A 57,671-nucleotide genomic window follows, 5' to 3' on the forward strand; every position below is an offset into this window, starting at 1 on the left:
CACCAAAAACGCCGTCTGCCGCGCCCGCGCATACAACGTCTCCAACGACAGCCGCGCGTCCTTCAGGAAGATCTGCCGGTCCGCCCAATACCGCACCCGCGTGCCGGTGGCGTCGGGGGCGTTGTTCCTGGTGCGGCGCAGCCCGCTCCTGGGTGTGAACGCCGCGTCGGGGCCGGGCGCGTCGAAGGTTCCGGGGGCGCCGCGGCGGAAGCTGATGGAGTGGGTGCGGCCGTTGCGGTCGACCGCCAGGTCCAGGCGTGCGGCCAGGGCGTTGACGACCGAGGCGCCGACACCGTGCAGACCGCCGGAGGCCGTGTAGGAGCCGCCGCCGAACTTGCCGCCGGCGTGGAGCCGGGTGTAGGCGACCTCGACGCCGGACAGGCCGGTGCGCGGTTCCGTGTCGACGGGAATGCCGCGGCCGTTGTCGCCGACCTCCACCGAACCGTCCGCGTGCAGACGTACTCCGATGTGGTCGCAGTAACCGCCCAGCGCCTCGTCGACCGAGTTGTCGATGATCTCCCACAGACAGTGCATCAGCCCACGACTGTCGGTCGAGCCGATGTACATACCCAGGGGACGTGCTCACGCGGGTGTTCTCCTCATGGCGCAGGGTCGTGACGGCATGGGCGGCTGCGGGCCCGGGCGGCGGCCCGGGCCCGCAGCTCTCGGGCGGGTCAGATGTCGAGAAAGCGCACGTCCTTGGCGTTGCGCTGGATGAAGGAGCGCCGCGCTTCGACGTCCTCGCCCATCAGGACGGAGAACAGGTCGTCGGCCATCGCCGCGTCCTGAAGGGTGATCTGGCCCAGGACGCGGTGGTCGATGTCCATGGTGGTGGTGCGCAGTTCTTCGGCGTTCATCTCGCCGAGGCCCTTGAACCGCTGGATGGAGTCGTCCTTGATGCGGCGGCCTTCCTGCCTCGCCCGGGCGACGAGCTGGTCGCGCTCGGGGTCGGAGTAGGCGTACTCGACGTGATCCCTGCCCCATTTGATCTTGTAGAGCGGCGGGCGGGAGAGGAAGACGTGCCCGTGCTCGATCAGGGGCCGCATGAAACGGAAGAGGAAGGTCAGCAGCAGGGTGTTGATGTGCTGGCCGTCGACGTCGGCGTCCGCCATCAAGATGATCTTGTGGTAGCGGAGCTTGGTGAGGTCGAAGTCCTCGTGGACTCCGGTACCCAGGGCGGAGATGAGGGCCTGGACCTCCTGATTGTGGAGGATCTTGTCGATTCGGGCCTTCTCGACGTTGAGGATCTTTCCCCGGATCGGAAGGATGGCCTGGTACTGCGGGTCGCGGCCGGATTTGGCCGAGCCGCCGGCGGAGTCGCCCTCGACGATGAAGATCTCGCACCGGCCGGGCTCGTTGGACTGGCAGTCCGCCAGCTTGCCCGGCAGCGAGGCGGTCTCCAGCAGGCCCTTGCGGCGGGTCAGATCGCGGGCCTTGCGGGCTGCGACGCGGGCGGTGGCCGCCTGGACGCCCTTGCGGATGATGTCCGCGGCCTCGTTCGGGTTGCGGTCGAACCAGTCGGTCAGATGCTCGTGCACCACCTTCTGCACGAACGTACGGGCCTCGGTGTTGCCCAGCTTGGTCTTGGTCTGGCCCTCGAACTGCGGCTCACCCAGCTTGACCGAGATGATCGCGGTCAGCCCCTCACGGATGTCCTCACCGGTGAGGTTGTCGTCCTTCTCGCGCAGCAGTCTGCGCTCGCGCGCATAGCGGTTGACGACCGTGGTGAGCGCGGTGCGGAAGCCCTCCTCGTGGGTGCCGCCCTCGTGGGTGTGGATGGTGTTGGCGTAGGAGTGGACGCTGTCGGAGAACTGGCCGCTCCACTGCAGCGCGACCTCCACGGACATCAGCCGCTCGGTGTCCTCGGCGGCGATCGAGATGATCGAGGGGTGGACCGGCTCCCCCTTGCGGGCGTTGAGGTGAGCCACGAAGTCGGTGATCCCTCCGTCGTAACGGAAGGCGACGGCTTTGGCCGTCTGCTCCTCGGCGGCGTCGGAGCCGGCCTCGTCCGCCGTGGCGGTGGCCCGCGCGGCCTCTCGCTCGTCGGTGAGGGTGAGGGTGAGCCCCTTGTTGAGGAACGCCATCTCCTGGAAGCGGCGGGCAAGGGTCTCGAAGGAGTAGTCGGTGGTCTCGAAGATGCCGCCGTCCGCCCAGAACGTCAGCGACGTTCCCGTCGCCGTGGTGGCCTCGTGGCGGGCCAGCGGGGCGGTCGGTTCTCCGTTCTCGTACGTCTGGGTCCACCGGTGGCCGTCCGTCCAGATCTCCGCCGAGAGGCGCGTGGACAGCGCGTTGACCACCGAGAGCCCCACGCCGTGCAGACCTCCGGAGACGGCATAGCCGCCACCGCCGAACTTGCCGCCCGCGTGCAGTGTGGTCAGCACCACCTCCACGGCGGGCTTCTTCTCCACCGCGTGCATTCCGACGGGGATGCCGCGGCCGTTGTCGACCACACGTACGCCGCCGTCGGCCAGGATCGTCACGTCGATCCGGTCGGCGACCCCGGCCAGGGCCTCGTCGACGGAGTTGTCGACGATCTCCTGCACCAGGTGGTGCAGGCCCCTCTCGCCGGTCGAACCGATGTACATGCCCGGCCGCTTGCGCACCGCGTCCAGGCCGTCCAGGACAGTGATCGCGGAGGCATCGTAGGAGCCCGGCTCAGCGCCGGCACTCTGATCGGGGACTGGGGCGTCGGTGGTGGCGGTGATGCCGGAATCGGTCACAGATGCTCTCTTTTCTGGCACGACGAACCGCGCCCCCACACGGGCAGGCGGGAGCGATCGGATGACTGCGGGGGTAGCGGCGCGCAGGCAGGACGGGACACCCCACCGGGCCGGGAGGCACAGGCCTTCCGCGCGCCTGAGCCACCGTCGAGGATACCGGCCGGCGCGTTGATTCACGCGTCGCTAGTACCCCTGTACACCCGCGTGCCGGGCGAAACGCGCATCGGTCGATCCCCCCTGCGCTAATTGGCCGCCAAAGCCCCAGAGGGGCACTCAGGGGCTTTGGCGGTGCCGTACCACGCGAAGCCGAAGGCACTGTTTTCACCGGCACCCCGGCAGGCCGCGCCGCACCCGCAGCCTGACCCGCGGACGGGAATTCTCGCGCCGATCCGGCGCCCGGAAGGGTCCCAGCCGGCCGGCGTCAAGCTAGCCGCACCCTTGACGAAGCGCGGGCCGGTGCCGCCCGGCCAGTGGCACCTGCCAGTCGCGAGTAGCGCCTGCCAGTCGCGCCGGTCAGTCCGGACAGGGCTCGCGGCCGGGGACGGCGACCGGCAGCCCCGCCGCCTCCCACGCTTCAAGACCGCCTGCCACGCTGTAGACGGGAGAGCGGCCGGCGCGGATCGCCTGCGCGCCGGCCTGCACGCTGCGTGCGCCCGTACGGCACAGAAAAGCCAGCGGGCCTTCGGGCAGACCGGGCAGCGAGGCGGGCAAGGTGCTGAGCGCGGCGTGGACGGCGCCGGCCGGATGGCGCTCCGCCCATTCACCGTCTTCGCGGACATCGACCAGCGTCAGGCTGCCCTCCAGGAGGCGACGACGCGTCTCGGCGGGAGGCAGACCGGCGGGCGTGTGCCCGCCGGCCGGGCCCGCGTCCTGCTGCGCGGCGGGCAGGACGGTCCGGATCACCTCGTAGTTCGAGGCGTGGGCGACGGCTATCTGCTGCCCCAGCATCGGGCAGACGTTCATGGCCTCTTGCCAGTGAGCGGTGGACTCCCATTCCGCCACGTTGACGAGGGAGAATCTGCTGCCGGGGACGGTGGTGCGGAACATGTACGTGCGGATGAAACCGGGTTGAGCCGCCATCACGTCCGCGGCGTTCTGCCAGGCATCCAGGTAGGAGCTTTCCTTCTCCGCGTCGATCTCGATCGGGATGATCACGACATGATGGTTTTCCATCTGCCGCCTCCTCTGTTTGCACCGTGCTTGCGACTTGGGCGGGCCGCTGGGGGGCCGCTGGGACAACACAGCGGCCCCAGCGCGGCCGAGCCAGGAGGTGCCGGCCCTCCCTTGCGGGCCGGCACCTCCTGAACGCGAACCTAGGCGCACCCACCTTGCGCGGCAAACACCTTTGCCGGTTCGGCAAACCGGCTGCCGTGCCGCCGCTCCCCCGGCGGACTGCCTCAGCGACGTTTGAGGGCCATGTCCAGCCGTCGCCGGAACGGCTCGTAGTCGTGGCCGGGGAACCACTTCGGAAACAGTCCCAGCATCGTGCGGAGCCTGACGGCCGTGCTGCTGTCGCTGCTGAGCGGTGACTCGGTGAACAGGTACTGCCAGCCGAAAGTGCCCTTCGTGACGCGGAGGGCGTCGAGATAGCCCTGGTAGTCCAAGTCCAGCTCGTAGTAGGTGTCGCCCGTCTTGTCGAACCAGATCTCGGGCTGCTCGGCACCCGGCTGCACTCTGAGCGCGGCGAGATGCCCTGTGCCCCATTCGGGCGTTCCGTCGATGCCCCGGAGCTCGGACTGAAGCCGTTCCTGCTCGGGCGTCATGTGCGCCCACAGTTCGAGCGGCGTCTGGTTCAGCACGGCGGTCTCCAGGGGCTCCAGGCAGAACTCACCGGCGATGAAGTGGTCCTCGCCCTCGGTGCTCTGCCAGGCACTGCCGAGGCGTTCGAACCGGAAGTGGCAGTCCCGGAAGGAACGGTCCAGCGGCATGTCCGTGACGATGGAGACGGTCTCCAGGCTCGTCTCGGCGTCCTCGATGTCCGGGTCGATCTCCCGGTACTCGTTGAGGACCTCGATCCCGGGGCAGTTGCGCAGTTCGTCCAGGACTTCGATCCAGACCTGCTCGTACGGTGTGTAATCGATCACGGGGCGAGCGTAGGAGGCCGCTCTGACAGCGGTTCCGGTCGCCGTTCGGGGACGAGCTCCCAGTTGTCGGCGATGCGCATGAGGTGCCCGCCGGGGCCGGTGTAGGGGCGCCAGCCCGGGTCGCCGGTCGCCGCGAAGGCGACCCACGCGGCGTGCGTGCGGGCGGCGAGACCGGCCGGCGGCGTCCCGGGGCCGAGCAGGGCGTCGGGCCCGCGCAGGCCGGGCTGGTCGGTGACGTCGAAGACGAACGGCACCTCGACGGTGTGTGCGGCGCCCAGTTCGCCGCCCAGGGCGGGAGACCGCCAGGCGAACTCGTAGCGGAAGGTGCGGGCTTCGGGGTGTGCGGCGTGCGCGTCGGCGAGGTCGCGGCTTCCGCCGACGAACAGGGCCTCGGACATCAGGGCTGAGCGCAGCTCGCCGTCGGTGGCCTGCGGGCGGCTGCGGCGGAAGGTCATGAGGTAATCGGCCGGGTCCGGCCGGAACAGGGCTGCCGCGGCCTCCGCGTCGGCCGCCGTCGACGAGGAGAGCGTGCCGAACGGAGCCAGATACAGGTGTGCCTCCTCCGCGTTCGTCCCGATCAGCAGGTCGACGTCCGCGCCCGAGCCGTCGGCGACGGAGTCGGCGGGCTGCCGGTCGAGCACCACGCTGAACGGGCTCAGTCCGATGAGGGGATCGCTGTCGGTCGCCGTCCGCAGGTCGATCCCCGTCAAGCCGGGCATGACCTCGACGAGACGTCGGTCGCTGACCCGCGCGAAGGCCTCGGCGTGCGGGGGGGATGCCCAACGCCTCGGCCGCGGCGGCCGTCACGCGTGCGGCTTGTCCGGGGGTGAAGGCACCGCGTCCGCTGCCGCTTTGGACGATGGCCCGTCCGACGAGTCCCGCCGACGCGGGATCGGCCAGGACGGCGCCGGTGAGGGTGGCACCGGCCGACTGGCCGAACAAGGTGATGTTCCCCGGGTCCCCGCCGAAAGCCGCGATGTTCCGCCGTACCCAGCGCAGGGCTGCGAGGACGTCGAGCAGCCCCCGGTTGCGGGGCGCTCCCGGCAGATCGAGGAAGCCGGGGATGCCGAGCCGGTAGTTCACCGTGACCAGGACGACTCCGTCACGGGCGAAACGGCTGCCGTCGTACAGGGGCGACCGGTTGGAACCCGCGACGAATCCGCCGCCGTGCACGAACACCATGACCGGAGCAGCAGACGGGCGGGGGCGGGGCGCCCAGACGTTGACGGTGAGGTAGTCGGCCCCCGGCACCCAGCCGGGCCCGAAATAGGCCGCCATGTCCAGCGCGCCCAGACGGCGCGGCCCCTGTGGCGCGGTCGGTCCCTCTTCGGTGGCGTCCCTGACCCCCTCCCAGGGATCGTGCGGGCGCGGGGCGGCGAACCGGTCCTTGCCGGTCGGCGGGGCGGCGTAGGGGATGCCGAGGAACACGGTGTGGTCTTCGCGGTGTCTGCCGCGGACCGCGCCCTGCGCGGTCCGCACGACGGTGGCGCGGTCGGTCAACGGTCTTTCCTTGGTCTCGGTCGACGGGTGGTGGCAGGGGCACACCGCGGCCGACGGCCCCGGGAAGGGCCGTCGGGCGGGTGGGGTGCGGTTCAGGCCGCGGGGTTGCCGGCGATCCAGCCGGCCAGCGCCACGAGGGTGTCTTCCATGCTCGCGGCGGTCTGGTCCCGCAGGGCGTCGAGTTCCGCGTAGGTGGTGCCGAGAACGGGGTCGGCCGCGAGCAGCTGCCACGTCTGGGCCAGCCGCGTTCCCTGTCCGTAGGGGGTGAAGGTCCAGCGCCAGCGCACGATGGGCACGGGCACCGAACCGAGGACGGTGTAGGTGAACTCGGTCCCTCGTTCGGCCTTCTGCACCTGCGAACGGCTGTCCCATTCGCTGTCCCCGCGCCGGTTGCGGCCCCTGAACCAGGCTCCCGCCCACGGGCCGGCGCCGTCCTCGTACTGGGCGCGGATCGCGTTGGGGCTCCACAGTCCGATGTTCGAGACGGTGCTCAGCAGGTCGTACGCCTGCTCAGGGCCGGTCGCGACCCAGGCGCACCGGGTGACGCTGTAGCCGGACACGTCGAGGGGCTCTGCCGGGTTCCCGGAGTTCTCGGGGCTCCCGGGCTTCTCGGGCAACGTGGTGGACATGCAATTTCTCCTTGGGGGCTGGCTGCGTGGTCGTGTCAGTGATCACCTACGGGAGAACGGCGCCCAGTCGGTCAGCCGGAAACCGGCGCCCTCGCGGCGCAGTTCGAACGCGCCGTGGCCGGGGAGGTGGGCCGGGAGCACGAGAGCGTTGTTGTCGGCGGCGTACGCGAACATGCGCGCACGGCTGGCGCGGGCAGCGTCCTCGTCCTCTTCGAAGCAGCTGTTGATGTGCGGCTCGTGCACCTGGATCGCACCGTGCATCAGGTCACCGGCGAAGACCGCCCGGTCCCCCGCGGACTCCAGATGGATGACCGAGGCGCCCGGTGTGTGGCCGGGCGTCAGTTCCAGACGGAGATTGCCGTCGATGGTGTACGACTCGTCCCAGGTCTTCACCAGTCCGGCCTCGATGACCGGGTCGATGCTGTCCTCGTAGACGTTCTGGTTGCCCCGTCCGAACACGGTGTTGTGGAGGTTCTCGGGCTTCCAGTACTCGAAGTCGCGATGCGGCATCAGGTAGGTGGCGTTGGGGAACGTGGGGACCCAGTCGCGGCCTTCGAGCCGGGTGTTCCAGCCGACGTGGTCGTCGTGCAGGTGGGTGTTGACGACGATGTCGACGTCTTCGGGACGTATGCCGACGGCCGCGAGGTTCGCCAGGTAGTCGGTGCTCAGGTAGGACCAGATCGGCTGGAGGGGGCGGTACTTGTCATTGCCCGCGCCGGTGTCGATCAGGATGATTTTGCCCTCGCTGCGCAGCACCCAGGACTGGGTGGCGGCACGGGTGAGGTCGGTCTCCGGGTCCCAGTGGTGGGGCGCCAGCAGCTCGGTGTTGCGCTGCCACTCCTCCGGCGTGCTGTTGGGGAAGAAGACATCGGTCGTCATCGGAGTGGTGTCGGAGAACTCGATGACACGGTGGATCTGTACCTCACCGAGTTCGATGGTGTCGACCGTGGGCGTTTCCGGCGCGGGTCCGGATGCGGGGCGGGTGGGCGAGGACATCGTTTTCCTTCGTCTCCTTCAGGAAGTGCGGATGTCTCCCAGCCTGCGAGCGGATGTCCTGTGGCGGTATCGGACAACTGACTGCACTTCCCCGGCAGCGGGAGGGCGGGCCGTCTCCGGGGTGCCGCGGGGCGAGCAGACGCCACACCGTGCCCTTCCGAGGCCCGGGTGAGGACGGAGGTGGCCGCCTTTTCTTCATGGCGACGCGTGGTGAGCGACTCCCGGCGCCATCCGTCAGGTGACTGCACCTGGGCAGCGCCCCGGGATGTACCGCAAACGCCCTGGTAGCGTCGGTGACCGGGATGTGGTGACCGGAAGTGCCCGGTCCTGGAAGATCCCGCCACGTCTGGAGAAACTGGTGGACGAGCAGGCCGCGACCACCGCTGCCGAGCGGGACGGTCACACCGTGATCAGGGAAGAGGAGCTGCACAGGCTGCTCGCGGCGGTGGGCCCGCCGCGCCCGGGGGCACGGCGGAAGGACGCGCTGCTGACCGTGGTGGGCATGCCCGGAGCGGGCAAGACCACCTTGGCGGAGGCCGTCGCTGAGCGCTTCGCCGCGGATGGCGGGCGGGTGCTGTGGGCGGACAGCAGCCCGTCCGAGACCGACCTGGCCTTCTCCTGCCTGCACCAGTTGCTGCGGCCGGTCCGCAAGGACATGGACGCCCTGCCCGCACGGCAGCGCGAGGCCCTGCACGCCGCTTTCGGCCTGACGGAGCGGAGCGGGGTGCCGGATTTGATGCTCATCGGGATCGCGGTGCTGACCTTGTTGTCGGACCATGCCGCCGAGCAGCCGTTGCTGTTGATCGTGGACGATGCCCAGTGGGCCGACATCGCTTCGCTGGACGCGCTCTTTTTCGCCGCCCGGCGTCTTGCCGACGAACCGGTGACGCTGCTGGTCACCACCCGGGACAGCGCGCTGGGCGGCCTGGCCGCCCGGGAGCCGGCCGTCGTCCTGGAGCCGCTGGGCCGTGGCGCGGCGGAGCGGCTGCTGGACCTCCAGCCGCGGGTGCCGACCGGGCTCACCCGGGAACGCGTCCTCGACCAGGCCGAGGGCAACCCCCTCGCTCTGGTGGAGCTGGCCCGGGCCGCCGCGTCCAGTGACGACGCCGTCCGCGGGCCCGACGGTCCGCTGCCGGTCACCGACCGGCTGGAGCGGCTCTACGCCGGCCGGCTGGCCGCCCTGCCCGGGGAGACCCGCCGTGCGGTGGTGCGCCTGGCCGCCGTCGATGCCGAGGATCCCTCGCGCGCGGTGCTGTCCTGGCTGCCCGACATCGCCGACCCGGTGTGGGCGCCCGCCGAGGAGGCCGGGCTCGTCCGGCGCGGCGCGGGGCGGCTGCGCCACGGCCACCCGCTGTCCCGCCTCGCGGTCTATCACGCGGCCGGTGCCCAGGAGCGGCGGGCGGCGCACCTCGAGCTGGCTGAGCTGTTCCGCGGTCAGGACCCCGACCGGCACGCCTGGCACCTCGCCGCCGCCACCGTGGGTGCGAGCGCGCGGGTGTCGGCCGCGCTGGAGGACAGCGCGGACCGGGCCCGGCACCGCAGCGGTTACGCGGCAGCCGCGCACATGCTGGAGAGGGCCGCGGATCTGCACCCCGACCGGGGCGAGAGCACCCGGCTCCTGGGTGCCGCGACCAGGACGGCGGTCCTGACCGGCCGGCTCGACTCCGTCGAACGGCTGGCCGCCCGCACCCGCGCCGGCACCGACGACCCGACGGCCGCCGCGTGCGCGGCGCTCCAGGTCGGCCGGCTCATGGCGCTGACCACGTCGCACAGCGCCGCCTTCGGTCAGCTGATGCGCCCCGCCGCCGCACTGGCGGACCGTGCTCCCGGGGCCGCGCTGGAGGCACTGGCCGCCGCCGCTGTGGTCCGGTTCTACTCCGGTGACGTGACCCAGCTGCACGAGATCGAACGCCTGCTGGCCCGCACCACAAAGCACCCCGCTCACGTGTTCGGCGAGCGGGAGAGGCTCCTTGCGGGCTGGGTCGAAAGCGTCGCGCATCCGGAAGCCGCCGACCCGCGTCTCGCCCTGCGGCTGCCCGCCCTGGCCGGGGCGGCGCGGGAGGAACCGGAGACGCTGACCCTGCTCGCCGTCGCGGCCTGGCTGCTGGACGAGACCGAGCCGGCCGCCCGTGCCTTCGACGACGCCTTCGCCTCATGGACGTCCCAGGGGCCGTTGCCGGACGGCCTGGGCGGGGTCGCCGCCCTCGCCTACCTGGAACAGGGCCGGTGGGCCCGCGCCCAGAGCGCGTGCACCGAACTCGCGGCCGTCGCTTCCCGCGCCGGCCTGGACCATGCCGCGGCCTGTGCCGCCGCGACCGAAGCGCTGCTGCGCGCCCTGCGCGGTGACGTGGCTGGGGCCCGCTCCCGCGCCCGGTACGCCCTGTCGCTCGTCGATCCGCAGGAGAGCCGTTCCGTGTCCGCGCTCGCCCATCGTGCGCTGGGTACCGCCGCCACCGCGGAGGGCGACCACGAGACCGCGTACCGCCACTACCGGGTGCTCTTCGACGGCCAGGGCAATCCCGCCCACTATCACCTCTCCTACCCGGCGCTGCCCGAGCTGGCGGCTGCCGCGGCGCGTGGGGAGCGCCGGAAGGAGGCCGCCCGCATCGTCGACGGGGTGGAGGGGACCTTGACGAACGCGGGGGCGCTCGCACCGCGCAGGACGGCACTGGTCCGGTTGAGCCGGGCGCTGCTCGCCCCTGCCGACGAGGCCGAGCGGCATTTCACCGCGGCGCTGGAGAACCCGGTGCTCGGCCGCCGTCCCTTCGAGCGTGCCCAGGCGCTGCTGGCGTACGGGGAGTGGCTGCGCCGCCGGCGCAGGATCGCCGACGCCCGCCCGCCGCTGGTCGAGGCCGAGGCCGTCTTCCGCCGGCTGGCCGCGCAGCCCTGGGCGGCGCGGGCGCAGACCGAACTCAGGGCGGCCGGGGCCCGGAGCGGGACGGCGGCACCGGACGCCTTCGCCGCTCTCACCCCGCAGCAACAGCAGATCGTGCGGCTCGCGGCGCTCGGCCTGTCCAACCGTGAGGTGGCCGAGAAGCTGTATCTGTCGCCGCGTACGGTCAGCTCGCACCTGTACCGGGCGTTCCCCAAGCTGGGCATCACCTCGCGGGCGCAGCTGCGCGACGTGGTCGAGGACGCCGCACCGGGAGCCGGCACCCGGACCTGACGGGTAGCGCCCATCACGCCCGCTCCCCCGCCGCGGGCCATGAAGTCCTGCGCATACGGAGGAGGGCTCAGGTCACCAGGCCGTGGCGGTAGGCGTAGACGACGGCCTGGACCCGGTCACGCAGGCCGAGCTTCGTGAGGATGCGGGAGACGAAGGTCTTGACGGTCTCGTGACTGATCACCAGGGTTTCGGCGATCTCGCTGTTCGAGAGGCCGTCCGCGATGAGGCGCAGGACTTCCAGCTCCCGGGGGGTCAGGGGAATGTCCTGCGTGCTGCCCGCGGCGGGCCGGATGCGGGCGGCGTACCGGCCCACGAGCCGGCGGGTCACCGCGGGGTCCAGCAGTGCCGCGCCGATGGCCACGGTCCGGATGCCGTGCAGCAGCCGGTCCGGCGGCGCGTCCTTGAGCAGGAAACCGCTGGCTCCCGCCCGCAGCGCCTCGTAGACGTACTCGTCCAGGTTGAAGGTCGTCAGCACCAGGATCTTCGCCGGGTGTTCCACCCCGGCACCGGCCAGCAGGCGGGTGGCTTCGATGCCGTCGAGCACGGGCATGCGGATGTCCATCACCACGACGTCGGGGCGGAGCCGGCGGGCCAGTTCGACCGCGGTCCGCCCCTCATCGCATTCGCCTGCCACTTCCAGGTCGGGCTGCGCGTCGATGATCGTCGCCAGTCCGGTGCGGATGAGGGCCTGGTCGTCACAGATCAGCACCCGGAGCGGTGCGCTCATACCGGGCTCCCCGCGGGTATGCGTGCCCGGACCAGGAAGCCGCCGTCCGGGCGGCGGCCCGCGCTGAAGTCGCCGCCCAGGACGCCGACCCGTTCGCGCAGGCCCTCAAGTCCTCGACCGCTGCCGCCGGGGGCCGCGTCCCGCGTCCCGGAGCCGTCCGTGCCGACCTCCACGGTGATCTCCCGCTCGCCGTGGCGCACCAGGACGGAAGTGCGGCTCCCATGGTCGTGTTTGAGGGCGTTCGTCAATGCTTCCTGGACGACCCGGTAGGCCACGAGGTCGGCGCTGCCGGTGGCGGCCGGTGGCGTGCCCTCCTCGGTGAACTCCACCGGCTGCCCGGCCCGCCGTGTCTGCTCGACCAGTGTGAGCAGCCGGCCGACGGGCGGTGTCCTGTCCTCGCCGCCGTGCCCGGTGCCGTGGTCGGGGTTGAGCAGGTCCAGCAGGTGCCGCAGATCGGTGATGGCCCGCCGGCCGGTGTCGCTGACGGCGGTGAGGGCCTGGTCGAGGCGGTCGGGCGCGGCGGTCAGGTACCGGGCGGCCTCGGACTGCACCACCATCGCCGTCACATGGTGGGTCACGACGTCGTGGAGTTCCCGGGCGATCCGGGCGCGTTCAGCGTTGCGGGCGTCCTCGGCGACGCGGCTGCGGCGTTCCGCCTCCGCGGCGCGGGCGGAGCGCATCCATGCGCCGATGCCCCAGGCGAGGACCAGCGCCAGGTAGAACGTCACGAACTCGGCGGCCGGTTTGCCGGGCCCCGACCGGTGGAGTGCGACCGCGAGGACCACCCACGCCGCCGAGGCCGCGATCACGGTGAGGCGCCGGTAGCGCTCCAGATGGGAACCCGTGCTCAGCAGCGCGATGGGCAGCGCCGTGCCCGCGACGAGGTGGTAGCCGCGCAGTTGGTCGAGGGCGAAGCCGAGCGACACGAGACCGAGACAGACGAGTGGCCACCGCCGGCGCACGGCGAGGGGCAGGCACTGCAGGACGGCCGCCACGCCCGTCAGCGCGTCGGCGGGCCGGTTGGGCAGGCCGCCGATCTCCGTGCCGCTGCCCTGGAACGCCGGGAGGGCAGACGCGACCAGGAGCAGCACCCCGAGCGGGAGATCCCGGACCGTGACGTCGAGCCGGTGCCACGATTCCGGAATCCGTCGACGAACGATCACCGGGGAAGTTTATCGGCGGTCTCGGCGTCGCTCGTACGGCGAGAGCCGAACGGCACGATGTTGCCGCGCCGCCGGGCCAGCCACAGGAACACGAGCGTCAGCAGCGCCCCGAAGCCCACCGAGTACACGCTTCCCTCGGGTCCGAACGCACCGCCGGTGAGCAGTTCCGGCCCCGATGTGGAGGTGTCCAGCAGTCCCCGGTTGGCTCCGTTGCCGGAGACCTCGGTGCTGAAGATGCCGGCGGCGGCGAAGTTCCAGCCGAAGTGCACGCCGATGGTCAGCCAGAGGCTGCGGGTGGCGGCGTACGCGGCGGCGAGCATGAATCCGGCCTCGATGGCGATGGCGAGGCCGCCCCAGAGGGTCGCGTGTTCGTTGAACAGGTGGGAGAGGCCGAAGACGAGGCCGGTCAGGGCCAGCGCGAGGTAGGTGCCGACGCGCTCCTCGACGATGCGGAAGAGCACACCGCGGTAGACGATCTCCTCCGTCGCGGCGGCGCCGGCCATGAAGCCGGCCAGGCCCAGCGCGCCGGCCACCGAGCCGAAGCCGTCGATCTCGTAGAAACCGGCCGTGTAGAGGTTGGCGATGACGGCACCGAACATTCCGGCGCCGATCAGGATGCCCCAGCCGGTCCTGGCCACGGCCCGTTCCCGTGCCACGTCCGCCGCGGGCCGGTGTTCGGTCCGCCGCACCACCCACCCGTATCCGAGCACCGCGAGAGCGGCCACGGCAAGACCGAGGACGAAGGTGAGCCAGTCGTTCTCCTTCACCGCGTTGACCGCGTTGCCGCCGATGGCATACATCACCATGACGGCCAGGAACTGCCAGACGAACCGCACGGAATCCCTTTCTCCGGGCCCGCCGCCGAGTGCCGCGGGCTGCACCGGGACGCTAGGGATCCGGCAGCCGGAGATCGTCACCTCACGGTGGACACCTTTCTGTAGCTCTCACGGGGGACAAGCGTTCCGATGGGTGCCGACGCCTGTTTCCGGGCTGATCCGCGTGCGCGTCGGTCCCCTCCGACAAGCCCGGTTCCTGTACTCGTTGCCGGGCGCCGGCTGGAGTGTGCGGCAAGGGATTTCCGCTTCCGTACCAGGTGCAGGGGGACGGTGTGGCGGTAGGGTCGGCCGAGGTCTTCTACACGCGTCTGGCAGGCGCCGCCCGCACGGAGCCGGTGCCGGCTGCGGAGGCCCTTCACCACGCGGTTCGCGCCGCGCGTGCGAGGATGCCGTACGCCCCGGGGCGGTGGGCCTCTTCCGTTCATGTGGGCGCGTGATCCCCGGCGCGCCGGTCATTCCGCGGTGATCGCGGCGGCGATCTCCCGGCCCAACTCGGTGCAGGTGGCGGTGCCGCCGAGGTCGGGGGTGCGGACCTCGCCCCGGGCGAGGACGCGTTCGAAGGCGTCCACGATCGCGGCGGCGGCGTCCGCGTGGCCCAGGTGGTCGAGCATCATGGCACCGGCCCAGATCTGGCCGACCGGGTTGGCGATGCCCTGCCCCGCGATGTCGGGGGCAGAGCCGTGCACGGGCTCGAACAGCGACGGATGGGCCCCGCCCGGGTTGATGTTGCCGCTCGGTGCGACCCCTATGGTGCCGGTGCAGGCCGGGCCCAGGTCGGAGAGGATGTCACCGAACAGGTTCGAGGCGACGACGACGTCGAACCAGTCGGGGTGCAGCACGAAGTGCGCGCTCAGGATGTCGATGTGGAACTTGTCCACGCGGACGTCGGGATGTGCGGCCCCGAGCGCGGCGACCCTCTCGTCCCAGTACGGCATCGAGTAGGAGATGCCGTTGGACTTCGTGGCGGAGGTGAGGTGCTTGCCGCGCCGTTCGGCCAGTTCGTAGGCGTAGCGCACGATGCGGTCGACGCCCGTGCGGGTCATGACGGTCTGCTGGACGACCGCCTCCCGGTCGGTGCCCTCGAAGATGCGTCCGCCGATGTCGGAGTACTCGCCCTCGGTGTTCTCCCGTACGACGACGAAGTCGATGTCTCCGGGAACGCGTCCGGCCAGCGGCGCCGGGACGCCGGGCAGCAGGCGCACCGGCCGCAGGCTGACGTACTGGTCGAATCCCCGGCGGAACTGCAGCAGCGAGCCCCACAGTGACACGTGGTCGGGCACCGTCTCCGGCCAGCCGACGGCGCCGAAGTAGAGCGCGTCGAAGTCCTTGAGAGTGTCGAACCAGTCGTCGGGGAGCATCTGGCCGTGCTTGCTCCAGTAGGCGGCCGAGGCGAAGTCGAACTCCTCGAAGGACAGGCCGATGCCGAACAGTTCGGCGGCCCGGCGGACGCAGCGCAGCCCCTCGGGCATCACTTCGGTACCGATCCCGTCGCCGGGGATCACGGCGATGGAGTGCGTCATGAGGTCTTCCTCTCTGTGGCGTGGTCGGTCACCGGCCCCCGAACGGCCTGCGAGGCCGTGCCCCCGGGGCGGGGTCGGATGCGGCTGTGCCGCGGTCAGGGGCGGGTGAAGAAGGCGCGCATCTCGCGGAGCACCTCGCCGGGGCTCTCCTCGGGCAGGTAGTGCCCGCAGTCGAGGGCGCGGCCGGTGACTTCGGTGGCGACGTTCCGCCACAGCGCGAGCGGTGCGAACAGTGCGTCGATGACGCCGTGCCGGGCCCACAGGACATGGACCGGCACGGGCGTGGTGCGGCCGGCGAGCCTGTCGGCGCGGTCGTGGTCGAGATCGATGGAGGCCGACGCGCGGTAGTCCTCGCAGGCGCCCAGCGCACGGTCCGCGCCGCGGAACGCGGCGACGTAGTGGTCGAGGACGTCCGGTGGGAACGGCGCGAGTCCCGCGTGGCGGGAGCCCATGACTCCTTCCACGTACGCGCGCGGATCCGCGCCGATCAGGTTCTCCGGCATCGGGGCGGGCTGGATGAGGAAGAACCAGTGCCAGTAGGCCGCGGCGAAGTCGCCCGTGGTGTTCGCGTACATGTCGAGGGTGGGGGCGATGTCGAGCAGCATGGCCCTCTCGACGCGTTCGGCGGCGTCGACGGCCAGCCGGGCGGCGACCCGGCCGCCACGGTCGTGACCGGCGACAAAGAACCGTTCGTGTCCCAGGAGCGTCATGAGCCGGGCGCAGTCGCGTGCCATCACGCGCTTGCTGTAGGAGGAGTGGTCCGGGGTGGCGGCGGGACGCTCGGAGTCCCCGTATCCCCGCAGGTCGGGGGCTACCACGAAGTAGTCCTCCGCGAGGCGGGGGGCCACCCGGTGCCACATGAGATGCGTCTCGGGGTGGCCGTGCAGCAGCAGGACGGCGGGCCGGTCCGGGTCGCCTCCCGTCCGTCCGCGCAGCCGTACGCCGTTCACGCGCACATCGAGTGGTGTGAACCCCTCGTAGAACACCGTCACGCCGCCTCCCTCGCCTCGGCCGGATGCCTGCCGATGCTAGGTTTTGGCCGTTCGGCAAGGAACAGCTGATTCCGCAAGGCTTCCTTGCGCTGAGGACAAAGGAGCTGGAGCGTGCCGTCGCCGTCTTCCGTCGACGATCTGGAGTTCTTCACGGCGCTCGTCGCGGCGGGCACCATGACCGAGGCCGCGCGGCACTGGGGAGTGTCCGTCTCGGTCGTCAGCCGCCGGCTGCGTGCGCTCGAACAACGGCTGGGCGTCCGGCTCGCGAGGCGCGGATCGCGCGCGCTGACGCTCACGCCCGAGGGCGAGCGGTACCGGGCCGGGGGCCTGTCCATCCTCCAGCAGGTGCGCGACCTCGACGCCTCGATCGGCAATACGCCCGGGGAGATCTCCGGGCCGGTACGCGTCGTCTCCACGGTCGGGCTGGGCCGCCTGCACATCGCCCCGTTGCTGCGCGAGTTCCAGTCGCTCCACCGCCGGGTCGAATGCTCCCTGGAGCTGACCAGCCTGCCGCTGTCGGCGGTGCAGCCCGGGTACGACATCGGCATCCATGTCGGCCCGCTGCCGGACTCGTCCCGCGCCGTGCGGCGTCTGCTCGGCAACCGCCGCGTCGTCGTGGCGTCGCCCGGCTACCTGGCGCGGCACGGCGTGCCGGGTGACGTGCGGGAACTGCGCGGCCACGACTGTCTGGTGCTGCGGGAGAACGAGGGTGACGTGTCGTGGCGGTTCCTGCTCGACGGCAAGGAGACGGGCGTACCGGTACGGGGAAAGCTCCTGTGCAACGACGGCATCGCCCTGCTGGACTGGTGCCTCGACGGGGCGGGACTCGCCATGCGTTCGCTGTGGCACGTAGAGCCGTACCTGCGGCGCGGGGATCTCGTGCATGTGCTGCCGCATGTGCCGACTCCGCAGGCTGATGTGGTGGCGGTCTTCGATGCCGGACCGGGCGTCCCTGCACGCGTCCAGGTGCTTCTCGACCACTTGCGCGACCGTCTGCCGGAGCGGATCGGGTCCCACAGCCCGGGGCCGTGACCGGGCCGTCGGCGGGCACCGGCAGCGGGCGGCCGTCTCCGCGACGACGTGCTCGCCGCGCTTCTCCGCCGCCCTCGGCCTCCGGTTATCCGGCGCGGGCGATCACCGTGACGTATCCGAGGGACGCGTCGGCCTCGGCCAGTTGCCCCAGAAGCAGGGCGATCCTCCGCACGGTGTCGGCTCCGAAGGCGGCGGCCAGCTCCTCCCGGCGGTTCTCGAAGGCGGCCCGGTTCCGCTGCGCGCTGTACCGTGTGTGCTCGCTGATGTCCGTCACGTCCAGGACGTCGAACCCCACGGCGGCGAGCAGTTCCTCCAGCCGGTTCCGCGTGCTGAGGTGCACGGACGGCACCTCGCCCATCAGCGTCCCGGCTCCCGGCGCGACCGGAGGCTCGACCATGTCGACCAGGGCCAGCAGTCCTCCTCGCTTCAGGCAGCGCGCCGCCTCGGCGAACGCCGCCTCCTTCCCGTCGCGTGCGGTGTCGGGCAGGTGGGAGGCGACCTCCAGCATCAGGGCACGGTCGAAGGAGCGGCCGGGGAAGGGGAGTTGCGCGGCGTCCGCGTGGTGGAAGGAGATCCTGTCACCGGCGGCCGAGCCCGCGGCCAGGCGGCGGCCGGCTGCCACCATGCCGGCGCTCGCGTCGACAGCTGTCACGGAACACCCTGTCTCCTCGGCCAGCAGCAGCGCGGGCTGGCCGGCACCGCAGCCGATGTCGAGGAGGTGGTGCCCGGACCCCAGTCCGAGCCGTTGCCCCGCGAGTCTGACGAGGCGGTCGGTGGACTCGGCGATGGTGGCCGGGTCCTCCGCACCGGTGTAGTACCCCGCGTGCATGGCCCGGGTGCCCCTGAGAGCGGCGAACGCCTCGGCGCCCCTCTCGTAGTAGCGCGCGATGGCCCGTCGTTCGGGTTCGTCCTGGTGTTCCATGGGGGTCCCGTCACCTCGGGGCCGGCCGGGGCCGGCGCCGGCCTCGGGGTGTGCCGAATCGCCGGACGGAGGCGCGGGTGCAGCCGAGGGCGAAGCCGGCGCCCATGCGGCTCGCCCACGCCAGCCGGGCCGTCCTCCTGGGGGCGAAGAGGTCGTAGCGGGAGCCGACGGTCTTCCGGAGGGTGTGCAGGGTCATGCGCACGTACTGGCGGGGCAGTTCCCGTGCGACGGGATCGGCCGCACGCCACCAGTCCTCTGCCTCTTCCACATACCGGCGTACGCGCTCGGCCTCGAAGCGCACCAGCTCACGGACAGGCTCGGTCGTGCGCCGTTCGCGGACGGCCCGCTCCAGGTCACCGCGCTTCAGCCCGAACGCCTTGAGGTCCTCCAGCGGCAGGCACAGCCGGCCGGCCGTCAGGTCCTCTTCGAGGTCGCTGAGGTTGTCCGTCAGTTGCAGAGCGAAAATGGCGGCGGCAGCCTGCTCCCTGGCCTCCTCGCCGTTGTGCGCGGCGGGACCCAGCAGCGCGTTGAGCCACAGAATGTAGGGGACGCCGGTGCCGCGCACGTAGCGCTCCAGGTCGGTGAACGCGGGGTACTCGGAGGCGTGCGCGTCACCGGCCATGTTCTCCAGCAGCGTCCGCACCGAGTCGCAGGGCACTTCCCAGACGCGGGTGAAGTGCGCGAAGGCACGGGCGAGCTGTCTGCCGACCGCCTCTTCCCGGGACGCGGGCGCCGACCCCCACGGGTCAGGGTCCACGCCCTCCAGGAGCGTGAGGACGGCGCGTGAGTAGTCCTGGTAGCGCGTCACCCGGTCCGCGGCCGGAACATGGGGGTCGTCGATGAGCCTGTCCGCGTGGATGGTGAACGCCTGGACCGCGTCGCAGTACGGACGCCGGTCGGGCGGGAGCAGCATCCGGGGCATCAGATAGACCACGGGACCGCACCGGCGCATGAAGTCCTTGCAGGCGATGTAGTCGTCGCGCAAGCCGGCCCGGTCGATGGCGGAGCTCACGAGCTGCTCCGCACCATGGTCCAGGTGTCGTAGAGCGAGTCCGGGCCGGACGGATCGGTGGAGTAGTTGTCGTACGCCTTGGTGTCGGTGAAGCCGTGTTCGGCGGCCAGACGGCGGACCGTGGTGTGCGGGAGGGGGTAGTAGCGGTGGAGGTCGCGGGTCCGCAGGAAGGGCGGTTCGCCGCCGTCCGCTGCGGGAGCCGGGGTGAACTGGGTGTAGGCCATGTCGACGAACGGCGCCTCGGGCGACGCGGTGAAGGTCCAGATGTAGGCGATGTCGTCGAGTTCCAGGGCCATGACCCGGGGTGCGGATGAGTCGAAGAATTTGCGGAAGAAGCCCCTTCCGAAGACGTCGAAGGTGAATGTGCCACCGGCGGGCAGCGCGCGGGCGACGGCCGCGAAGGTCGCGGAGATCTGTTCCTCCGGCAGGTAGTTCAGTCCTCCGGCGGCGCTGACGACGGCGTCGAACGGGCCGGCCTCGGCGGGGATGTGCGGCAACGCGGCGTGGATCAAGGTGGTTTCCTCTCCCAGCCGCCGCCGGGCCCGCTCCAGCATCGCCGCGGACCGGTCGAGTCCGGTGACGGCATAGCCGCGCCGCGCCAACTCGCCCAGCATCAGCCGGTCCCGCAGCAGATCTCCAGAACCGTGCGTACGGGACGCTGCTGGGACTGCCAGAAGGTTTGCAGGAAGTCGGCGACCCGGTCGCGCGGGCTCTCCTTCTGACACGTGACGGCCCATTCGGCCAACCGGTCGTAGGAATCTGCGAGGTTGGTGTAGGGGTCGGCGGGTGTGGCTGTTTCCGAACTCACGTGGCCTGCCTTTCCGTGTTCTCGGCTGTGCGGCAGACCGGTGGGCCGGATGAGCGCATAGGCCTGCCGCAGTGTGGGTTTGAGCACAGTGCGCCCCGAGAAGATCAACGCGGCGAGGGGCAGCGGACGATGATAGAAGCACAGCGAAGAGGGAACGCCGAAGATGTCCGCAGAAGCGACGAAGAACGGAAGTTCCGCGAGAAGGTACCGCATCCCCTGTTCAATTTCCCGTGCGGTCGGCTCCTTCTCCGGTCGCCGCGCCAACAGCACCGTCCGGCTCGCGTTCTGGCAGGCCGTTCTCAGATTTCCGTCCACGGCCAGCGCCTTCTCGCACCTTCGGCGTGCGGTCAGGTACTGCGGTCGGTCCACCAGCTCGGACATGAGGTGAAGTCCGTCGCCCGGACGCGGGCCACCGAGTGATTCCCAGGCCCGGACGATGCGGTTCCGTACCGCGTTGACCTCGCCCCTGGCCTTTCCGGCGGCGCGTTCCGGGGAGTAGCCGAGGGCCATGAATGTGGGGGCCAACTCCGCGTCCGGTACGATGATATCCATTCGCGCGAACCTGCTATTCAGCCAGTGAATCAGGTCGGCGAGGAGAGGAACACGGAAAAAGCTGTTCCCGGGACTCACACCAACAACCACATGCTCCCGCCTTTCACAGACGGAGGCACAGTTCTCGGTCATTGGTTCCAGAGAGAATTCCAGACGCTCGGGCACATTGATTCAGATACCCGCTCCGAGTTCTCACAAGGCGTAATCCTCACTCCCCGAACGGGTGAAACTCTGTGGCGCCTGACTGAACGATCTCGTGGTCGGTTGACATCGGGACGCCGGGACGTGCCACAAGAACGGACGGCAACGCCCCCCTTAGACAATGCCGACTGCTCTCCCCTTCCGTCTCAAGGCCGGCGCGCGGCTCTCCGCAGGACTGCTGCCTACGGCCTGGGCGCGGTCCGGGCCGGCCGTTGTCCAGGGGCTTGCGGGGACTCAGCTCTCCCCGGGCAACGGGTGCTCCTCGACGAAGCGGCGCAGTTCCGCGGTGAGGCCGGCCGGGTTGTCGAACGGGACGAGAGTGCGGGCATCGGGTACTTCCACGTAGCGCGCGTTCGGCAGCAGCTGCGCGAGGCGGCGTCCCGTGGCGGACGGCATCATGCGGTCCTCCGCGCCCCAGACGACCAGCGCGGGGCGGGTGAAGGACGACAGGTTCGCGGCGGCCTTTCGATAGCAGTCCGGATCGGTGCTGCGGCAGAACTTGGCGAAGTCCCGCCGGATCTCACGGCTGCGCAGCAGCGGGCCGTACCAGCGTGCGATCAGCTCCTTCGGCAGCCGCCTCTTCGTCATCCCGCCGAGCGACACCCGCATGCGCGCGAGGGGCGGGAAGCGGAACGACTGGAGCAGGAGAAACAGTCCGCCGGGGATCCTGCTGGCGCGATGTAGCGTTCTGCCCTGCACGCCCGGTGGATAGTTTTCCAGCGCCTCGCAGGAGGTGAGGACGAGGCGGGCGATGCGGTCGTCCCGTACGCCGATGAGGAGCTGGGCCGTTCCGGCGTCGTTCTGGACAAGAGTGACGTCGCGGAGGTCCAGGCGTTCCATGAACTCGGCCAGAAGCGCTGCGATTCCGTGCGCCGACAGGTCGGCGTCCGGCCGCATCGGGCGCCGGTGGCTGCCGATCGGCAGTACGGGGACCAGCACCCGGAAATCGGACCGGAGGTCGCAGGTGACCTCGCTCCAGACCGACTCGTCGAAGCCGAGACCGTGCGCCAGGACCACGACGGGACCGTCGCCGCCGGTGTCCTCGTAGTCGATCGTCCCCGCGCTCAGCTCGATCTCGGGCATGGCATGGCCTCCGGCTCGGTCGTCCGCTTCTTGTCGGATCGCCCCAGCGGGAGGATACGCGCGGGCAGGGGTGGGCGGGGCCGCCGCCGACGCGTTCTGTCACCGTCACGGCCGACACCCCTGCGCGGCCTCGGCCTCGCCAGCCCCGCTCGCTCGCCACCGCCGCGCTGGAGGTGGCAAGCGGCAACGGCCAGCGGGAGAGCTGTTTCGGGGACGCGCACTGTCCGCCGTGCCGCCGGGGCCAGGTGTGCCGCCCAACCGGGTGGAGCGTCTCAGCGAACGGATCCGCGATCGCAGCTCCGGGCAGCACAGGACAGGAACGGCCGCGGAGTCTCCCCCAGCCGGCGGCTCTCTCTTCCGGAGGAGGAACCTCCCGATGGGGCCGTCCCGGCCGGGGCTGTTGTCAGTGGTGGCGTCTACCGTGCGGGACATGACTCAGGCCTCCCTCAGGTACGCCTGCCTCCGCTCCTCCGCGGTGCGCCGCACCACGGAGGGTGACGCTCAGCCTCCAGACCTGCGGCGGTGCGACACCGGCGGGGGAGGCTGCCCACCCCGTCTTCTTCCGCGGCTTCCGGGCACACGCTCAGGCAGCCGCGGCCGGTCTGCTGGCGGTGGCGGACGTGGCCGCCGCCCGCTACTACCAGCCGCAGCGTTCCGCGTGGCTCAATCCCGTGGTCACCGGGAACGGCGACCGGCTGCGGTTCGAGTCGTTCTCCGGCTGCTGCGGGGTCTATGCGCGGCTCGACATGCTGGGCGAGGCGCTGGACGGCAACGAGACCGGGCACGGCACGACCAACATCGATGTGAACACTCCCCTGCGCGACTCCCTGACCCGCGTCGGGCCGGCCGGTCCGCTGTCCCTGGAGGTCGGGCCCGACGAACTGACCGTCACCGCCTTCGAGGGGCCGGTGGTGGAGAAGAAGGTGCCCCTGCCCGACCGCTGGCTGCGCGGCTTCGCCGAGACACAGGTGATCGCCTCGGGGTTCGACCCGCGCGCCGAGCTGTCCGCTGCCGAAGCGGTGCGCTTTTTGCGGACGTTGCCTCGTCAGGGGGCCTCCCGCGGCGCGGCGCGGGGGGCGCGCTGGGTCGTGCCGGCGGGCCGTTCGCTGCGTGCCACCACCCGGCCGGTGCCCGGAGCGGTCTGCCTGCCCGGTCCGGAACGGCTGGCCGCGCTGCCCCGGGTGCTGCGCCACGCGGAGGGCCTGCGCGTCCACGGGCCTGCCGTCACACCGGACAGCGTCCCGGCGGCGAGCGCGTGGGAGGTGCGGCTCCCCGGTATGCGCCTCACCCTCACCCTGTCCCCGGACGCCTCCCGGGGCTTCTCCGGGGAGGGAGGCGTACTGGACGCCCTGGCATCGCAGGAGTCGCCCGAGGACGCCGAGTCGGTCTCGGCGCTGCTCGCCTGGGACCCCGCCGTCGACATCGCCGACCTGGCCGCGCAGTCCGGGCTCGGACCGCAGCGTGTGCGGGCGGCGCTGACCCGCCTCGGCACCCCCGGACGCATCGGCTACGACACGGCGGAGGCCGCGTACTTCCACCGTGAACTGCCGTACGACACCGGCCGGGCCGAGCGCCACAACCCCCGCCTCCGTGCCGCCCAGGCCCTGGTCGAGGCGCGGGCGGTGTGCCTCGACGGCGAACCGGTCACCGTCACCGTCGACGACCACCACCACCGGGTCAGGACCGACGGGCAACGTGTGACCTGCACCTGCCGCTGGTGGGCCGAACACCGCGGCAGCCGCGGACCCTGCAAGCACGCCCTCGCCGTGCGCCTCGCCCGCCAGGCCGCCGCGGGCCGTACGGCCACCGCCCCGAACCCGGCCGTCGCCTCCCCCGGAGGCCTCCGATGAGCGAGACCCGCGCCCCCGCCATTCCCGGCACGGCCACGCAGGGCATGCGCGAACTCTGCACGCGGTGCGTGAGGGCCGCGAGGCGGCCGTACCGAAGCTGGCCGGCGCACTCACCGACGCCGAGCGGCGCGCATGCCTGCCGGTGCTCAAGTCGTGGCGCCCGATCGTGCGGGACCGCTGGGACGACCGTCACGTTCCCGTCCGCGCGGCGCTGCGGCTCGCGGGGGTGGGATGCCGCACCGGTGCGGCGGCTGCGGCCCAGTGGCTTTCCGCCGGCGACCTGCGGTGGGCGGGCGACGACCCCGCGCTGGTCGCCGAAGCGCTGGGGCATCGCGACCCCGAATGGCTGGGCCGGGTGGCGCACCGGCTGGCGGAGCGCCGCACCGTCGCCGAGGGCGCCTATCCGCTGATCTCCCGGCTGGTGCACGCCGCCGGCTGCGAGCCGCCCACCACGGACGGCGTCGTCCTCGGCTGGAAGCTCGACGTCCCGACCCGTGGCACGACCATCAGGGACAGTCTGCGGGACGACCCGTTCCTGACGGTGATGGTCCCCCGGCTCCTGGAAGTGCCGGAAGCCTGCTCGGACTTCCAGTACAGCTGGAGCGGCGAGCCGGGGTGGCCAGCCGCGCTCGCCGGGCTCGCCGAAGAGGGACGGCTCGGCCGCGACATGCTGATCGACGGCTGCCTGTCGCGGCTGCTGCCCGGTGGCAGGCCCGGCGTCCTGAAAGGCTTCCTCGCGCTGCTGACCGCCTTGGACCTGACCGAGGACGAGCGGGCCGCGCACACCCTCACCTGGGTGCGGATGCTGCCCGACGCGCACCCGCTGGTGGCCGCGCGGGCCCAGGAGATGCTGGCCGGGCTCGACGACGCGGGCCGTCTGGAGACCGAGCACCTGGTGGAGGCCTCGGAGGCCGCGCTGTTCCGCCCGGAGAAAAAGCTCGTGCGGGCCCAGCTGAGCATGCTCGACAAAGCGATGAAGCGTCAGCGGTCCCGCACGGACGAGCTGCTGCGCGTGGCTGCCGAAGCCTTCGGCCACGAGGAGCACAGTCTCCAGGAGCGGGCGCTCGCCCTGGTCGTCCGTCACCGCAAGCACGCGAGCGGCACCGCGTTGGCCGGACTCGCCGCGAGCGCCGGGCGGTCGGCCCCGCCGCGCCCGTCACCGGGCCGGCGCTGCGGCACTCCCCCCACCGTCGCGCGCTGGTCCCGACCGGAGGCTTTTCGGGGTACGAGGACCGCCCCGAGCCGTTCCGCTCCCTGCTCGCCGCCCACGATCCCGTCGGGAGCCCCTGCCGGTGCTGGGGCGGCCGGCGGTGTTCTCCGCACGCCTTCACCGTCCTGCCCCGGCACCGGGAGGTCGTCGCGGCAGGCATGCTGCTGTCCTTCGGGGACCTGGCCGAGTCCGACGAACTCGGCGAGGGCACACCCGTACTGCCCGCGCTGGCCGCGTCGGGCGGCCCGGCCGGGCCCGCGGCACATCTCCTGTTGGCGTACGGCCGCGGCGCGCGGCGCGCGGAGGAGCAGCTGTTCGCCGTGGACGCGCTGCTCGCACTGGCCGCCGGCGGTCAGCTCGACGCGGCCCGGCTCGGCCAGGGCATCGCCGAGCTGACCGGGCTGCACCGGCTCAAGCTCCGGCGCATCGCGGCGGCGCTGCGGGAAGTGGTGCAGGCCGGTGCGTACGCCACGGTGTGGGCGGTGCTCTCCGCCGCCCTTCCTCCCCTGCTGAGGGGCACCGCGCCGCACGGTCTGTCCGCCCTGCTCTCGCTCGCGGCCGAATGCGCGCAGCGGTCCGGCACCCACGAGGGGATACCGGAGATCGACGAGCCGGCGGCGCGCCCGGGCTCCTCACAGCTGGTGAAACAGGCCCGGCGCATCAAGAGCGCGACCGCTGCCGGACGGCGGGGCGGCGCCGGCTGAGCCGCGCGGGACGGCCCGGCGTCCGGCCGGTTCACCGGCCCTCCCGGCCGGGGGCGCCGGACTCGGTGCGGCGCCGGGTGGCGTGCAGGGAGCCGAGGAGTCCCAGGGCCTCGGCGCTGGGGCTGCCCGGTTCGGCGTGGTAGACGACCAGCTGCTGGCCGGGGGCGTCGCGGACGTCGAAGGAGTGGTAGGTCAGCGTGAGGGGGCCCACGTCCGGGTGGAGGAACTGCTTGGGCTCCTGCGTCTTGCCGCGCACGGTGTGCGCCTGCCACAGGTCCCGGAACGCGGAGCTGTGCTCGGTGAGCGCGGCCACGAGCTCGCGGAGTCGCGGGTGGTCGGGGTCGAACCCGGCGGCTTGGCGCAGATTGGCGACGACGGCTTGGGCCGACCGGTTCCAGTCCGTGTAGAACTGCCGGCCGGCCGGGTCGAGGAAGGTCATGCGGGCCAGGTTGTCGGCGGGCTCGAAGGGTGCGTAGAGCGCGTCGGCCAGGGCGTTGGTGGCGAGGAGATCGAGGGTCCGGCTCATGACGAAGGCCGGGGTGCGGTCGCAGCAGTCCATCATCTGACGCAGCGCGGGGCTGACCCGTTCGGTGACGCGGGCTGAGGGCCGGTCGGTCCGCTGGGCACCGGCGAGCCGGTACAGGTGTGCCCGCTCCTCCGTGTCGAGGAGCAGCGCGCCGCCGAGGGCGTCCAGGACCTGGGGCGAGGGGTGGCGCTCGCGTCCCTGTTCCAGGCGGGTGTAGTAGTCGGCGTTGACCCCGGCCAGGACGGCGACCTCCTCGCGGCGCAGTCCGGGGACTCGGCGTACGCCGTGGCTCGGCATGCCGACGTCCTGTGGCCGCAGCCCGGCGCGGCGTGCGCGCAGGAATTCCCCCAGGTGGTTGCCGTTCATGCCCCCAGGCTAGGCGGTGTCTCCCCGCGCTGCCTGGGTGTGCCGCACCCAGGCAGCGTGCGTCCTGGTACTCCCCCGCTGACCTGCGCAGACTCGGTGGAGCACTGCATCGGCGCACCCCTGGGGCGAGCCCCGGGAGCCGGCCGTCGGCAGGCGCCACGCAGGCCGGTCCCGGCATGCGGGGGCCTCGTCGGGACCGCCCGGCCGGCGGGCGGGCCGAGCGGGCCGCGGGCGGCGAACCGCCGGCCCGTCTTCGCGGGCGGCGCCGTTCCCTCGCTGACCACCGGCGGCCGGACGGTGACGTCCGTGGCGCGGCAGTGCGCACCAGCAGCCGGATACCGACAGACATTCCAAGAGACAAGGACCGTTCTCATGACAGGCAAACGACTCGACGGCAAGGTCGCACTGATCACCGGCGCGACCGGTGGTCTCGGCACGGCGACCGCGGAACTCTTCGCAGCGGAGGGCGCCCGGACAGTGATCACCGATGTCGACGAAGGTCCTCTGCGGGAGCTGGCGCACCGGCTCGGGGCACACGGCGCACAGGTTGTCCCGGCCCGCCTCGATGTGTCCTCCGCGCAGCAGTGGGACGAGGTGATCAGCCTGGTACGCGACCGGTTCGGGACGCTCGACGTGCTCGTGAACCTCGCCGGCATCGTCGACTGGCCGGGGGTCGAGGACACCCGGGAGGAGGCCTGGGACCGCGTCATCGACGTCAACCAGAAGGGCACCTGGCTCGGTATGAAGGCGGCGATGCCGCTCCTGCGTGCGAGCGGCAGCGCTTCGGTGATCAACACGTCCTCGGTGCTCGGCATGGTGGGCAGCGGCGCGGCTGCGGCCTACCAGGCGTCGAAGGGCGCGGTACGCCTGCTGAGCAAGACCGCGGCGGTCGAGTACGCCCAGCAGGGAGTGCGCGTCAACTCGGTGCACCCCGGGGTGATCGCCACGCCGATGATCCAGGATCTGCTGGACGAACAGGGCGACCAGCAGCCGGACATCCGGCGCACTCCGATGCGCCGGGCCGGACGGGCGGACGAGGTCGCACCGGCGATTCTCTTCCTCGCCTCCGACGAGTCCTCGTTCGTCACCGGTTCGGAGCTCGTGGTCGACGGCGGGCTCACCGCGCACTGATCACCTGAGCGGACCGAGGACATTCCGAACCTCCCACCCCTTTCCACCGTCGTGCGTCACGACGGCTGCCCGCCAGAGGGCGCACTCCGGCCCGGGCACGCCTGTTCCGGGCGCTCACGCCCCCGCACCGCCCGGTGCGGGCCCCGCCCACAGCCATGCGGGCGGCCCGCACCGGCGCCCGTACTCACCGTCTGCGAGGAACACACCATGACTTCCCCACCAACCCTGGCCACCGACGCCACCGAGTTCGACGGCAGGACCGCCCTCGTCACCGGGGCGGCGCGCGGTGTCGGCAAGGAGACAGTGGCACTGCTCCATGCCCGCGGCGCACGCGTCGTTGCCGTCGACATACGGCCCGAGAACCGTCTGCTGGAGCAGGAGTTCCCCGGCGTCGTGACAGTGGCCGGCGACGTCACCCGGGAAGAGACGGCGGACTTGGCGGTGCGCACCGCCGTCGACGCCTTCGGCGGACTGGACATCCTGGTCAACAACGCCGGACGCACGCTGAACAAGCCCGTCACCGAAACCACCGCCGAGGACTGGGACAGCGTGCTGGCGGTGAACGCCCGCGGGGCCTTCTTCTTCGCCCGCGAGGCCTTCCGCGCCATGAAGGAGCGCGGCGGCGGAGCCATCGTCAGCACCGGCTCCTACGTCTGCACCGTCGGCCTGCCGGAGGGCGCCGCCTACAGCGCCTCGAAGGGGGCCCTGGCCCAGCTGACCAAGGTGCTCGCTCTGGAGGGCGGCCCTGTGGGCATCCGCGCGAACCTCGTCGCCGCGGGCGTCGTCGAGACCGACTTCCTCGACGCCTTCCGCTCCGACAGCCGCGCCTACCTCGCGTCCTTCGCCGACGCCCACCCCCTGGGGCGGGTGGCGCAGCCGCGGGAGATCGCCGAAGTGCTGTGCTTCCTCGCCTCGCCGCGCTCCGGCTTCGTGACAGGAGCGGTGGTCGCCGCGGACGGCGGCTTCACCGCGGCGTGACGTCCCGTCTCCGTCTTCCGGTGGCTGCGCCGGTCCCTCTTCCGGGCGCGCGCCGCACTCAGCAGGGCGGTCGGTCACAAAGGGGGCACGGCGTCGCAGCCCGTGTTTCCGGCCCGTGCACGTGACATGACGGTTGCCCTTTCGTGAGCGGTTCGCCGTCCCGGCAGCGGGAGGATGGGCCCATGGCCTGTCTGCTTCCACGCGGGCGCGGTGCCGTCCCCGTACTCGTCTTCTGCGTGCTCGCGTTGCTCCTCGTCTCATGCACGCACGGCGGCCCTTCCGGGCCGGCGCGGCGCCCGGCCTCGCTCGGCGACTGCGCGGCTGTGCCGAAGGAGAAGCCGGGGCAAGGGGCTGCGTCCGGGCCCCGCCGGCAGCGGGGCCGGCCGAACCGGGACGATTTCGACGGGCGACGGGCGCCACGACCTTCTCCTGGAGCACTGGGGCAAGGCCCGCGGCGGGCGGCGAGGGACCGACCGCATCCTGTTGCCCGGTCCGGGCACCGCCCCACCACTGCACGTACCGGCGGGCGCTGCCACCAGCACGGCCGCGGGACGGCCGGGCACGGAGCCCACCACGGACCTGGCCGGGGACTGGGACGGAGACGGGCGGGCGGATCTGCTCTCCAGCACGCAACACAGCGCGAGGAACGGCGAGCTGCTGCACTACCGGGAAGACATCCTGTGGGGCGGTCGGGGCGGCCTCGACGGGGCCCGCACCCGGCTGCCCCGCAGCCGTACCCCGCACCTCGCGTCCGGGGACTTCGACGGAGACGGCGCGCTGGACCTCCTCTCCGGTGCGTACCGGGCCACACCCGACGAGAACAATCCCGTGCGCTGCCTGGCCGTCGAATACGGGCCGTTCGGCCGGGACGGCCGTGCGAGGGCGCGCCGTTTGGTGGACGTCACCCGGCACGGCGCGGTCTTCGCCGGCACCTTCGCCGTGGGCGACTTCGACGGCGACGGCCGCGACGACTTCCTGGTGGCCGGTTACCGGGAGGTGCGGGAGGCGACCGAGACGTCGAGCGGCACCTATGCCGTCGACGCCTCGTACTACCGCGTGGGCGAGGACCGCTCCGTGGTCCGCGGAGGCGGTGTGGCGTCCCTCGGCGACGGTGAGACCTTCGCCGTGGACCCGGAGAGCAACGACAACCGGGTGAACAACCCGAGCACCACACCGTCCGACACGCTCTCCCTTCTCAGGACCGCCGACTTCGACGGTGACGGGCGTGCGGATCTGCTGCTGCGCCACGACACCTGGGAGGCTGCCGAGGAGGACACCGTCGTCTACGGCGGCCCCGGCGGGCCCGGCACCGGTCACTCCCCCACCGAGCTTCCGGACAACGACCGCAGCGCGGTGGGCGACGTCAACGGTGACGGCCGTGACGACCTCGCCGTCGCCGACTACGGCTGGCCGTACCACACGCGGGGCAGCGTGGCGGTGTTCCTCGGCAGCGGGCACGGTCTGGCGAGCACCGCGGCCACCACCTTCGACCGCCGCCGCGTGGGCATGACCGGCAGCCCGCGCAGCGACCGGGAGCTGGACCGTTTCGGTTCCGCCCTCGCCCTCGCCGACCTCGACGGCGACGGGTGCGACGAACTGGCCGTCTATGCCCGGGACTTCCCCAGCCTGCGCCGGCAACCGGTGTACTGGATCGTCCCGGGCAGCCGGCACGGGCCGGTGCCCACGGCCGCGCACCGCATCCCGGTCTCCGCGGCCCGGGAGGGCTGAGCGGCCGGACGTCCCGACTGCTTCATCCGCGCCGCCGTCGCCGACCACGCCGCCTGTGACGCCTTCCTCGTCCACAAACTCAGCGGCCTGCCCGCCGTCCCCCGCCTCGAATCGCACCTCGCCATGAAGACGATCAAGGACAACGGCTGACGGACCAGGCCGGCCACGGCCATCGGCCCGCGCGGGCCGACAGCACATGCCGCGGACCGATCGCGGAACCGACTCGCCGCGCGTGCCGGATCGCTGCCGGGAGGGGGCAACCGGCCCCGGGCGAGAGGAAGATGGCCGACATGCGTCGGCCGGGGGAAAGTTTTCCAGCCGCCGGAGAACTTTTTCACCTCGTGAGGCGTCGAACGTCCCGAACGACCCCGTACCTACCACCTGGGCGGCCTCCGTCCGCTGGTGCCCGTACCACCGCGTCGATGAGGCCGCCCGCGAAGCCGGCTCCTCCCGGAGCGCTCACAGCGTCCCCGGAACGCGTTGCGGAACGTGCCGATGCGAGTGAGTGCTCGGGTGGGAGAGCCGGGGGCGCCCATGCACCACCCGCCCAGTAAGCAATTCGTCGGTTTGGAGACCTCATGCGTAAGCGATCTCTGAGTGTCAGCATTGCCGTGGCCGGTGCCATGGCAGCGGGCCTCTCCCTCGTCAGCGTTCAGGCGGCGGGCGCGGCGCCTCTCGCTGCCGGCAGCAAGCACTCCGCTGCGGTGAAGGGGAACGCGGCTGCCGCGAAGAAGGTGGACTTCAACGGCGACGGCTATGCCGACACGGTTGCCTCCGCTCCCGGTGGGACGGCCGGGGGTGTGAAGGGCGCCGGTTACGTGACCGTCGTCTACGGCTCCGCCGACGGCGCCGACACCGCCCAGCGCCAGGTCATCAGCCGCGCCACCGACGGCATCCCCGGCGACGCGAACGAGGGCGAGGGCTGGGGCCGGTACCTGGCCGCGGGCGACTTCGACGGCGACGGCGTCACCGATCTGGCCGTTGGCAGTTCCCACGCGGACAGCGGCGTGGCCGTCATCCACGGAGTCAAGGGCAAGGGGCTGGGCGGCGCGGACGAGCTCACCGCAAAGACGGGCGGCAAGGAGCTGGCCGCGGGCGATGTCGACGGTGACGGCGTGGACGACCTCGTCACCTCCCGCGCCGACGACTGGGGCGGCATCCAGGTGCTGCACGGTCCGTTCCAGGGCGGCAAGCCCACCAGGACGGAGAACCTCAAGGCCGATGTCGGCGACAGCGATGTGCGGACCTTCACCGTCGGGGACGTCACCGGAGACGGCATCGACGACGTCTTCGCCACGTACGACTTCGAGGAGATGTCGCGCAAGTCGCAGTTCTTCAAGGGCGGCAAGTCCGGGATGAGCGCGAGTGCCGAGGCGCAGGACGCCGCGGTGGCCACCATCGGCGACGTGGACGGTGACGGCTACGGCGACGTGGTCATCCGCACCGTGCCCGGCGGCGTCGTCGAGGACCTGCCGTACGACCACGGCACGGTGAAGGTGCTCTACGGCACCGCGAACGGTCCCAGCGCCGACCGCACCACCACGCTCACCCAGAACAGTCCGGGCGTGCCCGGTGCCAACGAGGAGGGTGACGAGTTCGGCGCCTCCCTCGCCGCCGGTGACGTCAACGGCGACGGCTACGCCGACATCGCCGTCGGCGTGCCCGGCGAGGACATCGGCAGCGGCGCCTCCGGCAAGAACACCGGCGCCGTCATCCAGCTCTTCGGGGCCAAGGGCGGCCTGTCCGGCACGGGCGCGAAGAACTACGACCAGGGCACGGCGGGCGTCCCCGGCGCGGTGGAGGCCGAAGACGGCTTCGGCAAGGCCGTGAGCCTCGGTGACACCGACGGTGACGGCCACGACGACCTCGCGGTCGGCGCCCCCGGCGAGGACGGTACGACCGCGGAGAAGGACGCCGGAGCCGTATGGTCCCTGCGGGGCTCCGACGCCGGACTGACCACCGACGGGGTCCGCTCCTGGGGTCCGGCCGCCCTGGGTGCCCCGGCGGCGGGTGCGGCGCTCGGCAGCGGCTTCCCCCGCTGACACCGCGCACACAACTGAGACGCACGAGGGCGCCCCGTCGATGTGCGGAGCGCCCTCGCCTATTCCGGCGCCGGGTCGCATGCCGCCTCAGCACCATGGCCGGCACGCTCCGGCTCCCGGCCGACGCCCGTACCGTCGTATTCGATGGCCGTCTCCCGGTGAGCATGCCTAGGTTGGCGTGATGACCGTATTGCGCACCGACCGTCTTCTGCTCCGCGGCTGGCGGGACTCCGACCTGGGTCCATGGGAGGCACTGAACGCCGACCCCGAGGTCCGTGAACACTTTCCGGACGTACTCACACGCGAGCAGAGCGAGGCGTCCGCGTCCCGCTTCCGAGCCGGTCTCGACCGGCGTGGCTGGGGCTGGTGGGCGGTGAAGGTGCGGGCCACCGGCGAGTTCATCGGGTTCGCCGGGCTGGATCCGGTGGAGGAGAGCATGCCGTTCACCGGGGTGGAAGCGGGCTGGCGGCTGGCCCGCCCGGCATGGGGGCACGGTTACGCGACAGAAGCCGCCATGGCCGTGGTGACCTTCGGTTTCGAGACGCTCGCCCTGCCGGAGGTCCTGGCGATTACGACGGCCGCCAACCACCGTTCCCGGGCGGTGATGCGCCGCCTCGGTATGACGCACGAACCTGCTGAGGATTTCGACGACATGAGCGTCCCGGCCGGGCCGCTGCGCCGCACCGTGGTGTACCGGCTTGCGAACGAGGACCGGTCCGCTCTCTGACAGCAGCCGTGGGCCAGACCCCCGCCACCTGGCGACACGACGACCGCCGTTTCCGCCCTGCCGAAGCGCCGCTCTGCGAACGGGCGTTGTGATGCCTGGTGTGCGAGGTGTCGGGACTTCGCGACTCGTTCAGCGGTCCGGTCGCGAACTGCGAGGGCCATGGGGCGACGACGACAGCGCGCGGTGGGGCCCTACTTGATCCCGATTCCGAGTACGCCGACGCCCCTGCGGAGCGGGTGCTCCGGGACATCCGCACGGGCCTGTCCGACGAGGACCCGCCGGGTGCCGTCCGCAGCGCGGACAGCCACCACCATGCGCGAGGCGGACCATCCGCTGCCGGCCCGCCCGAGAACCAAGATCGATTGTCAGTGGTGGGTGAGAAGGTGGAAGCGTCGAATCGGAAAGAGGGGGCGCTGTCATGTCCGGTAGCCAGAACTACATCAACCACGTTGCTCTCGTGCTGGACGCCAGCTCGTCCATGTCCCATCTGAGGAACAAGGTCGTCGAGGTCGCCGACCAGCAGATCGCGTATCTCGCCCGGCGCTCCAGGGAGTTGGACCAGGAGACCCGCGTGACGGTGTACGTCTTCGCGGACAAGGTCGAATGCGTCATCTACGACAAGGACGTGCTGCGGATGCCGTCGCTCAAGCAGCTGTACCGGGTCGGCGGGATGACGGCTCTGCTGGCAGCCGCCCTGAAGTCGCAGCGGGAGCTGGCGCAGACAGCGCAACTGTACGGTGACCACAGCTTCCTGACGTTCGTGCTCACCGACGGCCAGGAGAACGCGAGCCACCGCTGTCCGGACGCCCCCGCCAGGGAGCCGCGGAAGCTGATCGAGGCCGTGGCGGGGATGATAGAGCGGCAGGAGGACAACTGGACGCTGGCCGTCCTCGTGCCGGACCAGATGGGCAAGCGCGAGGCCATGCAGTGCGGTTTCCCCAAGGACAACATCGCCATCTGGGACGCCACGAGCACACAGGGCCTGGAGGAGGCCGGACAGGTCATCCAGCAGGCGACCGAAAGGTTCATGGTGGGCCGCGCCCAGGGCATCCGCGGATCGCGCGCCGTGTTCTCCACGGGTGCGGACGCCGTGAACAAGGAGACCATCAAGGCGGCCGGTCTCACCCCGGTGGATCCCTCGGCGTACCGGCTGATCCCGGTGGCGCGTGACGCGGCGATCCGCGACTGGGTCGTCGAGTGCGGACACACATACCGCACGGGTTGTGCGTTCTACCAGCTCAGCAAGTCGGAGAAGATCCAGGCGAAGAAGCGGATAGCGGTGCTGGAGAAGTCGACGGACCGCGTGTACACCGGGCCCGAGGCCCGGGCACTGCTCGGCCTGCCCGACGTGGAGGTCCGCGTGAAGCCCGACCACAACGACGACTTCACCATCTTCGTGCAGAGCACCAGCGTGAACCGGAAGCTCGTCCCCAACACACGCCTGCTGCTGATGAACTGACGCCGGGGCAGCCGAAGCGGGCAGGTGCCCCGAGATCTCTGCCCGGCTCTGTCGCACACCTCGCGGTGGGCCGGACCGGTGCGTGCGGCAGGTGCGGAAGCGACAGGGGCGTCCTCCGCGCGGACGGCGTCAGCCGATGACGAAGGGCAGTCTTGCGGCCGTCTCCCCCAGTTCGGCTCTCTCCCGCGCCGTCGGGGCGCGCCGACCGGTGCCGACCAGGAGGGCATCCTTGTCGCTGAACGAGACCGGGAAGGCGGCGCCGGTGATCTTCTCCAGCATCTGCCGGGTCCGGGCGAGCCCCTGTGCGGGCGGCTCGGCGGCGCCGGGCAGGTGCGCGATCAGGTCGAGGTGGTGGAGCGTCCACTCCAGAACGTACGCGGAGAGGAAGTCGCCTGCGGTGAGCACCATGTCCTGGGTGCTCACCAGCGCGGCGGGGTCGGCGAGTGCGGCGGCGCGGTGGGCGGCGGAACCCACGTCGTCGAGGTGGAACTTGAGGAGTGCGGGGTCCTCGTACGCGGCGGCCAGCCGGAGGGTCAGGGCGTCGAGCGGGTCCTGGCCGGCCGGCGGCGTACCGGAGACCTTCCAGTACGTCACCGCGTCCGCTGTCGGCGGCCCTTGGGCGGGGGTGACGAGGGTGATGAGGACATCCTGCGCGTCGATCACCAAGTGGCAGGCCAGGTCCCGTACGAGCCAGCCGGCGCAGCCCGAGGGCCGGGCGAAGTCCTCGTCCGGCAGCTCGGCGACGGCGTTGCGCAGCGCGGCCCAGGTAGTCGGGAAGAGATCCACGGCCGCAAGCTACCAGCGCCCGATCCGGTACGACGATCGGATTTTGGCCGGGGAGTCGGGACGGGCCGTCCGGCACGTGGTCCCACCGCGCGCTGCGCCGGCCGCGCTCCGTGCCGTGTCTTCCCCGCGTCCTGCCGCTCCTGGGGACGCAGGCTCGCCGAGAGGGGGAAAACGGGCCCTGCCCGAGCAGCACGCCGGCTACGCCGACTGCACCGGGGGCGCCGCGGCGAAGCGGCCGAAGCCGGCGATGCGCGGGCAGAACGTGAGAGGACACCGGTCGCCGAGCATGGCGCGCATACGTGCCGTCACATCGGCGTCCGGCTCGCCGAACACCTCGAAACCCTCCACCCGGCAGTGCTCCATCACCTCCTGGATGTACGGGTCTGCCAGCTTCCAGTGCAGGCGGACGGCGTCGGAGTCACGGTAGAGCTGGAAGCTGTGCGCGAGCATGCGCTCCTCGTCCACGAAGGTCTGCACCATCAGCTGGGGTCCGTGCTGTTGCACGAAGTCCACAGCTCGCCGGACGGCGGCGCGGAAGCCCTCCAGGTGGCCGTCGGCGATGCGCATGGTGTTGTGGAAGAGCAGGGTCGTGTCGGTCTGTGTGGTCATGACCCGATCCTGCGACTTCAACCATGCTTCAAGTCAACGGCTCGTTCTGGGCTGCGTGCGACGGCAGTCGGCAGGCAGGCATCGCAGCCCTGGTCAGCCGCCCGACTCGGGTACTGGTTCCTCCCCCACGCGGAGGAACGAGAGGAGTGCCATGGAGAGTTGTCCCGTGCGGTAGCTCTCCTGCTCGAGGCGGACCAAACGGAGCGTGTCCCGCATCACGTCCGCCCCCCACCGGGCTGTGATCGTCTCCTGAGCGGCCAGGGCCCGGGCCTCCCAGACGCTCAGCGTGCGGAGCCAGTCCTGGCGGTGCGTGCGCACCGAGCGCAGCTCCCACAGACCGTCGGCCGCTGTCAGGAGGTGGGGAAGAGCTGGTGGTGCGCCGGGCGACTCCCCCATCTTCGCCAGGGCGTCGCTGCCTGCCCGGGACGTTTCCACGTCCAGGCCCCGCGGTCCTCGGATCACCACTTCCAGGGCGAGGCCCGCACCGGGGCGGGTCCATTCCCGAGTGCGGCGGAAGAATTCGCGCAGTGCCTGCCCTTCCGTTTCCCGGCCCGGTTCCCACGCGCCGGCAAGGAACTCGACCATGCTGATGCTGATCACGGCGTCGAAACGGTGCCGCGGCCGGTAGTCGGCGAAATCCAGGCAGTCCACGGTGACCCCGGGAGTGTTGCGGCGGCGTATCTCCCGGCAGAAACTCTCACAGAGTTCGATGCCGTGGGCGGACCGTACACCGCACGCCTGGACGAGATGGTCGAGCATGGCGCCGGCACCGCAACCGATGTCCAGCACGTCCATGCCGGGGCGCACACCGGCCAGCCGGGCCATCGTGCGCAGCTTGCGATCCTGGGCGTGCTCCAGGTCGCCGTTCCCCGTGCCGCCGCCGGGACCGGCTGCCGTACCCGCGTCGGTCTCACCCGGTTCCGCTTCCCACAGGGCGCAGCTGATCACCGGCCTGCTGTCCGTCCAGGCACGGTAGTACTCCACGTCCGTGTGGGGGTGCCCGACCGGGCCGCTCCCTCCGGGCCCGTCACCCGGCGGGGAGGTCATCGCCTCTCCTGGCGCCGTCGCGGTTCACGCCGTCGGTCTCGCCCAGGCGTCACCGGACCGCTGCCGGCCGCCGGTTCCCCCGCGGAATTCGCGCCGCTGCGCCGTCGCTCGCCGCCGCCCATGGCAGCCCGGCGACGGCTGCCCGCTCCCGTGCTCATCCGTACCGCCCTCCCACTGATTTCCGCCTCGCAGGCCGCCTGTGGAGCGCGGACGGTTGTCCGCCTGCCGGACGGCGGCCGGGTCGTCGCCCAGCCGATGCCCGAAGACCCGCGGAACGAAGCGCGCCCGGCCGGCGGTTCACCTCTATCAGCGACACCCGGGCGGGCCCGGCCGTCCGGGCACGAGAAACATCGACGGGATGCACGCCGAACTCGCATGCGCCACCCCGACTTCCACCGACGGACGGTCTCGATGCGCGGCGCGCGCTGCTCGCCGCCATCGGCCGCCTCGCCCGGGCGGTGGTCAGGCCCCTGTTCCGACGGCAGGTCACGCCGGTACGCCGTACTGGCGGCAAGGTCCCCTGTCATTCGTCAGGTACCTCAGTGGCACGTCGCGGGGGTTGAGTGCTGTGCACGAGGGCGATCAGCGGCAAGACCACGGGCAAGGGACAGGTCCGCTCCGGGAGCGGCGTCTCCGCGACGAGGCGGGACGAGCGTCGGGGTGATCCGGTGTCACGCGCCCCGGCGCTTCGGAGCGCAGGAGTGGCGGGCGTTCCGGGAAAGGCCGGCCGAAAGGACCGGAAGGCGACATCCGAAGGGTTGCGGCCCACGACGGGGGGATGCTGCGCATGCGTTTCGCGGACGATGTTCTCGCACGACGGCGGACCGCAGTGCGTCAAGGCACCGGGAAATACGCCGTTTTGCTGCGTGTACCCGTTCCCGGAACAAGGCCGTTCACCCGATTTTCCGACCGGGACAGGGCTGTCTGTGTTCCGGGCCCCGGTCCGATGCCCCTTTCCGCCCGTCCGGTACACCGCGGAAGACGCCGGGCCATGGCCGTGGGCGTGCGGGAAAGACGGGACAGATCCGTCCGCCGGCATCCGTGACGGGTGTGTCCGCGCCGCAGCACCCGAAATGGTCGCGAGGTGCGGCGGGCGGGCCGAGTTGTCGGCCCGCCCGTCGGGACTTCCACCGCAATCCACTGGAATGAACCAGGAACGGCGCGTATTCCGTCTGCCGCAGCCGCGGCCCGCCTTGCCGTGGCCGTATCCCTTCCGGAGGGTACCGCGTAGAACCTCCGGGTGCTCTTTCCTCATTTCGAGCACGGGCACAGCATGCACCAAGGCTCCCGGTCGGCGCGCGGCGTGCGGGAAAATACGCGTGGGAGAACTCCCGCCACTGAGGCGGAAGTCGAACAATTCACGGGAGGAAATGCATGGGCTTCGACCATCCTGTCCGCGGGGGGCGTTCAGTGCGCACGTCGGGTCCGGCCGGCCCACACCACCTCGCTCTCCCCGGCACCGTCCCGTCGCCCGCCTCCGGCACATACCGGGCCGGGCCGACGGTTCCCCGCTTCCGATCCCGGCACACGTGTGGCCGCACATGTACCGGACAGTGACCGGGGGCGGGAGCATGGACGGCCGAACCAGCACCGGGTACCGCCCCGGTGAGCCGGACCCCGAGGAACAGCGGCTGTGCGGGCCGCGCGGCACCCACGACGAGGCGCTGGACAGCCTCTTGCGGGGCGGCGTCCAGGAGGCGGGCGATCCGGAGAAGCGGGAGACAGTCGACATACCGGTCGAGGCGCTGCGCTCCGCCGACTCGCCGCGTGCGGGCGGGGAGGACATCGAGCACACGCGGGCCCTCGCCGAGACGGAGGCGCCGCTGCCGCCCATCCTGGTCCACCGGCAAACGATGCGGGTGATCGATGGAATGCACCGGCTGCGGGCAGCACGCATTCGCGGTGCGAAGACCATTCCCGCGCGCTTCTTCGACGGTGACGAGAGCGCGGCCTTCGTTCTGGCGGTCAAGGCCAACATCGCGCACGGGCTGCCGCTGACACTCGCGGACCGCAAAGCCGCCGCGCTCCGTATCGTCGGCACCCATCCGCAGTGGTCGGACCGGATGATCGCGGAGGCGACAGGTCTGGCGCACAAGACGGTGGGCGCCATCCGCAGGCGGCTGGGCACCGAGAGCCCCCAGCCGGCCGCCCGGGTCGGCCGCGACGGCCGGGTGCGCCCGTTGAACAGCGACGACGGCAGACTGCGGGCCGGTGAGCTGCTGGCACAGCACCCGCAGGCGACGAGCGCGGAGATCGGTCTCGCGGCCGGGATCTCGCCCACCACGGTCAAGGACGTCCGCAGACGGCTGCGCCGCGGGGAGGACCCCCTGGTGACCGGGCGGCACCGCCAGGAGGTCACCCGGTCGACGGAGCATCCGCAGCCGCCCGAGGCGCCTGCGGCGGAGTCCGGAGCACCCCTCGGGGAGCCGAAGTCGGACCCGTGTCCTCCCGTGGCGGCGTCGCCGGGCACCGCCCGGCGACGCCGGCCGGCCGCCGCTCCCGCCGCCCCGGACCGCGCGGCGGCCATGCACCGGCTGTGCGCCGACCCGTCCGTCCGCTTCACCGAGTGCGGCCGGGCCCTGCTGCGGTGGCTCGACGCCGGGCCGCGCACCACGGAAGAGGTGGCCACTCTCGCGACGCGGATGCCGGCCCACCACCTCGGCCTGATCGCCGGGCTGGCACGCCAGAGCGCGGCCCTGTGGGAACAGTTCTCGGACGAGCTGGAGCGCCGGGCCGAAGCCCAGGCGACGCTGGGCGGTTGAGGCGCGGCCGGGTCGACTGGGGATTTTCCCCAGTCGACCCGGCGCGGCCGTTCCGGGGCCTCCACTTGCATGCGGACTGACCGGCGCAGCCGGCCCGCGTCTTTGCCCGCACGCGGACTTCTCCTCGCAGCCGGTCCGTTTCCGCCCGCACACCGGCTCCTCCACGCAGCCGGTTCGCGTTTGCCGTCCGCGTGCCGACGGCTTCGGAACAGTCGCTGCCCGGCATTCGCTCGCATGCCGGCTCCCTGGCGCAGCTGTTCCCAGGCTTCCTCTCACGCTCACCGGCTCCCTGGCGCAGCCACCCTCGCTCTCGCCCGCACACCGACTCCGTGGCGTGCCGGCGGGATCCCGGTCTGCCGGCTCCCCTGCGCGCTCGCTGGATCCCCCGTCCACCTGCGGGCTCCCCGGCGCGACGCCGCTGCCGCGCTGCCCTGTGCGGCACCACCCGGACGCGGTGCCGTCCCGCGCGGCCGTCCCGTGAGGCGCCCCGGCCTGTATTCGCCGCTCTTCCCGTACGCCTCCCACCGCGCCGGACGGTGATTTCTTGATTTCCCGGCCGGGGTGTGCGAGTTCGCATTCCGGCCAATGCGTTGTTCACGGCACCGGAGCAGTGGTCGGCTCTCTCGGGTGCGTGCTACAAAATCGGCATGAGCCTCATCGAGTTCCCCGAAGACTGGAATTCCGCACTCGTTGTCGTCGCGCACCCGGATGATGTCGAATATCCGGGAGCCGCTCCTTTCGCCCGTTGGACGGCGCAGGGAAAGAAAATCGTCTACCTTGTGGCCAGCCGCGGTGAGGCCGGTATCGACACGATGCCGCCCGAGGAGTGCGCGGCACTCCGCGTGGCGGAGCAGATCGCCGCCGCCGCGGAAGTCGGAGTGCACGGCGTCGAGTTCCTCGACCACCCCGACGGGATGATCGAGTACGGACTCGGGCTGCGCCGCGACATCGCCGCCCGTATCCGCCGGCACCGTCCTGAGCTGGTCGTCATCGGCAGCCACCGGGAGTTCAGCGGGAACGGCATGCTCAACATGGCCGATCACCGTGCCGTCGGCCAGGCCGCGCTCGACGCGGTCCGCGACGCGGCCAACCGCTGGGTCTTCCGGGATCTGCCCGAGGAGCCGTGGTCGGGGGTGCGGTACACGGCTCTGCTCGGTTCGCCGGACAACACCCACGCCGTCGACGTCGAGGAATGGTTCGAGGCGGGTGTGCGCTCCCTGTTGGCACACCGCGCCTACTTGGAGACATTGGGCACCTCGCGCGATGCGGTGGAAGCGATGCTGCGGAAATTCTCGATGGATGTGGCGTCGCAGTTCGACGGCCGCCCCGGCGTCGCCTTCGAATTGCTGTAGAAAGCGACATCCTGCATGCACCGGCGGCCCTTGATTACTGTCGGGAATTCGACGGTCAGGGATACGGTGCGGGATGCAGTGGATTTCACCGGGCCGCGTGGCCGGCCCTCAACACCTCAGCAGCGGAAAGGAAGAACATGAGCACAGCGACCGGTAAACCCGGCACCGAGGACGTCTTCGCCACCTCGTGGGAGCTGACCGCCCAGGTACGGATCGGCGCACCGGCGAGCGAGGTCTACCGCATGGTCAGCGACATCACGCGGATGGGCGAGTGGTCCCCGGAGTGCTTCGGCGGCCGGTGGGTGGAGGGCACCCCCGGCCGGGTCGGTGCCCGCTTCCACGGTTTCAACCGGGAAGGCCAGGCGGTGTGGACCAGCGAGTCGCAGGTCATCGCCGCGGACGAGGGGCGTGAGTTCGGCTTCACCGTCCTGCGGTTCTGCGCCGGGGAGCCGGGCCCGGACTCCGACTGGCTGGGCGGCTCCCAGCCCGGCGACATGACGTGGAGCTTCCACCTGGAGGACGACGGCCCGGACGCGTGCGTGCTGACCCAGCGGCATGTCATGCGGCTGGTCGGCCCGTTCTACCGGGCGCTGCTGCAAGGGGTTCCCGACAGCGAGCGGCCGGCGCACGTCAGCAACCGCAAGCAGCACCTTCAGCACTCGATGGAGGCGACCTTGTCCCGCGTCAAGGACGTGGCCGAGCGCCACGGCTGAGCGGGACGGTCTGCCGGAGGGGGAACGGGGGTTCACGGTGAGGATCGGCATCGTCGGCGCGGGCGCTTCAGCGGTGTGCGTCATCGACGCGCTGGCACAGTCCGGCACATGCGGCGGGGAGCTGACGGTCTTCGATCCGTCGCCACAGCTGTGGCGGGGGCGGGCCTACCAGCGGGACACGGCGGTCGTCCTGGTCAACTCGCCCGCGGAGGACATGTCCGTACGGCAGGGCGACGACGGTCACTACGAGCGGTGGCTCAAGGAGCGCGGCATCTCCGCGCCGTTCGCGTCCCGCGCGGAGTACGGCGCGTACCTGGAGGAGACCGCGCACCGCGGGATCGCCGCGCTCCGCGGTCGCGGCTGGCTGGTCAGCGTCGTTCCCGAGGCGGTGGAAGGGGCACTGCGCGGTGCCGGCCACCTGGCCCTGCACACCGCGGGCGGGACGGCGCACGCCCCGTTCGACCATGTGGTGCTCGCCGTCGGCGGGGGGCGGCCCCGGGACCATTACGGGCTCGCCGGACGGCCGCACTTCATCGGTGAGCCCTACCCGCTGGCCGCCACCTTGCCGGCGGTGGGGCCCGACGAGGAGGTCGCCGTCATCGGCACCGGTCTGACGGCGGTGGACGTCGTGCTCGGCCTCGCCGCGCGGGGCCACCGCGGCCCGGTCGCCCTGCTGTCCCGGCAGGGTGTGCTGCCCGCCGTACGGCAGCGCACCATCTGCCACCAGCTCCGCCATTTCGTTCCGGAACGGCTGCACGCCATGGCGGGACGGGGCCGGCACCTGGCGCTCAGGGACGTCATCGCGCTGCTGCGCACCGAGCTGACCGAGGCGGGTGCCGACCCGGATCTGGTGTGGGAGGAGATCTCCCGCACCGGCCGGGAGGCGCCGGCCGACCGGCTGCGCCGTCAGCTCGGTGACGTCGACTGCGCACACATCGGGCTGCGCGTCCTGCAACTGGCCGTGCACATCTGCGGACCCGATCTGTGGCCGCTGCTGTCCGAACAGGTCCGCCAGGACATCCTCGTCCGCCACCACCGCACCCTGATGAGCCTGTGCTGTCCCATGCCGCCGAGCAGCGCCCGCACGCTTCTGGACCTCTTCGACTCGGGCCGGCTGCGTGTCCTCGGCGACGTGCGGGCGGTGACCCCGCTGCCCGAGGGCGGTTTCGCCGTCACGGCGGACGGCACGCGGCTGACGGCGCGACATGTGATCAACGGGGTGAGCGCACCGGCGCACCGCATCCCGCTTCCGGCGCGCCGGCTGGTGAACGCCCTGTACGCCGGGCGTCTGGCCATGCCGCATCCCGACGGCGGGCTCTGTGTGGACACGGCGACCAGCCGGCTCGTCGGCTCGGGCCCCGCCAATCCGGGGATCTACGCGATCGGCGACATCGCGGGCGGCACGTTCTTCTTCACCTTCGGCATCCCGTCCCTGGTCGACCGGTGCCACGACATCGTCACCGACATCCTCGCCAACCAGCGTCTGCGCGACAGAGAGGAAAGCCATGCCTGAAGACATCGCGACCCTGCCCGCCCATCTGGCCGACACCGCCACGGGTCTGCCGATCCCCGGCGCGCCGCGGTTCGCCTCGGCCGACGAGGAGCGCCGCCACCGCAAGCAGCGGCTGGCCGCCGCGATCCGGCTGTTCGGCAAGCACGGTTTCGGCGAGGGCGTCTCCGGCCACATCTCCGTACGCGACCCGGAGGACCCCGGCCTGTTCTGGGTGAACCCCTTCGGAGTCTCCTTCCGGCATGTGCGGGTCGCGGATCTGATCTGCGTGGACGCCGAGGGCGTGGTGAGGGCCGGCCGGCACCCGGTCAACCCGAGCGCCTTCGCCATCCACGCCCAGATCCACCGGCACTGCCCGGGGGCCGAGGGGATCGCCCACGGCCACACCACGTACAGCAGGGCGCTCGGCGCGCTGGGCCGGCTGCTGGAGCCGCTCGACCAGGAGTCCGCCGCCTTCCACGGCAACCAGGTGCTCTACGACGACTACGACGGCCCCGCCATCAGTCTCGACCAGGGCCGTGACATCGCCGCCCGCCTCGGTGACCGGACCGCCCTCCTGCTGCGCCACCACGGGCTGATCACCGTGGGGGGCTCCCTCGAAGAGGCCGTGCACTGGTTCTTCACCTTCGAGAGCTGTGCCCGCGTGCAGTTGCTGGCCGCAGCCGCCGGCACTCCGAGGCCGATGAGCGACCACCAGGCCGAGCTGGCGCGGCAGGGCTTCGGGGACGAGCAGCTGGCCTGGTTCAGCTTCCGGTTGATGTGGGACGAGATCGTCCGCGAGCAGCCGGATCTCCTCGATGAGTGACAACGGCGGCGCCACCGTGCACACACCCGTCACGCACCACGGGGAGCAGGCGGTCCAGCGGCGGGTCGGCGAGGGCGGCCCCCGGCACGGTTCACCGATGTTCGGGCCGCGGATCCCTCCGGGGCACGGCGAGTTCCTCGCCGGGTGCCGGATGGTGGTCCTGGGGAGCGTGGACGGCACCGGCGCCGTGTGGGCCACGCTGCTCACGGGCGAGCGCGGGTTCGCCCGTCCGCTCGACGAGACGTCCCTCGCCGTGGCGGCCCTGCCCGCACAGGGCGATCCGCTGCGGCAGGCCCTGGAGGAGACCCGGCCGGGCGGTCTGCTCGTCCTGGATCCGGAACGTGCGCGGCGGGTGCGGTTCAACGGTCCCGTGCGCCGGGAAGGCGAGGGTCTGCTGATGCGCACCGAACAGGTGCTGCGCAACTGCGCGAAGTACATCCAGCAGCGCGAGCCGCTTCCGGACGGGCCTGCCCGGGTGCCGGCCCGCTCCGGGTCCGGCACCGGGCTCACGGCGGAGCAGCGGCGCTGGATCGCCCGTTGTGACACCTTCTTCGTCGCCAGCCACTCCCCCGCGCACGGCGCGGACGCCAGCCACCGGGGCGGCCGGCCTGGTTTCGTCACGGTCGACGGGGAGCGGCACCTGAGCTGGCCCGACTACCGGGGCAATTCCTTCTACATGACGTTCGGGAATCTCGAACTCGACGCCCGATGCGGTCTGCTTTTCGTGGACTGGGAAAGCGGCCATACTCTGCAGGTGACCGGGGAATGCCACGTCGACTGGCAGGACCGGTCGGCGCCGGGGGCGCGGCGTACCGTGCATTTCACCGTGCACGGCGTCACGGAGACGCAGCATGCCACCCGGCTGCGGTGGCGGCTGGCCGCCTATTCCTCGTCCAATCCCTGACGCGCGTCCCCTTCCCGCGCTCTTTCCTCCCCTCCCCCGCGGTGATTCCGCGCGCCCATCCGCCCGAGCGCCCGAGCGGCAGTGGGCCGGAGAGTCCGATGGGCCGGGATACCCGAAACCCCGAACTCCGAAAATCTTCCGAAGAATCCGAGAACGTCGAGACTAGGACGGCGACTGATGACCACGCTGGAAATGCGGCAGGAGAACACCGTGCCGAACACGGCCGAGGACATTCTGGCCGCAGTACGAGCGCTCACCCCGGAGCTGCGGGAGCGCTCGGTGGAGATCGAGCAGAACCGGAGGCTGCCCGCCGACGTGGTGCAGCTGCTGCGCGGGGCGGGGGTGTTCCGGATGGGTTTCCCGCCCGAGTTCGGCGGGCCGGGTCTCACCTCGGCCGAGCAGACCGCGGTGCTGGAGGCGCTGGCCTACGCGGACACCTCCGTCGGCTGGTGCGGCATGATCGGGATGGACAGCGGGCTGTACTCCGCGTTTCTGCGGCCCGAGACGGTGCGGGAGATGTTCCCCACCCCGGACATGATCACCGGCGGTCTGATCAACCCCAACGGCCGGGCCGAGCGGGTCCCGGGCGGCTACCGGCTGAGCGGCCACTGGAACCTGGGCAGCGGGATCACCCATGCCGACTGGATCTCCGCGGGGGCGCACACCTTCACCGACGGTGAGCCGGACACGACGCAGGCCGGCAACCCCAACTGGCGCGTCATGCTGGTCCGGCCCGGCGACGTGAAGACGATCGACACCTGGCACGCCACCGGGCTGGCCGGATCCGGCAGCATGGACTACGAGATCGACGGGGTCTTCGTCCCCGAGGAGCACACCTTCAGCTTCGGCGTCCCGCTCAGCCGCACCGGTCCGCTGGCCGCCCCCGACTCCCTCATGCGCAAGATGCCCGGCGTGCCGCTGGGTGCCGCCCGCGCCGCCCTCGACCACGTACGCGAGATCGCCAGGACCAAGGTCAACCGGATGACGGGCGAGCGGTGGGCGGACGACTACCGTGTGCAGTTCGCGCTCGGCGAGTGCGAGATGGATTTCCTCACCATCCGGCACGCCGTCTACGGCAGCATCGAGGACAAGTGGCGTGAGCTGGAGTCCGGCACGCCCTACGACGAGCTCGGTCCGGACCTGCGGGTCAGCACCGTGGTGCTGGCGCTCAACGCCTTCCGGGGTGCGCTGTCCATCGTCCGCAGGCTGTACGACCTGCTGGCCACCACCTCGATCTACAAGCCCTCCCCCATGGACCGCTGGCTGCGGGACCTCACCACCATGTGCCAGCACGTGATGGCCCAGGACGTGATCGTGCAGTCGGCCGGTGCCCATCTGCTCGGGGGCAGGCCGCAGTTCCCGTTCGCCGTCGGCGTCACCTCCTGACGGGCACGCGGACGATGACCGTCACCCAGACCGGCCGGCCGGCCGCGGTGCCGAACACGGCCGAGGACATCCTCGCGGCGGTGCGTGCCCTGGTCCCCCTGCTGCGGGACCGCTCGGCGCAGATCGAGCAGCTGCGGCGGCTGCCCGCCGACGTCGTGGAGCTGGTGCGGGCCACTGGTGTGTTCCGCATGGGGTTCGGCACCGAGTTCGGCGGTCCGGCCCTCACCGCGGCCGAGCAGACCCGCGTGCTCGAAGAACTCTCCTACGGGGACTCCTCGGTCGGGTGGTGCGCGATGGTCGGCATGGACAGCGGGCTGTTCGCCACCTACCTGTCCCCCACTGCTGTGCGCGAGATGTTCCCCACCCTGGATGTGTCCACCGCGGGAATGCTCGCGCCCGCCGGCCGGGCCGAACGCGTCCCGGGCGGCTACCGGCTCAGCGGCCACTGGAGCTTCGGCAGCGGGATCGCGCACGCCGACTGGGTGTTCGCCGGCGCGCACACCACGACCGGCGGCGAACTCGACCGTGACGCGCGGGGCAAGCCCAACTGGCGGGTGCTGCTGCTGCCGCCCGGCGAGGTGGAGCTGACCGACACCTGGCACGCCACCGGGCTGGCCGGGTCCGGCAGCATGGACTACGAGATCGACGGGGTCTTCGTCCCCGAGGAGCGCACCTTCAGCTTCCGTGAGCCGCGCAGCCGCACGGGGCCGCTGTCCACTCCGGATCTCCAGATGCGCAAGATGCCCGGCGTCCCGCTGGGTGCCGCCCGCGCCGCCCTCGACCAGGTCCGGCAGGCGGCGCGGCGGTGCACCGACCCGGCGACCGGCCGGCCGTGGTCCGAGGAGCCCCGCGTCCAGCTCGTCCTCGCCGAGTGCCAGGCGGAGCTGTCCGCCGCCCGCCACGCCGTCCACCGCAGTCTCGAACACCGCTGGAACCGGCTGGCGGCCGGGCTGACCCAGGCGGACCTCACCCCTGATGAGCGGGTCGAGACGATGCTGGCCCGGGTGCGTGCCTTCCGGGGCGCGCGCGCCGTCGTCCGCCGGCTTGGCGACCTGGCGGCCACCGCCTCCCTCCTCGACCCCGCGCCGCTGGACCGGCGGCTGCGCGACCTGGAGACCATGTGCCAGCACTTCATGGCACAGGACCAGATCATCCAGTCCGCGGGCGCCTTCCTGCTGGGCGGCGCCCCCCGCAACCCTCTCGTGCTCGGGATTCTCGACTAGGAGCTGTGTTCCGATGGCCTACGCCGACCTCACCCGGCAACCCCTGCATTCGCGTTCCGGGCCGGACACGTACTGGAGCACCACCAACGTCGGCGAGGCCTTCCCCGGCGTCGTCACACCCCTGGGCTGGTCGCTGTGCGGCCCGGGGGTGGAGGTGGGCATCCGCGACAGCTACGCGCGGGTGGGGGCGCTCCCGCGCAAGGAGGTGCGCGTTCCCGACCGGGTGGAGGACCGGCTCATCTCCGTCTTCTACGGCCGCGGCGCACTGAATGTGAACTTCTTCTGCCGGATGGGCGCGCGCCTCCCCGGCAGCGCACCGGACGCCATCGCCCGGCAGTTCCTCGGCGAGCTGCCCCCCGGTGTCCCCGCCCGCAGCACCCTGCGCCGGCTGCCGGCCGTCGCGCTGAAGATGCCCGCGGCCCAGGCCACCGTCCGCCGTGACGTGCTGCGCCGCACCGCACCCGTCAAGCCCTGGTGGCAGCAGTGGGTGTCCCGTCTCGACACCCTCGATCTGCCCGCCGCACGTGCCGCACTGGACGAGGCGCGGTCCCGCTTCACCGAGATGCTCCGCGTCCAGGCGGCCGGCCTGTTCATCGGCGTGCAGACCGTCTACGACCGGCTGGACGCCCTGGTGCAGAGCGCCGGGCCGGCTCCCGAGGTGGCCGAGGCGCTGATGGGCGGCCAGGGGTCGCACGCCGAGAGCAGGCTGATCGGTGACCTGTGGGCGCTGGGCCGGGGCGCGATGTCCCTGGACGGTTTCCTGGCCGAGCACGGCTACCACGGCCCCGACGAGGGAGAGGTCTCGGCACGGGTGTGGCGCGAGGACCCCGCGCCCGTGCTGCGGCTGGCCGAACAGTACGCCGCTCTCGGCTCCGGTGCGGATCCGGGTGAGGCGGCGGTACGGCGGGCCGCCGCGCGACGGGAGGCCGAACGCGCCCTCCTCGCCGCGCTGCCCGCCCACCGGCGGCCCGGGGCACGGCTCGTGCTCAGGCTGGCGCTGTCCCGTATCCCGCTGCGCGGCGTCGCCAAGGCGGCGTTCCTCCAGGCACTGGACGTGGCACGCGGCGCCGCCCGACGGATCGGCACCCACCTGGCCGACGAGGGCGTACTGGACGACCCGGAGGACGTGTTCTGCTTCACCGCCGACGAGCTGGCCGGCGCTCTCCCCCACGACGCGGCGGGCATCGCCGCCGAACGGCGTGCCCAGCGCGCCGAGTTCCAGAGCATCGCCCTGCCGGCGCACTGGCGGGGCAACCCGGAACCGGTGCGGCAGGCCCCCGCCGGGCCGGCGGCCGGGCTCCGCACCGGGGTCCGGGGCATCGGCGCCGCCGGAGGCGTGGCCGAAGGCGTCGTGCGGGTCGTGCACGACGCGGCGTTCACCGAGGTGGAGCCCGGCGACATCCTCGTCTGCGCGACGACCGACCCGAGCTGGGCCTCGGTGCTGTTCCTCTCCGGCGCGCTGGTGGTCGATGTGGGCGGCCCGCTGAGCCATGCCGCCGTCGTCGCCCGGGAGATCGGCGTGCCGTGCGTCGTGGGCACCGGTGACGGCACCCGCGCCCTGGCCACCGGCGACCGGGTGCGTGTCGACGGCGGGGCGGGAACCGTCGAAGTCCTCGACCGGGCCGCGGTCCTCACCGCCCAGGAGCCGAAGGGCGGCGCCTCATGACCGCACCCGTCGCCTCCGTCCCGAACACGGCCGCTCAGATCCTGGCCGCCGCCCGGGCCCTCGCGCCCACCCTGCGGGAGCACTCGGCCGAGATCGAGGAGCACCGTGGGCTCTCCGCCCGTCTGGTGGAGCTGCTGCGCGGCACCGGCGTCTTCCGTATGGGCTTCCCCCGTGCGCTCGGCGGCCCGGGCCTCAGCTCGACCGAGCAGATCGAGGTCATCGAGGCCCTCAGCTACGGCGACACCTCGGCCGGCTGGTGCGCGATGATCGGCATGGACGCCGGGCTGTACGCCCTCTCGGACGCGGCGGTCCGCGAGATGTTCCCGAACCTGGACGTGATCGCGGCCGGCATGCTCCCGCCCGTCGGCCGCGCCGACCGGGTCCCGGGCGGCTACCGGCTGAACGGGCGCTGGGGCTTCGCCAGCGGCATCGCGCACGCCGACTGGGTCAGCGCGGGGGCGTTCGTCCACACCGACGGCCGGCCCGAGCGCACCGCATCGGGGGCGCCCTACTGGCGGATCATGATGGTGCGCCCGCACGAGGTGAGCGTCGTCGACAACTGGTACGCGACGGGCCTGGCCGGCAGCGGCAGCGCCGACTTCACCGTGGACGACGTTTTCGTACCGGAGGAACACACCTTCAGCCTCGGCGAACCCACCCGCACCGGCCCGCTGGCAGCGCCCGACGCGCTGATGCGGAAGATGCCCGCCGTCGCGCTGGGTGTGGCACGCGCCGCACTCGACCATGTGCGAGAGGTCGCCAGGACCAAGGTCAACCGGTTGACCGGGACGCCCTGGGCCGAGGACCAGCGGGTCCAGTGCACGGTCGCCGAGTGCGAGGCCGCATATCTGTCGGTGCGGCACGCCGTCCACGGCAGTCTGCGGCACCGGTGGGAGCGGCTGGAGGGCGGCGCGGCACTCGGCGACCTCACCCCCGACGAGCGCATCGCCACCATGCTGACCCGGCTGGCCGCCATGCGCGGCGCCCGCGGCATCGTCCGCCGGCTGTACGACCTGCTGGCCACGGCCTCGGTCTACCGGCCCTCACCCATGGACCGCTGGCTGCGGGACATGGAGACCATGTGCCAGCACGTCATGGCACAGGACCAGATCATCCAGTCCGCGGGGGCCTTCCTGCTCGGCGGCCGGCCCAGGTTCCCCCTGGCTCTCGGCATCGTGCACCAGGAGTCGTCATGAACACTTCCGTGACCGCGCACCGGGCGGCCGTGCTGCACGGCGGCCCGCCGCCTCCGCTTCCGGTCGCCCACCTGGGGCAGGCGCTGCTGCGGGCGGCGCGGCGCACCGCGGCCGGCGAGATCGTCCACCTCGACGGGACGGGACCCGGCCGGCGGGTGGGTTACCCGCGACTGCTGCACGACGCAGCACGCATTCTCGGCGCCGCGCGCGAGCGCGGAGCGCGTCCGGGTGACCGCGTGGTGCTCCAACTGCCCGACGAGGCGGACCTGCTGGCCGTCTTCTGGGCCTGCCAGCTCGGCGGCCTGGTGCCGGTACCGGTGGCTGCGACTCCGCCGCCCGGCAGCCAGCTCTCCGCGGCCGATCTGCTGGCCGCCGCCTGCCGCGTCGCCGACCGGCCGTGGGTCGTCACCTCCGCCGCGGCCGGCACGCTGTCCGGCCCCGCCGCGGGAGCGGCACCGGACCGGGCAGGACCCGCCGTGGGGAAGCGGCTGGGCACGGTCGAGGAGTTGCGTACCGGCGCGGCCACCGACGACTTCCACGCGGCGGCTCCCGACGATCTGGCCGCCCTGCTGCTGACCTCCGGCAGCACCGGCGTGCCCAAGGCCGTCATGCTGACCCACCGCAACATCCTCAGCCGCGCCCACGCCTCCGCCCTCGTCCGGGGGCTCTCCCACCGCAGCCGGACGTTCAACTGGATGCCGCTCGACCATGTGGGCGGCCTGATCATGTTCCACGCGCGGGACGTGCTGCTGGGCTGCCACCAGGTGCACGCCCGCACCCGCTGGGTCCTCGACGACCCGCTGCGCTGGCTGGACGTGCTCAGCGGCCACCGCTGTGACACCACGTGGGCGCCGGACTTCGCCTTCGGGCTGGTCATCGACGAGGCGGCACGCGTACCCGGGCGCGACTGGGACCTCAGCCGCCTTCGTTACGTCATGAACGGCGGTGAGCCGGTCCGTCCCAAGGTGGCGCGGAAGTTCCTCGCGCTCCTGGCCCCCTTCGGCCTGCCCGCCACGGCCGTGCACCCCGGGTGGGGCATGTCGGAGACCGCTTCCGGGGTGGTCGACTGGATCTACACCCCTTCCGGCTCCGGTGCCGAGGAACGGTACGTCCCCGTGGGCAGGCCGCATCCGGGGGTGTCGGTGCGCATCGTGGACGACGAGGGTGAGCCGCTGCGCGAGGGCGAGACCGGCCGGCTCCAGGTCACCGGCGCCCCCGTCACCGCCGGGTACTTCGGCAACCCGCGCCACAACCGGCTCTCCTTCACCGCCGATGGCTGGTTCCGCACCGGCGATCTCGGCTACGTCTCGGACGGCCTCCTGACGGTCACCGGCCGCGCCGACGACGTGCTCGCCCTGGACGGTGTCCGCTGCCACGCGCACGAGATCGCGGCTGCGGTCGAGGAACTGCCCTTCGTGGAGCCGTCGTTCACCGTAGCCCGCGTTTCCACGACTGCGGACGGAAACGCCGACGCGTTGGAGGTCCTCTTCCACCACCGGGACGGCACCTCCAACGACAGGGACAACTGGCGCATCGTCGCCCACGTCGCGGAGACGTTCGGTCTCACGGTCGCGCGCGTCACTCCCGTCGCCAAGGAAGTCGTGGCGAAAACCGGCATCGGGAAAATCAAACGCACGCAGCAGCCCTGAAGCCTGACGGCTCGGCCGAGGCGCTGCTCGTATCCGGAAGCCGACGGAAGAAACCCACCGTCCAAGCAGCCGGGAAACGCAGGCGGGGAAAGCCGGCGCGGCGGCCGGCATTTCTCCGGAGTGGGAAAGTCAGAAGACCGAAGGGGGAATACGTGATGTCCGAGGAACTGCAGGTGCTCCAGACCGTCCGGCTGAAAGGACGGCCCACAACGGACCAGATCGCGGCGGCCTGCGGGCTGGATTCCGAGGCGGTGGACCGCGTGCTGCGAGTCCAGGCCGAGGCCGGCCGCTGCACGCGGACGCACGGCCGCCACGCCCTCGCGCCCGCCGGCCGTGACCGTCTCCGCCAGCTCCTCGCCGCGGAACGCGCCGGTCTCGACCAGTCGGCCCTGGCCCGCGCGTACGAGGACTTCGTCGCGTACAACACCGCCCTCAAGAGCCTGGTGACCGACTGGCAACTGGTGGACGGCACCACGGTCAACGACCACAGCGACGCGGCCTACGACGCCGGGATCGTCGAGCGGCTGACGCAGCTGCACACGGCCTTCCGCGAGCCGCTGGCGCACCTGGCCGGTCTCGCGCCGCGGCTGGGCCGGTATCCGCGCCGGCTCTCCGACGCGCTGGCGAAGGTACGGGCCGGTGACCACGGCTGGCTGGCCCGGCCGCTGATCGACAGCTACCACACCGTGTGGTTCGAACTGCACGAGGAACTCCTCGGGCTGACGGGCCGCGAGCGGGTGCACGAGGCCGCCGCGGGGCGGGCCGGATGACCGCCGTCTCCCGCCCCGCCTCGCGCGAGACCGTCGCCCTCGTCCTGGACGGCCGGACCGGCCTGGGGGCGGATCTGCTCGGCGGCAAGGCCGCCGGCATCGAACGCATGCTCGCCCTGGGTGCCCCGGTTCCGCCCGCCTTCGTACTCACCACCGAGGCGGGCCGCCGCTTCCGCGCGGCATCCGGCCGGCTGGCGCCCGCGCTGTGGGCGCGCGTTCCGGGGCTGGTGCGCGCACTGGAACGGGCCACCGGACGGACGTTCGGCTCCGGCCCCGACCCGCTGCTCGTCTCCGTACGGTCCGGAGCGCCACAGAGCATGCCCGGCATGATGGACACCGTCCTCAACATCGGCCTGTCGCCGGAGGCCCACCGGGCCCTCGCGGCCGGTGACCCGCATCTCGCCGCCGACACCCGGCGGCGGTTCGCCGCCCAGTTCACCGCCACCGTCGGCGTGCCGCCGCCCGACGACCCGTGGCGGCAACTGCGCCTCGCGGTCGAGGCGGTGTTCGCCTCCTGGAACTCGCCGCGTGCCGTCGCCTACCGCGCCGGACGCGGACTCCCCTCCGGCACGGGCACCGCGGTGACCGTACAGGCGATGGTCTTCGGCAACAGGGACGCCTCCTCGGGCACGGGCGTGCTGTTCAGCCGCGACCCGCTGACCGGCGACACCGCGCCGTACGGCGAATGGCTGCCGTTCGGCCAGGGCGAGGACGTCGTCTCGGGACGCACCGACGCCCGCCCGCTGGAGTCACTGGGGGACGCCATGCCCCGCGTCCGGGAGCGGCTGCTCGACTGGGCCCGCGCCCTGGAGCGGGACGCCCGGGATGTGCAGGACATCGAGTTCACCGTCGAGTCGGGCACCTTGTGGCTGCTCCAGACCCGGGCGGCCAAGCGCTCGCCCCGCGCCGCGGTCCGCCACGCGGTGGCCCTGGCCGAGGAAGGAGTGATCAGCCGCCGCGAGGCCCTCACCCGGGTGTCCCCCGCCCAACTGGACGCGCTGCTGCGGCCGGGAATCGACCCGTCGGCGGCGCGGGCGGCCCGCATCCTGGCGCGGGGCAAAGCGGCGAGCCCGGGCATCGGTACCGGCGTCGCCGTCACCGTGCCCGACGCCGTCGGCGAGCCGGACTCGGGCGCTGACGGCACGGTGCTGGCCCGGCCCACGACCGACCCGGACGACGTGCCGGCCATGTCCCTGGCCCGCGCCGTGGTCACCGAGACGGGAGGCTCCACCTCGCACGCGGCCGTCGTCTGCCGGGAGCTGGCGGTGCCCTGCGTCGTCGGCTGCGGTACGGGAACGGCCGCGGCCCTGCGCGGGCGCACCGTGACGGTGGACGGCGGTACCGGACTCGTCTACGAGGGCGCGCTTCCGGTCCGTCCCCCGCACGCCGACGAGTCGTCCCTGGCGGCCCTCGCCGCGTGGGCGGCCGACGCGCCCGGGCTTCCGGTGACGGCGGCCCTGTCGCGGTGGCGCGACGGCCACCGCCCCGTACACTGACACGCTCGGTTCCGGGCGCATACGCCGTCCCGCGACCTTCCGCGCACCGGCGTTCGGGGGCGGCGCACGGTCCGAGCGCGAACGACATGCAGGCGACCGCCCGGCCGGCACCGGGCACTTGGCCGTCGGCGACCAGCCCATGGCGGCCGGGAAGGGGACTTGGTGGACTACGACGTGGTGGTCGTCGGCGGCGGTACCGCCGGACTGAGCGCGGCACTGACCCTGGCCCGGGCCGGCCGCCGCGTGACGGTCGTCGACAAGGGCGAGCCCCGCAACTCGCCCGCCGCACATCTGCACGGATTCCTCTCCCGGGACGGCACCGCTCCCGCCGACATGCTCCGCGTGGGCCGGGAGGAGGTCGCCGGATACGGCGGCACGTTCCTCGACACGGCCGTCACCACGGCACGGCCCGGCCCGCACGGCGGGTTCGTCGCCGAGCTGGAGACCGGCCGGCGGCTGACAGCACGCGCCCTGCTGGTGGCGACTGGCCTGCGCGACATCCTGCCGTCCGTCGCCGGGGTCGCCGAGCTGTGGGGCGGGGACGTACTGCACTGCCCCTACTGCCACGGTCACGAGGTGCGGGACAAACCGGTCGGTGTGCTCGGCGGGGAGAACCGCCCCTTCAGCCTGCACCAGGCCTCCCTGGTACGGCAGTGGTCCCCGGACGTGGTGTTCTTCCCCCATCCGATCGAGTTGGCCGACGAGGAACGCGAGCGGTTCCTCGCACGCGGCGTCCGCGTCGTGGAAGGGCCGGTCGAGCGGCTGGAGACCGACGGCGGCCGGCTGGCCGCCGTGCGGATGGGCGACGGTTCCGCCGTGGAGCGCTCCGCCCTGTTCGTCGGCCCCCGCTTCGTCCCCCGCGACGAGCTGCTGACCGGGCTCGGCTGCGAGGTGGGACCCAGCGGATGGGTCACCGTGGACGCTTCCGGGGCCACGAGCGTGCCGGGGGTGTGGGCCGCGGGCAACGTCGTCAGCGAAGCCGCGCAGCTGGCCTCCGCGGCGGGCGCGGGCATGACGTCCGCCATCGCCCTCAACCACCATCTCCTCGCCGACGACATCGACAGTGCCGTGGCGCACTACCGGGCCACGGGCACGGCCGTCTCCGACTGACGTACCGCTCCGCGTGCGGGCGGTGGGCACAGGCCTTGTCGGCTGCTGTCGGCCGCTGTCGGCTGCTGCTCGCAGCCGGCCACTGCCCACCGCCCCGGAGCAGGACGCCGCCGGCCCCCGCGCTGCTGGACGCCCGCAAATCACCGCCGGGGAAGGCGAAGCGTCTTCCGGAAAACGAGTCCGCTCCCCTCCGGTCGCTTCCGGAAAACACAGAGCATTCCCTTTCCGAGTAATTCTTCGCGGGATACAACCGGCTTCCCCTCCTGTTATCGTCGAACTCGGCAAGGGAAAGCACAGCCCATTCTCTTTCTCTAAAGCCTCGCCGACCTACCGGCCCGGAGCCGGACGTCGTGCGATCGGGCTGCGCCGATTCCGACCGCGCGGCCGGGGAGGAACACTCGACATGGGGGAGAACAACATGACGACATCCACCGTGCGTTTTCCGCAGCCGCCGCCGGCGGCTGACCACGGCCCGGCAGACCTGACCGGGCCGCCCTCACAACATGAATTCCGCAACGTGCTGGGCCATTTTGCCAGCGGAGTCACCGTCATCACGGCGCCCGCCGCGGGCGAGGACGACACCGCGCCGGGGCCCGCCGGGTTCACCTGCCAGTCGTTCGCGGCGCTCTCGCTCGACCCGCCCATGGTGGCGTTCCTCGTCGCCCGCACCTCGACCACCTGGCCGCGCATCGCCCGCTCCGGGGTCTTCTGCGCCAACGTCCTGTCCACCGGCCAGGCGGCGCTGTGCCGCGCGTTCGCCCGCAGCGGCACCGACAAGTTCGCGGGCGTGGACTGGCGGCCGAGCCGCGTCACCGGTTCCCCCTCGCTCAGTGGTGCCCTGGCCTGGATCGACTGCACCATCGATGCCGTGCACACGGGGGGCGACCACTTCATCGTCACGGGCCGGGTCCGCCATCTGTCGGCGGCCGGCCAGGGTTCCCCGCTCCTCTTCTACCGCGGGAGCCTCGGCGGCTTCTCCGCCGCCTGACGCCCGGCAGTACGCGGGCCGTTGCCCCGCCGGGCGGCGGAACACCCCCGGAAACCGTCCTGTTGTGTGCTGCACTTCCCTCCCGAGGGGGCAGAAGGAAGACAGCGGTGTCCGGAGCGCGCCGGCGTCGGTGCCGCTGTCCACCGTCCTTGCCGGCGTCACGGGGGAATCATGCGCGTCAGGACTGTTCTCGCGTTACTCGCGGCCTTGCTCGTGGGTGTGTCCGCCGCCTTGTGCGCCGGTGTCGCTGCGGCTGCCGGCGTTCCGGTCGCGGACGTACCCGGCGCCGTCTCCCCCGCCCGTGCGGACGCACTTGCCCCGGCCCGCACCTTTGGCGGTGCGGGCGGTGCCGGTGCGGTCGGGAGTACCGGCGGCGCCGGCAGTGTCGGCAGCATGAGCAGTGCGGGCGGCCGGTACGTCACCAGCGGTATGAGTGACATCGGCGGTATGAGCACCACCACCGGTATGAGCAACACGGGCGGCACCACCGCGACGAGCAGCGTCACCGGCACGAGCACAACCAGTGGTGGTGGCACGGGCGGCGGCGGTGGACGAGGCTCGTTCCGCGGCATCTGGAGCCAGTTGGCCGTGGTCGGCGGCATCGTGCTGTTCTTCCTGGGCGGCTCCCGGCTCCTGGGCTTTCTGCGCCGCAGGCGGTGACACGGAGCGCGGCGGGCCGGGGCCGTCCGGGTCCGCCGGGCCGGCTCCCCCTGCCGCTGGCCTTCGCCCTCGCGGGGGAGCCTGCCCGGCGCCGCGCCCCGGGCCCCCGGGTCAGTCCTCGAGGGCGTCGAGCACGCGCTTGAGGTCCACGAACTTGAAGTTCGTGGAGTCCCGGCCCTCCTCACCCGGCTTGTCGTCGCCGTCCTGGACGACGAGCAGACCGTTCGGGTACTTCCTGCCGAGCGGCTCGCCGAGGACGGCGGCGCCGTCGCTCTCCTCGGTGCCGTCGAGGGTTCCGGAGGCAGCGATCACCCGGAAGCCGCCTTCGTACTCGTTGTCGTCACCGAGTTCACGGTCGTAGGCGGCGAAGCTGTT

47 protein-coding genes and 3 pseudogenes (1 of these 50 running past the window's edge) are annotated in these 57,671 nt (G+C 72.0%); 28 read left to right on the forward strand and 22 right to left on the reverse strand.

From position 1 onward, the window contains the following. From IO40_RS0129315 to IO40_RS0129345, 7 genes and pseudogenes are all read right to left on the reverse strand, one after another. Positions 1-570: pseudogene (locus IO40_RS0129315) on the reverse strand (ATP-binding protein); the annotation flags it as partial. A gap of 104 nt (positions 571-674) precedes the next feature. After that, positions 675-2,705 (reverse strand): DNA topoisomerase (ATP-hydrolyzing) subunit B, encoded by a 2,031-nt coding sequence (gene gyrB, locus IO40_RS0129320; RefSeq protein ID WP_041968546.1) that lies wholly within the window; start codon positions 2,703-2,705, stop codon positions 675-677. A 528-nt stretch (positions 2,706-3,233) separates the two neighbouring features. Next, positions 3,234-3,893, reverse strand: a complete 660-nt coding sequence (locus IO40_RS0129325; RefSeq protein WP_016473271.1) for a rhodanese-like domain-containing protein — start codon at positions 3,891-3,893, stop codon at positions 3,234-3,236. Between the two features lie 224 nt (positions 3,894-4,117). Further along, a complete protein-coding gene (locus tag IO40_RS0129330; RefSeq protein ID WP_016473270.1) occupies positions 4,118-4,804 on the reverse strand; it encodes a hypothetical protein in 687 nt (228 codons plus the stop codon). Continuing rightward, a pseudogene (locus IO40_RS34250) lies at positions 4,801-6,304 on the reverse strand (carboxylesterase/lipase family protein). The gene IO40_RS0129330 and the pseudogene IO40_RS34250 overlap by 4 nt, the downstream one beginning before the upstream one ends. Before the next feature lie 92 nt (positions 6,305-6,396). Then, positions 6,397-6,933 (reverse strand): SRPBCC family protein, encoded by a 537-nt coding sequence (locus tag IO40_RS0129340; protein WP_016473268.1) that lies wholly within the window; start codon positions 6,931-6,933, stop codon positions 6,397-6,399. A gap of 42 nt (positions 6,934-6,975) precedes the next feature. Continuing rightward, positions 6,976-7,929, reverse strand: a complete 954-nt coding sequence (locus tag IO40_RS0129345) for an MBL fold metallo-hydrolase (protein ID WP_041968537.1) — start codon at positions 7,927-7,929, stop codon at positions 6,976-6,978. Positions 7,930-8,233: 304 nt separating this feature from the next. Between IO40_RS0129345 and IO40_RS0129350 the strand changes: the two genes are divergently transcribed. Beyond that, a complete protein-coding gene (locus IO40_RS0129350) occupies positions 8,234-11,095 on the forward strand; it encodes a helix-turn-helix transcriptional regulator (RefSeq protein WP_234336601.1) in 2,862 nt (953 codons plus the stop codon). Between the two features lie 67 nt (positions 11,096-11,162). On the opposite strand, the gene IO40_RS0129355 is transcribed toward IO40_RS0129350, so the two are convergent. From IO40_RS0129355 to IO40_RS0129375, 5 genes are all read right to left on the reverse strand, one after another. Continuing rightward, positions 11,163-11,822 carry a response regulator gene (locus tag IO40_RS0129355; RefSeq protein ID WP_031176455.1) on the reverse strand — a complete coding sequence of 220 codons (660 nt, stop codon included), beginning with the start codon at positions 11,820-11,822 and terminating at the stop codon, positions 11,163-11,165. Further along, entirely contained in the window at positions 11,819-12,985 is a 1,167-nt protein-coding gene (locus IO40_RS0129360) for a sensor histidine kinase (RefSeq protein WP_030408952.1), read from the reverse strand. Before IO40_RS0129360 ends, IO40_RS0129355 begins: the two co-directional genes overlap by 4 nt. Then, positions 12,982-13,821, reverse strand: a complete 840-nt coding sequence (locus IO40_RS0129365) for a CPBP family intramembrane glutamic endopeptidase (protein WP_031176456.1) — start codon at positions 13,819-13,821, stop codon at positions 12,982-12,984. Before IO40_RS0129365 ends, IO40_RS0129360 begins: the two co-directional genes overlap by 4 nt. A 452-nt stretch (positions 13,822-14,273) precedes the next feature. Next, the gene (locus IO40_RS0129370) at positions 14,274-15,341 is read right to left on the reverse strand and encodes a tartrate dehydrogenase (RefSeq protein ID WP_031176457.1); all 1,068 of its coding nucleotides are present in this window, start codon (positions 15,339-15,341) and stop codon (positions 14,274-14,276) included. A gap of 95 nt (positions 15,342-15,436) precedes the next feature. After that, positions 15,437-16,333 carry an alpha/beta fold hydrolase gene (locus IO40_RS0129375; RefSeq protein ID WP_016473261.1) on the reverse strand — a complete coding sequence of 299 codons (897 nt, stop codon included), beginning with the start codon at positions 16,331-16,333 and terminating at the stop codon, positions 15,437-15,439. Between the two features lie 111 nt (positions 16,334-16,444). Between IO40_RS0129375 and IO40_RS0129380 the strand changes: the two genes are divergently transcribed. Beyond that, on the forward strand, positions 16,445-17,365 hold the full coding sequence (locus IO40_RS0129380; RefSeq protein ID WP_016473260.1) for a LysR family transcriptional regulator: 921 nt from the start codon (positions 16,445-16,447) through the stop codon (positions 17,363-17,365). Between the two features lie 85 nt (positions 17,366-17,450). On the opposite strand, the gene IO40_RS35105 is transcribed toward IO40_RS0129380, so the two are convergent. The 5 genes from IO40_RS35105 to IO40_RS0129405 all read right to left on the reverse strand — a co-directional run bounded on the left by IO40_RS35105 (position 17,451) and on the right by IO40_RS0129405 (position 21,943). Further along, positions 17,451-18,287, reverse strand: a complete 837-nt coding sequence (locus IO40_RS35105; protein ID WP_051719320.1) for an SAM-dependent methyltransferase — start codon at positions 18,285-18,287, stop codon at positions 17,451-17,453. Positions 18,288-18,297: 10 nt separating this feature from the next. Beyond that, on the reverse strand, positions 18,298-19,299 hold the full coding sequence (locus tag IO40_RS36435; RefSeq protein ID WP_051698706.1) for a squalene/phytoene synthase family protein: 1,002 nt from the start codon (positions 19,297-19,299) through the stop codon (positions 18,298-18,300). Further along, positions 19,296-19,913 (reverse strand): class I SAM-dependent DNA methyltransferase, encoded by a 618-nt coding sequence (locus IO40_RS34255; protein WP_016473257.1) that lies wholly within the window; start codon positions 19,911-19,913, stop codon positions 19,296-19,298. The genes IO40_RS36435 and IO40_RS34255 overlap by 4 nt, the downstream gene beginning before the upstream one ends. Then, positions 19,913-20,824 carry a tRNA-dependent cyclodipeptide synthase gene (locus tag IO40_RS36440; protein ID WP_236707226.1) on the reverse strand — a complete coding sequence of 304 codons (912 nt, stop codon included), beginning with the start codon at positions 20,822-20,824 and terminating at the stop codon, positions 19,913-19,915. Before IO40_RS36440 ends, IO40_RS34255 begins: the two co-directional genes overlap by 1 nt. Positions 20,825-21,094: 270 nt before the next feature. Next, positions 21,095-21,943, reverse strand: coding sequence for an alpha/beta fold hydrolase (locus tag IO40_RS0129405; RefSeq protein ID WP_016473255.1), 849 nt, complete (start codon positions 21,941-21,943; stop codon positions 21,095-21,097). Between the two features lie 494 nt (positions 21,944-22,437). Here IO40_RS0129405 and IO40_RS0129410 point away from each other — a divergent pair, with 494 nt between their 5' ends. The 3 genes from IO40_RS0129410 (at position 22,438) to IO40_RS36445 (ending at position 25,707) form a co-directional block, all read left to right on the forward strand. Beyond that, the gene (locus IO40_RS0129410) at positions 22,438-23,793 is read left to right on the forward strand and encodes an SWIM zinc finger family protein (RefSeq protein WP_106967464.1); all 1,356 of its coding nucleotides are present in this window, start codon (positions 22,438-22,440) and stop codon (positions 23,791-23,793) included. 64 nt (positions 23,794-23,857) lie between these two features. Beyond that, positions 23,858-25,399: a DUF6493 family protein gene (locus tag IO40_RS39180; RefSeq protein WP_031176460.1), complete on the forward strand. Its 1,542-nt coding sequence runs from the start codon at positions 23,858-23,860 to the stop codon at positions 25,397-25,399. Further along, on the forward strand, positions 25,324-25,707 hold the full coding sequence (locus IO40_RS36445) for a hypothetical protein (protein ID WP_031176461.1): 384 nt from the start codon (positions 25,324-25,326) through the stop codon (positions 25,705-25,707). Before IO40_RS39180 ends, IO40_RS36445 begins: the two co-directional genes overlap by 76 nt. Positions 25,708-25,738: 31 nt before the next feature. On the opposite strand, the gene IO40_RS0129425 is transcribed toward IO40_RS36445, so the two are convergent. Further along, on the reverse strand, positions 25,739-26,599 hold the full coding sequence (locus tag IO40_RS0129425; protein ID WP_016473251.1) for a helix-turn-helix transcriptional regulator: 861 nt from the start codon (positions 26,597-26,599) through the stop codon (positions 25,739-25,741). A 372-nt stretch (positions 26,600-26,971) separates the two neighbouring features. Here IO40_RS0129425 and IO40_RS0129430 point away from each other — a divergent pair, with 372 nt between their 5' ends. The 7 genes and pseudogenes from IO40_RS0129430 to IO40_RS0129460 all read left to right on the forward strand — a co-directional run bounded on the left by IO40_RS0129430 (position 26,972) and on the right by IO40_RS0129460 (position 34,664). Next, the gene (locus tag IO40_RS0129430; protein ID WP_016473250.1) at positions 26,972-27,730 is read left to right on the forward strand and encodes an SDR family NAD(P)-dependent oxidoreductase; all 759 of its coding nucleotides are present in this window, start codon (positions 26,972-26,974) and stop codon (positions 27,728-27,730) included. A 207-nt stretch (positions 27,731-27,937) separates the two neighbouring features. Further along, on the forward strand, positions 27,938-28,708 hold the full coding sequence (locus IO40_RS0129435) for an SDR family NAD(P)-dependent oxidoreductase (RefSeq protein ID WP_016473249.1): 771 nt from the start codon (positions 27,938-27,940) through the stop codon (positions 28,706-28,708). A 483-nt stretch (positions 28,709-29,191) separates the two neighbouring features. Beyond that, a complete protein-coding gene (locus IO40_RS0129440; RefSeq protein WP_031176462.1) occupies positions 29,192-30,436 on the forward strand; it encodes an FG-GAP repeat domain-containing protein in 1,245 nt (414 codons plus the stop codon). Positions 30,437-30,451: 15 nt separating this feature from the next. After that, positions 30,452-30,586, forward strand: a pseudogene (locus IO40_RS39530) (Lrp/AsnC family transcriptional regulator); the annotation flags it as partial. A 428-nt stretch (positions 30,587-31,014) separates the two neighbouring features. Continuing rightward, positions 31,015-32,478: an FG-GAP and VCBS repeat-containing protein gene (locus tag IO40_RS0129445; protein WP_031176463.1), complete on the forward strand. Its 1,464-nt coding sequence runs from the start codon at positions 31,015-31,017 to the stop codon at positions 32,476-32,478. Between the two features lie 181 nt (positions 32,479-32,659). After that, positions 32,660-33,205: a GNAT family N-acetyltransferase gene (locus IO40_RS0129450; RefSeq protein WP_016473246.1), complete on the forward strand. Its 546-nt coding sequence runs from the start codon at positions 32,660-32,662 to the stop codon at positions 33,203-33,205. Positions 33,206-33,623: 418 nt separating this feature from the next. After that, entirely contained in the window at positions 33,624-34,664 is a 1,041-nt protein-coding gene (locus tag IO40_RS0129460; RefSeq protein WP_016473245.1) for a vWA domain-containing protein, read from the forward strand. Between the two features lie 129 nt (positions 34,665-34,793). On the opposite strand, the gene IO40_RS0129465 is transcribed toward IO40_RS0129460, so the two are convergent. From IO40_RS0129465 to IO40_RS0129475, 3 genes are all read right to left on the reverse strand, one after another. Then, the gene (locus IO40_RS0129465; protein ID WP_031176464.1) at positions 34,794-35,450 is read right to left on the reverse strand and encodes a maleylpyruvate isomerase N-terminal domain-containing protein; all 657 of its coding nucleotides are present in this window, start codon (positions 35,448-35,450) and stop codon (positions 34,794-34,796) included. 198 nt (positions 35,451-35,648) lie between these two features. Further along, the gene (locus IO40_RS0129470; RefSeq protein ID WP_016473243.1) at positions 35,649-36,059 is read right to left on the reverse strand and encodes a hypothetical protein; all 411 of its coding nucleotides are present in this window, start codon (positions 36,057-36,059) and stop codon (positions 35,649-35,651) included. Between the two features lie 93 nt (positions 36,060-36,152). Continuing rightward, positions 36,153-37,106, reverse strand: a complete 954-nt coding sequence (locus tag IO40_RS0129475) for an SAM-dependent methyltransferase (RefSeq protein ID WP_031176465.1) — start codon at positions 37,104-37,106, stop codon at positions 36,153-36,155. Positions 37,107-38,677: 1,571 nt separating this feature from the next. Between IO40_RS0129475 and IO40_RS0129480 the strand changes: the two genes are divergently transcribed. From IO40_RS0129480 to IO40_RS37825, 16 genes are all read left to right on the forward strand, one after another. Beyond that, on the forward strand, positions 38,678-39,868 hold the full coding sequence (locus IO40_RS0129480; protein WP_016473241.1) for a ParB/RepB/Spo0J family partition protein: 1,191 nt from the start codon (positions 38,678-38,680) through the stop codon (positions 39,866-39,868). A gap of 647 nt (positions 39,869-40,515) precedes the next feature. Beyond that, positions 40,516-41,220 (forward strand): PIG-L deacetylase family protein, encoded by a 705-nt coding sequence (locus IO40_RS0129485; protein WP_030408972.1) that lies wholly within the window; start codon positions 40,516-40,518, stop codon positions 41,218-41,220. 137 nt (positions 41,221-41,357) lie between these two features. Then, complete coding sequence (locus tag IO40_RS34265) at positions 41,358-41,933, forward strand: SRPBCC family protein (RefSeq protein ID WP_041968538.1); 576 nt, start codon at positions 41,358-41,360, stop codon at positions 41,931-41,933. Between the two features lie 37 nt (positions 41,934-41,970). After that, positions 41,971-43,446, forward strand: coding sequence for an FAD/NAD(P)-binding protein (locus IO40_RS0129495; RefSeq protein WP_016473238.1), 1,476 nt, complete (start codon positions 41,971-41,973; stop codon positions 43,444-43,446). Beyond that, positions 43,439-44,248: a class II aldolase/adducin family protein gene (locus tag IO40_RS0129500; RefSeq protein ID WP_016473237.1), complete on the forward strand. Its 810-nt coding sequence runs from the start codon at positions 43,439-43,441 to the stop codon at positions 44,246-44,248. The genes IO40_RS0129495 and IO40_RS0129500 overlap by 8 nt, the downstream gene beginning before the upstream one ends. Next, positions 44,241-45,152 (forward strand): PNPOx family protein, encoded by a 912-nt coding sequence (locus IO40_RS0129505; RefSeq protein ID WP_041968539.1) that lies wholly within the window; start codon positions 44,241-44,243, stop codon positions 45,150-45,152. The genes IO40_RS0129500 and IO40_RS0129505 overlap by 8 nt, the downstream gene beginning before the upstream one ends. A 177-nt stretch (positions 45,153-45,329) precedes the next feature. Then, the gene (locus tag IO40_RS0129510) at positions 45,330-46,538 is read left to right on the forward strand and encodes an acyl-CoA dehydrogenase family protein (RefSeq protein WP_031176468.1); all 1,209 of its coding nucleotides are present in this window, start codon (positions 45,330-45,332) and stop codon (positions 46,536-46,538) included. Between the two features lie 14 nt (positions 46,539-46,552). After that, the gene (locus IO40_RS0129515; RefSeq protein WP_031176469.1) at positions 46,553-47,761 is read left to right on the forward strand and encodes an acyl-CoA dehydrogenase family protein; all 1,209 of its coding nucleotides are present in this window, start codon (positions 46,553-46,555) and stop codon (positions 47,759-47,761) included. Between the two features lie 13 nt (positions 47,762-47,774). Beyond that, the gene (locus tag IO40_RS0129520; RefSeq protein WP_031176470.1) at positions 47,775-49,427 is read left to right on the forward strand and encodes a PEP-utilizing enzyme; all 1,653 of its coding nucleotides are present in this window, start codon (positions 47,775-47,777) and stop codon (positions 49,425-49,427) included. Beyond that, entirely contained in the window at positions 49,424-50,623 is a 1,200-nt protein-coding gene (locus tag IO40_RS0129525) for an acyl-CoA dehydrogenase family protein (RefSeq protein ID WP_016473232.1), read from the forward strand. Before IO40_RS0129520 ends, IO40_RS0129525 begins: the two co-directional genes overlap by 4 nt. Continuing rightward, a complete protein-coding gene (locus IO40_RS0129530) occupies positions 50,620-52,272 on the forward strand; it encodes an AMP-binding protein (protein WP_016473231.1) in 1,653 nt (550 codons plus the stop codon). Before IO40_RS0129525 ends, IO40_RS0129530 begins: the two co-directional genes overlap by 4 nt. Before the next feature lie 155 nt (positions 52,273-52,427). Further along, the gene (locus IO40_RS0129535) at positions 52,428-53,042 is read left to right on the forward strand and encodes a hypothetical protein (RefSeq protein WP_016473230.1); all 615 of its coding nucleotides are present in this window, start codon (positions 52,428-52,430) and stop codon (positions 53,040-53,042) included. Further along, entirely contained in the window at positions 53,039-54,538 is a 1,500-nt protein-coding gene (locus IO40_RS0129540) for a pyruvate, phosphate dikinase (protein WP_016473229.1), read from the forward strand. The genes IO40_RS0129535 and IO40_RS0129540 overlap by 4 nt, the downstream gene beginning before the upstream one ends. Positions 54,539-54,700: 162 nt before the next feature. Continuing rightward, a complete protein-coding gene (locus IO40_RS0129545) occupies positions 54,701-55,648 on the forward strand; it encodes an NAD(P)/FAD-dependent oxidoreductase (RefSeq protein WP_016473228.1) in 948 nt (315 codons plus the stop codon). 418 nt (positions 55,649-56,066) lie between these two features. Further along, positions 56,067-56,636 carry a flavin reductase family protein gene (locus tag IO40_RS0129550; RefSeq protein WP_234029946.1) on the forward strand — a complete coding sequence of 190 codons (570 nt, stop codon included), beginning with the start codon at positions 56,067-56,069 and terminating at the stop codon, positions 56,634-56,636. A gap of 393 nt (positions 56,637-57,029) precedes the next feature. Then, positions 57,030-57,296 carry a hypothetical protein gene (locus IO40_RS37825; RefSeq protein WP_135567037.1) on the forward strand — a complete coding sequence of 89 codons (267 nt, stop codon included), beginning with the start codon at positions 57,030-57,032 and terminating at the stop codon, positions 57,294-57,296. A gap of 111 nt (positions 57,297-57,407) precedes the next feature. Here the strand turns inward: IO40_RS37825 and IO40_RS0129560 are convergent, their stop codons facing one another. Further along, positions 57,408-57,671 carry the 3' portion of a phytase gene (locus tag IO40_RS0129560; RefSeq protein WP_016473225.1) on the reverse strand. Its footprint extends 1,044 nt past the window's final position, so 264 of the gene's 1,308 nt are visible here — the last part of the coding sequence; the start codon falls outside the window, past its right edge — the gene reads right to left on this strand; the stop codon is at positions 57,408-57,410.

The organism is Streptomyces albus subsp. albus (assembly GCF_000725885.1).
Classification (GTDB): domain Bacteria; phylum Actinomycetota; class Actinomycetes; order Streptomycetales; family Streptomycetaceae; genus Streptomyces; species Streptomyces albus.

Excerpts from the sequence above, each read along its gene's own strand:
- IO40_RS0129450 (WP_016473246.1), top strand. The coding sequence starts at position 32,660 with ATGACCGTATTGCGCACCGACCGTCTTCTGCTCCGCGGCTGGCGGGAC.
- IO40_RS0129435 (WP_016473249.1), top strand. The coding sequence starts at position 27,938 with ATGACTTCCCCACCAACCCTGGCCACCGACGCCACCGAGTTCGACGGC.
- IO40_RS0129500 (WP_016473237.1), top strand. The coding sequence starts at position 43,439 with ATGCCTGAAGACATCGCGACCCTGCCCGCCCATCTGGCCGACACCGCC.
- IO40_RS37825 (WP_135567037.1), top strand. The coding sequence starts at position 57,030 with ATGAGCAGTGCGGGCGGCCGGTACGTCACCAGCGGTATGAGTGACATC.
- IO40_RS0129535 (WP_016473230.1), top strand. The coding sequence starts at position 52,428 with ATGTCCGAGGAACTGCAGGTGCTCCAGACCGTCCGGCTGAAAGGACGG.
- IO40_RS0129405 (WP_016473255.1), bottom strand. The coding sequence starts at position 21,943 with ATGCCCGAGATCGAGCTGAGCGCGGGGACGATCGACTACGAGGACACC.
- IO40_RS0129505 (WP_041968539.1), top strand. The coding sequence starts at position 44,241 with ATGAGTGACAACGGCGGCGCCACCGTGCACACACCCGTCACGCACCAC.
- IO40_RS35105 (WP_051719320.1), bottom strand. The coding sequence starts at position 18,287 with ATGGAACACCAGGACGAACCCGAACGACGGGCCATCGCGCGCTACTAC.
- IO40_RS0129325 (WP_016473271.1), bottom strand. The coding sequence starts at position 3,893 with ATGGAAAACCATCATGTCGTGATCATCCCGATCGAGATCGACGCGGAG.
- IO40_RS0129550 (WP_234029946.1), top strand. The coding sequence starts at position 56,067 with ATGACGACATCCACCGTGCGTTTTCCGCAGCCGCCGCCGGCGGCTGAC.
- IO40_RS0129540 (WP_016473229.1), top strand. The coding sequence starts at position 53,039 with ATGACCGCCGTCTCCCGCCCCGCCTCGCGCGAGACCGTCGCCCTCGTC.
- IO40_RS0129370 (WP_031176457.1), bottom strand. The coding sequence starts at position 15,341 with ATGACGCACTCCATCGCCGTGATCCCCGGCGACGGGATCGGTACCGAA.
- IO40_RS0129485 (WP_030408972.1), top strand. The coding sequence starts at position 40,516 with ATGAGCCTCATCGAGTTCCCCGAAGACTGGAATTCCGCACTCGTTGTC.
- IO40_RS0129340 (WP_016473268.1), bottom strand. The coding sequence starts at position 6,933 with ATGTCCACCACGTTGCCCGAGAAGCCCGGGAGCCCCGAGAACTCCGGG.
- IO40_RS0129530 (WP_016473231.1), top strand. The coding sequence starts at position 50,620 with ATGAACACTTCCGTGACCGCGCACCGGGCGGCCGTGCTGCACGGCGGC.
- IO40_RS34265 (WP_041968538.1), top strand. The coding sequence starts at position 41,358 with ATGAGCACAGCGACCGGTAAACCCGGCACCGAGGACGTCTTCGCCACC.
- IO40_RS0129425 (WP_016473251.1), bottom strand. The coding sequence starts at position 26,599 with ATGAACGGCAACCACCTGGGGGAATTCCTGCGCGCACGCCGCGCCGGG.
- IO40_RS0129430 (WP_016473250.1), top strand. The coding sequence starts at position 26,972 with ATGACAGGCAAACGACTCGACGGCAAGGTCGCACTGATCACCGGCGCG.
- IO40_RS34255 (WP_016473257.1), bottom strand. The coding sequence starts at position 19,913 with ATGCTGGGCGAGTTGGCGCGGCGCGGCTATGCCGTCACCGGACTCGAC.
- IO40_RS0129525 (WP_016473232.1), top strand. The coding sequence starts at position 49,424 with ATGACCGCACCCGTCGCCTCCGTCCCGAACACGGCCGCTCAGATCCTG.
- IO40_RS0129480 (WP_016473241.1), top strand. The coding sequence starts at position 38,678 with ATGGACGGCCGAACCAGCACCGGGTACCGCCCCGGTGAGCCGGACCCC.
- IO40_RS0129445 (WP_031176463.1), top strand. The coding sequence starts at position 31,015 with ATGCGTAAGCGATCTCTGAGTGTCAGCATTGCCGTGGCCGGTGCCATG.
- IO40_RS0129460 (WP_016473245.1), top strand. The coding sequence starts at position 33,624 with ATGTCCGGTAGCCAGAACTACATCAACCACGTTGCTCTCGTGCTGGAC.
- IO40_RS0129355 (WP_031176455.1), bottom strand. The coding sequence starts at position 11,822 with ATGAGCGCACCGCTCCGGGTGCTGATCTGTGACGACCAGGCCCTCATC.
- IO40_RS0129345 (WP_041968537.1), bottom strand. The coding sequence starts at position 7,929 with ATGTCCTCGCCCACCCGCCCCGCATCCGGACCCGCGCCGGAAACGCCC.
- IO40_RS0129475 (WP_031176465.1), bottom strand. The coding sequence starts at position 37,106 with ATGACCTCCCCGCCGGGTGACGGGCCCGGAGGGAGCGGCCCGGTCGGG.
- IO40_RS0129515 (WP_031176469.1), top strand. The coding sequence starts at position 46,553 with ATGACCGTCACCCAGACCGGCCGGCCGGCCGCGGTGCCGAACACGGCC.
- IO40_RS0129510 (WP_031176468.1), top strand. The coding sequence starts at position 45,330 with ATGACCACGCTGGAAATGCGGCAGGAGAACACCGTGCCGAACACGGCC.
- IO40_RS0129520 (WP_031176470.1), top strand. The coding sequence starts at position 47,775 with ATGGCCTACGCCGACCTCACCCGGCAACCCCTGCATTCGCGTTCCGGG.
- IO40_RS0129470 (WP_016473243.1), bottom strand. The coding sequence starts at position 36,059 with ATGACCACACAGACCGACACGACCCTGCTCTTCCACAACACCATGCGC.